This is a genomic window from Paraburkholderia hiiakae (genome assembly GCF_904848665.1).
Classification (GTDB): Bacteria; Pseudomonadota; Gammaproteobacteria; order Burkholderiales; family Burkholderiaceae; genus Paraburkholderia; species Paraburkholderia hiiakae.
The window spans coordinates 287,664-329,404 of the sequence record NZ_CAJHCQ010000008.1; the positions used below are offsets into that span (position 1 = coordinate 287,664).

Consider the following 41,741-nt stretch of genomic DNA (forward strand, 5'->3'; position numbering starts at 1 on the left):
GCATCGCCGAGCACCGCGTCGATGCGCGCACGCAGCGCAGCGCGCGCGAGCTCGATGCGCACGCCGATGCCCGAGGCGTCGACGTGCAGACGCACCGCATGCTCCAGATCGCTCACATAGCCGGTTGCGCGCACGCCGCGCGCGAGCAGCGCGGCTTCCATGTCGCGCAGACCGAAGTTGCCATTGCCGTGCGCTCGTTTTAGCCGCAAGGCAAGTCGCCAGCGCGCGCCGGGCACGAGCGGCGGCAGCGGCGCTTCGCGCGCTACCCAGGACAACTGGATCAATTGCGGCAGCCGTGTGGTGGCTTTGTGGGCTTCTTTGTTCGCCTCCCAGGATTCAACGCGAAAGAGAAAGCTCGCACCGTTTGCGCCGTAAGAAGGCAAGCTGGCGATATAGCCGGTGACGTAGAGATCGCGCGTCTGCCAGGCAGCGGGAAGCACCTGTGCAAGCCGCAATTCGGCACGCCAGGCCGCGTAGCCAAAGCCCGCGCATCCCGCCGCAAGCCACACCGCCGCCCAGCCGCTCGCAGTGCGCCATCGTCGCTCGCCCAAAAAGCCAGACACTCGGGATTCATCCGCCGGCGCAGTGGCGCCGAGCGCCCACAGCGCCCACCCGGCCGCAAGCAAGATTGCCAGAACGAGCCCGACCCACGCGCCCCTCCCCGGTAACGCAACCTGCCGCTGCAAGGCAATCACGCCCAGCGCAAAACCGCACCATATCACCCGCATCCTGCCTCCTCGCAACGAGGGGGCCGAACGCACCGACCGCGGCGATCGCGCCGCGGTGAACGCGCGCCGCGCACGCCACTCTGGAAACGATTATGCAGACGAAAGCGCGAGCCGCGGCAGCGCTGCCGCCGCGTTAGCCGTCGTGCCAAGTGCAAGTTCCTCGGGACTCAAGCCGCGCAAGCCGGCAAGCACGGTGCCAATGCGCGGCACCTGGTCGGGCGTGTTGCGCGCGCGATAAAGCCAGGCTGGTGAGATATCGGGCGCGTCGGTTTCCATGACGATTGCCTCGAGCGGCAACTGCTGCGCGAGCCTGCGAATCTGCAGCGCGCGCTCGAACGTCAAATTGCCGCCGAAACCGAGATGCATCCCTTGATCGATGAACGCGCGCGCCTGCTGAAAGCTGCCGTTGAACGCATGCGCGATCCCGCTTTTCACGCCGTTGCGGCGCAGCCCCTTGAGCACCTGATCCTGCGACTTACGCACATGGCAGATCGCCGGCAAGCCGAACTCGCGCGCAAGGCGCAGCTGGGCGTCGTAGAAGTGCTGCTGACGCGCCTCGTCGAGGCCCGGCACGAAGTAATCGAGCCCGATCTCGCCAATGCCGACGAAGCGCGGATCATCGAGACTCGCCTCGATCTCGCCGCGCAACGCTTCAAGGTCTTCGTCGCGCGCCTGCGGCGTATAAAGCGGATGAATGCCGAGCGCGTAGACCGCGCCCTGGGTGCGGTGCGCGAGCGTGCGCACGACTTCGAAGTTCTCGCGGGCGACTGCCGGGATCACGATGCGCGACACGCCCACCGCTTGCGCCGCCGACGCGACCGCGTCGCGGTCGCCATCGAACTCGGCGGCATCGAGATGGCAGTGCGTGTCGATCCACATGGCGCTCGCTCGCTGGAAGCTCAGACCGGCACGACCGGCTCTTCGCGCAGCATGCCGTCGCGCAAACGCACGATGCGGTCGCAGCGCGCCGCAAGCTCGGGATCGTGCGTGACGATCACGAAGCTCGTATCGAACTGGTCGGAGAGTTCGAGCATCAGGTTGAAGACGGTATCCGCCGTCGCGCCGTCGAGGTTGCCTGTGGGCTCGTCGGCGAGCACGCATGCGGGCTTCGTGACGAGCGCGCGCGCGATCGCCACGCGCTGGCGCTCACCGCCCGAAAGCTCGCCCGGCCGGTTGCGCGCGCGATGCGAGAGGCCCACGCGTTCCAGGATCTGCATCGCCTCGGCGCGCGCGGCTTCCTGCGTCATGCGGCGAATGCGCAGCGGCATCGCCACGTTGTCGAGCGCCGAAAACTCGGGCAGCAGATGGTGGAACTGATAGACGAACCCGAGCGCGCGATTGCGCAGCTCGTTGCGCTCGCGCTCGGAAAGCTCGGTGAACGGCTTGCCGAGCACCGAGACCTTGCCCGCGCCCGGCTCATCGAGTCCGCCCAGCACGTGCAGCAGCGTGCTCTTGCCCGAGCCCGACGCGCCCACCACGGCGAGCTTTTCGCCGCGCCTCACCTTCAGATCGGTGTCGTGCAGCACCTGCACGGCGAGCGGCCCCTGGCCGAACACCTTCGACACGCCATGCGCTTCGAGCACGTACGGATAGTCGCCAGCCGCGGCGATAAGCGATTGACGGTCATTCATAGCGCAGCGCCTCCGCGGGACGAACCTTGGCCGCGCGCCAGCTCGGATAGAGCGTGGCGAGCGCGGACAACACGAACGCAATCGCGCCGATGCGCATCACGTCGGAAGGCACGAGCTCCGAAGGCAGCTCGCTGATGAAATACACCGAAGGCGGCAGGAACTGGATGCCGAGCAGATGTTCGATCGCCGGCACGCTCCATGGAATGCTCCATGCGATCAGACAACCGAGCGCAATGCCGATGCCGGTGCCCACGAAGCCGATCGTCACGCCCTGCACGACGAAGATCTTCATGATCGAGCCCGGCTGCGCGCCGAGCGTGCGCAGAATCGCGATATCGGCCTGCTTGTTGGTGACGGTCATGACCAGAGACGAAACGAGATTGAACGCCGCGACCGCGATGATGAGCGTGAGAATGATGAACATCATGCGTTTTTCGATCTGCACCGCCGAGAACCAGGTCTTGTTCTGCTGCGTCCAGTCGCGGATATAGAGGTCGCCCGAGAGCGTATGCACGAGCTGGCGCGCCACCGCCGGCGCGCGCTGCATGTCCTTCAGACGCAGGCGCACGCCGCTTGGCGCACCGAGGCGATAGAGCACTTCCGCGTCGCGGATGTTGGTGAGCGCGAGCGTGCTGTCGTACTCGTAGTGACCCGACTCGAACACGCCCATCACCGTGAACTGCTTCAGGCGCGGCAGCATGCCGGCCGGCGTGATCGAGCCCTCGGGCGCGACGAGCGTGACCTTGTCGCCCACCGTCACGCCGAGGTTCACGGCGAGATCCGCGCCGAGCACGATTCCGAAGCTGCCGGGCGTGAGGTCGTTCAAGCTGCCCGCCTTCATCTCCTTGCCGATGTCCGAAACCTGCGGCTCTTCGGAAGGCTCGATGCCGCGCAGCGCGACGCCGTTCACGCTGTCACCGCGCGTGAGCAGCGCCTGAGCGTCCACGTAAGGCGCCGCGCCAATGACTTCGGGATTGGTCTTCGCTTCCTTCGCGGTGAGCTGCCAGTCGGGCATCGTGCCCGTGGGCGAAAAGATCTCGATGTGCGCGAGCACGGAGAGCATGCGGTCGCGGACGTCGCGCTGGAAACCGTTCATCACCGAGAGCACGACGATCAGCGCCGCGACGCCGAGCGCGATGCCCGACATCGAAATGAGCGCGATGAACGAGATGAACCCGTTACCGGTCGTGCGTTTGCCGGCGCGGGTGTAGCGCCAGCCTATCTGCCATTCGTAGGGAAGTTTCAAGCGAATCCTTTTTGCGTCTTCGTTGCGTTCCGGCGCCGTATTGACCCTGGGGCCAGTGCGCGGGACGCCCCGGAAATATCGTGCCGGGTCGGGCGGCGATCAACCGCGAAGTTTGCCACACTGGCGACCCTCCACGGACATTCGGCAGACTTTCGGCGGCGTTCCCACGAACTTTCGCGCGTGGGAAGTGCCCAGCCCGCAGGCCCGCCCTCTCCTTCGAGCCACATTTCGTCCACAAGTGCCGTTGCACGAGCATAACGGGGCAATCCGGGGCCGTCGCGGCACGCCCGAGGGCCGCCCGGCGTGTACAGCGCCGAAGTACAATGCGCACCATCATGCCCGCCGACCGACTCCATCTCCTCGTCCCCTTTGCCTTACCCTCCGCTGCGGCCGCGTCCACCGCGCTCGCGGGCCTCGAATACCCGGCGCTCGCGAAACTGGTTGCGCGCGCGACACTCGGCGAGCAGGTGATCGGCGAGGACTTCCAGCGCACGCTGCCCCACGAGCGCTGGGTTGCGCGTCAGTTCGGCGCGCTCGGTCCCGCGAGCGCGAACAACGTGAAGCCAGCGAAGGCCGCGGACGACGAAGCGCCACTTGCGCCCTACATGCTGCTCGCCGACGGCGGGACGCCCGGCGACGCCACGTGGGCGTGCGTGCAGCCCGTGCACGTGCGCATCGCGCACGATCATCTGGTGCTGATCGACCCCGCCTCGCTGGAACTCGCTGACGCCGACGCCGCCACGCTCTACACCGTCGCCCGCCCGCTGATCGAAGAACTGGGCGTGCGCGTCGAAGCCCCGACGCCGCAGCGCTGGTATCTCTCCTCGGATGCGTTCGGTACGCTCGCGGGCGCCTCGCCCTTGCGTGCGAGCGGCCGCAACATCGAGATCTGGCTGCCGCACGAGGCCCATTCGGGCCAGCGTTCGCGCGCCTGGATGAAGGTGCAGAACGAAGTGCAGATGGCGTGGTTCGAACATCCCGTGAACGAAGCGCGCGAGGCGCGCGGTCTGCCGTCTGTCAATTCGATCTGGTTCCACGCGCAAGGCGAGATGCGCGCCGTCACGAGCCCGTATGCGCGCGTCTGCTCCGATGCAGCCGCCACGCGTGGCCTGGCACTCGCCGCGAAGACGGAAGTAGGCGCCGCGCCCGCGACCTTCGCAGCACTCGCAGCTTCGCTCAACAACGGTTCGGGCACGGGAGCGACGCTCGTCGAACTCGATCCGTTTTCAGCAGCCTTCATCCAGCAGGACTGGGGCCGCTGGAACGCCGCGTTCGCGCAACTGGAGCGCGACTGGTTCGCGCCCGGTCTCGCCGCGCTGCAAACGGGCGCGCTCGCCGCGCTCGACCTCACGCTGTGCGGCGACGCCGGCTCGGTCACACTCTCTATCACGCGCGGCGATCTGCGCAAGTTCTGGCGACGCCGCCTGTTCGCGTCGCTCTTTATCGAATGATCCCCGAATGAATTCTTCTTTCCGCGCTCACGCATGACCCAAATCGTCACCCGCGCCTGCTCGCCCGCCGACGCCGAAGCCCTCGTGCGCCACGGCCTGCATCCGGTGCTCGCACGCCTCTATGCCTCGCGCGGCGTCTGTCAGCCCGACGAGATCGAAACCGGCCTCGCGCGCCTCATCCCGCCTGTGGGCATGAAGGGCCTCGATGAGGCCGCCACGCTGCTCGCCGACGCGCTCGAAGCGGAGTGCCGCATGCTCGTGGTCGCCGACTACGACTGCGACGGCGCGACCGCCTGCGCCGTGGCCGTGCGCGGCCTGCGCATGTTCGGCGCGCAGATCGACTATCTCGTGCCGAATCGGTTCGAGTATGGCTACGGCCTCACGCCCGAGATCGTCGCGCTTGCCGCGCAACGCAAAGGCGGCCCGCCGGACATCCTGATCACGGTAGACAACGGCATCGCCAGCGTGGAAGGCGTAGAAGCCGCCAACGCGCTCGGCATCGAGGTGCTCGTAACCGACCACCACCTGCCCGGCGACACGCTCCCCGACGCGCGCGCCATCGTCAATCCGAACCAGCCGGGCTGCGAGTTTCCGAGCAAGTGCATCGCGGGCGTGGGTGTCATGTTCTACACGCTGCTCGCGCTGCGCGCGGAATTGCGCAAGCGCGGTGCGTTCAGCGAGACGAACCCCGAACCGCGTCTCGACGGCCTGCTCGATCTGGTCGCGCTCGGCACCGTCGCCGACGTCGTGAAACTCGACTGCAACAACCGCGTGCTCGTCGCGCAGGGTTTGCAACGCGTGCGCAACGGCCGCATGCAGCCGGGCATTGCAGCGCTCTTCCGCGCCGCGGGCCGCGACGCGAAAAGCGCGTCGGGCTTCGACTTCGGCTTTGCGCTCGGGCCGCGTCTGAACGCGGCCGGCCGGCTCTCGGACATGTCGCTCGGCATCGAATGCCTGACCACCGACGACGTGGGCCGCGCGTGGGAACTCGCCCAGCAACTCGACTCGATGAACCGCGAGCGTCGCGAGATCGAGGCGGGCATGCAACAGCAGGCGCTTGCCGATCTTGCCGATGTCGATCCGCAAGGCAAGGCTACGCTCACGCTGTTCAACGAAGGCTGGCACCAGGGCGTGATCGGCATCGTCGCGGGGCGCCTCAAGGAGCGTTTTCACCGCCCGTCGTTCACCTTCGCGCCTGCCGACGACGACGGCGAACTCGTGAAAGGCTCGGGCCGTTCGATCCCCGGTTTCCATCTGCGCGACGCCGTCGATCTCATCAGCAAGCGCGAGCCAGGTCTGATCCAGAAGTTCGGCGGCCACGCCATGGCCGCGGGCATGACGATCGCCGCCGCCGACGTGCCGCGCTTCGCCGCCGCCTTCGAGCGCGTGGGCCGCGAGTGGCTCACGGAAGAAGCGCTCGCGCGCACCGTCGAGACCGACGGCGATCTCGAAGACGCCTACTTCACGCCCGACTTCGTGGAGATGCTCGACGCCGCCGTGTGGGGCCAGGGCTTCCCGGCACCGGTGTTCTCGGGGGAATTCGAAGTGGCTTCGCAGGCGCTCGTGAAGGATAAGCACCTCAAGCTGCAATTGCTGCGCGGGCGCCAGCGCTTCAACGCGATCTGGTTCAATCACACCGAATCGCTGCCGCAGCACACCACGGTCGCCTACCGGCTCGTGCGCGACACCTGGAACGGCGTCTCGCGCGTGCAACTCGTCGTGGAGCACGCGGCGCTCTGAGTCCGCGCTGAGTCCACTCCAGGCGCCCAGGCGCGGACCCTCCGATGGTCCGCGCCGCCCTTGATCCGGGTGCAATCAGCTATAATTCAATGTTTTACACGCCGGATCACGACACAAATGGAAGCGGAACGTCTCAACGCGATCGAAGCTCTTTTGGCGGACCTGCGCACGCGCGCGGGCGAGCTACGGGGGTATCTTTGACTACGACGTAAAAGCCCGACGGCTCGTCGAAGTCAACAGCGAACTCGAAGACCCCAACGTCTGGAACGACTCGAAACACGCCCAGGGTCTCGGCAAGGAAAAGAAACTGCTCGAGGGCGTGGTGCACGTGCTCGACGGCATTGAGAACGACACGCGCGACACGCAGGATCTCTTCGAGATGGCCCGCGAAGAAGGCGATGAGGACACGCTCGTCGCCATCGAAACCGACGCTCAGGCGATCGAAGCGCGCGTCGCCGACGTCGAGTTCCGCCGCATGTTCGCGAATCCCGCCGACCCGAACAACGCGTTCATCGACATCCAGGCCGGCGCCGGCGGCACCGAGGCGTGCGACTGGGCTTCCATGCTGCTGCGCCAGTACGTACGCTACTGCGAGCGCAAGGGCTTCAAGACCGAAGTGCTCGAAGAGTCCGAAGGCGACGTGGCCGGCATCAAGAGCGCGACGATCAAGGTCGAAGGCGAATACGCCTACGGGTTCCTGCGCACCGAAACCGGCATTCACCGCCTCGTGCGCAAGTCGCCTTTCGACTCGTCGGGCGGCCGCCACACGTCGTTCTCGTCGGTGTTCGTGTATCCGGAAATCGACGATTCGTTCGAGATCGAAGTCAATCCGGCCGATCTGCGCATCGACACGTACCGCGCTTCGGGCGCGGGCGGTCAGCACATCAACAAGACCGACTCCGCCGTGCGTATCACGCACGTTCCGTCGGGCATCGTCGTGCAGTGTCAGAACGACCGCTCGCAGCACCGCAACCGCGCCGAAGCCATGGCCATGCTCAAATCGCGCCTGTACGAAGCCGAAATGCGCAAGCGCCAGTCGGAGCAGGACAAGCTCGAAGCGGGCAAGTCGGACGTGGGCTGGGGCCACCAGATCCGCTCCTACGTGCTCGACAACAGCCGTATCAAGGATCTGCGCACCAACGTCGAAATCAGCAACACCAAGGCCGTGCTCGACGGCGATCTCGACGCCTTCATCAGCGCGAGCCTGAAACAAGGCGTGTAAGCTTCCCGCACGCCACGCTCGCTGCAGAACACCGCATGCCGCCCTCTCCTGCTGCGCCGCCCGCAACGACCGCGAGGTGTGCGGCGCGCCGCAGGAACCGAAGTCCGCTTATCTGCGCGCGATGCGCGCCGTGTCCCGCGAAGGACCACGCCGGGGCCGCAGCCCCGAACACTCGCCGAAACACCTGCGAATCAAAGAACACCGAGCCATCATGACCGAACCGACCCAGCAGAACGCGCCCAGCGCCGCGCCCGAACTCGACGACAACCAGATCATCGCCGAGCGCCGCGAGAAACTGCGCGCGCTGCGCGAAGCAGGCGTCGCCTATCCGAACGACTTCCGCCCGACCCACCACGCCGCCGACCTGCAGCGCGACTACGCCGACACCGACAAGGACGCGCTCGAAGCCAAGCCGCTCGAAGTGGCGATCGCCGGTCGCATGATGCTCAAGCGCGTGATGGGCAAGGCGAGCTTTGCCACGGTACGTGACGGCTCGGGCCAGATCCAGTTCTTCATCACGCCCGCCGACGTGGGCGAGGCGACTTACGATGCATTCAAGAAGTGGGACCTGGGCGATATCGTCGCGGCAAAGGGCGTGCTGTTCCGCACCAACAAGGGCGAGCTTTCGGTGCGCTGCACGGAACTGCGCCTGCTCTCGAAGGCGCTGCGTCCGCTGCCGGACAAGTTCCACGGCCTCGCCGACCAGGAAATGCGCTATCGCCAGCGCTATGTCGACCTGATCGTTACGCCCGAAGCGCGACAGACGTTCCAGGCGCGCACCAAGGCGATTTCCTCCGTGCGCCGCTTCATGGCCGACTCGGGCTTCATGGAAGTCGAAACGCCGATGCTGCACCCGATCCCGGGCGGCGCGGCCGCGAAGCCGTTCGTCACGCACCACAACGCGCTCGACATGCAGATGTTCATGCGCATCGCGCCCGAGCTGTATCTCAAGCGCCTGGTCGTGGGCGGTTTCGAGCGCGTGTTTGAAATCAACCGGAATTTCCGTAACGAAGGCGTTTCACCGCGTCACAATCCGGAATTCACGATGATGGAGTTCTACGCCGCGTACACCGACTACGCGTGGCTCATGGACTTCACCGAGCAACTGATCCGCCAGGCCGCCATCGACGCGAGCGGCACCGCCGTGCTGACGTATCAGGGCCGTGAACTCGATCTCTCGAAGCCGTTCCATCGCTTGACGATCGTCCAGGCGATCCAGAAGTACGCACCGCAGTACACGAACGAGCAACTCGCCGACGCAGCCTTCCTGCGTGCGGAACTGAAGAAGTTCGGCGTGGATGCGAACCAGCCGGCATTCCTGAACGCGGGCGCGGGCTCGCTGCAACTGGCGCTCTTCGAAGAGACTGCCGAGTCGCAACTGTGGGAGCCGACCTACATCATCGACTACCCCGTCGAAGTTTCGCCGCTTGCTCGCGCCTCGGACACGCTACCGGGCATCACCGAGCGCTTCGAGCTCTTCATCACGGGTCGCGAGATCGCCAACGGTTTCTCGGAGCTCAATGATCCGGAAGACCAGGCCGCTCGCTTCAAGAAGCAGGTCGAGCAGAAGGACGCGGGCGACGAAGAAGCGATGTTCTACGACGCCGACTACATCCGCGCGCTCGAGTACGGCATGCCCCCGACGGGCGGCTGCGGTATTGGCATCGACCGCCTGATCATGCTGCTCACGGACAGCGCAAGCATCCGCGACGTGATCCTCTTCCCGCACCTGCGCCGCGAAGACTAACCGGAACCTCTGCCTGACGTGACGGGGCGCATGCGGTTCATACCGTATGCGCCCCGTTTCTTTGTGGCATCTCCGCGCACACGTTTGTAACCATCGGTAAAATCTCCCGGCTAACGCAACGGCTGAGACGGGTACGTCAATTGCACCCGTGTGGAAAACCGCACTGCGCAACGCTGCGCGACGATTGCGCTCTTTTCGCCGCCACGCCGCCGCAGCACAGGGTTACAAATTGAAACGCTCACAGAATTGGGTTGGCTCAAACTGCGTCTCACAAGAGAGCCAACTCTGCCAAAGACGGAGCCTGTCATGAACACCACCGATCCGACCACACCGAAACGCCGCCTTCACCCGCTTGTCGCAACCGCCGCGGCAGCCGTCATCGTCGCGAGCCTTGCGGCCACCGCGGCCATCACCGGCGTTTTCCCGAAAGCTTCCAGCACCGCCGAACAGAGCGCCCAGGTTCAGACGGGCCAGACGACCATGACGGCTTCACAGCCGCCGGCGGTCGACTCGACGAAGCCGGTGCAGGCCTCGCAATACACGCAGGACGCCCAGAATGCGCCCGCCGAGCCGCAGTCGGCGCCCCCACAAGCTCAACAGCAAGCGGCCGTGCCCGTCGCCCCGACGCAGCAGTATGGTCAACAGCCCGGCCAGCCGCCGCAGCCTTCGCAGCAGTACGCGCAGGAAGCGCCGCCCGCCCAGCCCGCATGTTCGACGTGCGGCACGGTCGTCGCGATTTCCGAGGTCAAGCAAGAAGGCCACGGCACCGGTATCGGCGCGGTGGGTGGCGCGGTGGCCGGCGGCGTGGTCGGCAACCAGTTCGGCTCGGGTAACGGCCGCACGGCCATGACGCTGCTAGGCGCACTGGGTGGCGGCTTCGCGGGCAACTCGGTCGAAAAGCACCTGCGCAGCACGACGAGCTATTCGGTGCGCGTGCGTATGGAGAACGGCAAGATGCGCTACTTCACGTATCACGAAGCCCCGCCGTTCCAGCAGGGCGAGCGCGTGCGCGTGGAGAACGGCACGCTGGCCGCGGGTTGATTGCGCTAAAGCCGGCAGCGCAATAAAAAAGGCGACTTGCCGTATTGGCAAGTCGCCTTTTTCCCGTCTGCTTCCCGGGCATGCCGGAAATCAGTAGTCCGCGTCTTCGATCCACGCAGCCTGGATCGCCTCGAGAATCTTCTCGTTCGAGCGCTCGGGGTCGTCGTCGAAACCGTCGAGCTGAGTGATCCAGCGGTGCAGATCGGTGAAGCGCACGTACTGCGGATCCACTTCTGGATGGGTGTCCGTCAAGGCCATCGCGATGTCCTGCGTATCGGTCCATTTCATGGCTGCGCGCTCCTCCTGGTGTTCAGTGGCTCAGTGGTTTTCCTTCGCGTGGTTGATCGAGTAACGCGGAATCTCGACCACCAGGTCGTCGTTCGCCGGCACGATGGCCTGACACGACAGCCGCGACGTCGGCTCGAGTCCCCACGCCTTGTCGAGGAGATCGTCTTCGTCTTCCTCGGACGGCACGAGCGCATCGAACCCTTCGCGCACGATCACGTGACAGGTCGTGCAGGCACACGACTTCTCGCATGCGTGCTCGATTTCGATGCCGTGTTCGAGCAGCGCGTCGCACACGCTCTCGCCCGGTTTGGCGTCGATGACCGCGCCCTCAGGGCACAGTTCGACATGAGGCAGCACCACGATTTGAGGCATTGTGATTTCCGTATCCAATAACTTTCATATCGGGCGCATGCCCCGCCTCCGACGGCGCATGTGCCCATTCTACTGTCGGTGCGCGCTCTGCCACATCGGGAAAGCACGCACGCGCGCGCCGTTTGCTAACGACGCGTTCGCCTTTAAGCTGTTGAGGTTTCAGCCGCGCTTTTAACCGCGCCTTTAGCCAATCTCGTCGAGCCTCTTGCCCGCCAGCGCGCGCTTGATGCCCTTGTCCATGCGACGCGCAGCGAACTCGTCGGTGCCTTCGGAAAGCGCCTTCGTCGCCGCTTCGATCGCGCCGGCGTCGTCGCCCTGCGCGACTTGCGCGAGCGCGGCGATCAGCACGCCGACTTGCGTGCGCTCGGCTTCGTCGAGCAGTTCGCCATCGGCGCCCAGAGCGGCGGTCGTCGCTTCGATGATGCGTTGCGCCTCGACCTGTGCCTCGCGCAGCGCGCGGGCGTGCATGTCGACTTCGGCGGTCTTGAAGCTGTCTTCGAGCATGCGGGCCACGTCGTCATCGGCGAGACCGTAGGACGGCTTCACCACCACCGACGCTTCCACGCCCGAGAGCTGCTCGCGCGCGAACACGGACAAGAGGCCGTCCGCATCCACCTGGTAAGTCACGCGAATGCGCGCCGCGCCCGCCACCATCGGGGGAATGCCGCGCAGCTCGAAACGCGCAAGCGAGCGGCAGTCGGCGACGAGCTCGCGCTCGCCTTGCACGACGTGAATCGCCATGGCCGTCTGGCCGTCCTTGAAGGTCGTGAAGTCCTGCGCGCGCGCGACCGGAATGGTCGAATTACGCGGGATGATCTTCTCGACGAGGCCGCCCATCGTCTCCACACCGAGCGAGAGCGGAATGACGTCGAGCAGCAGCCAGTCGTCCTCGCCGCCGCGGTTGCCCGCGAGCAGGTCGGCCTGGATCGCGGCGCCGAGCGCGACGACCTGGTCCGGGTCCAGATTCGTGAGTGGCGCCTGGCCGAAGTGCTGTTCCACCGCCCGGCGGATCACAGGCATGCGCGTCGCGCCGCCAACCAGCACCACGCCCTTCACGTCCTTCGCGGTCACCTTGGCGTCGCGCAGCGCCTTCTTCGTCGGTGTGAGCGTGCGCTGCACGAGCGCTTGCGTGAGCGCTTCGAAGCGCGGCTCGTCGATCGTCAGCGCGATCTGCTTACCGCTCGACAGCGTCGCCTCGATGCGCGCCTCAGGCGCGGACGAGAGCGCTTCCTTCGCATCGCGCACGCGGTCGAGCAACAGGCGCACGTCTTCGGGTGCGAGTGTCGCGCGCTCGATCCCGGACTGCTCCAGCACATATGCGAAGAGCGCGTGGTCGAAATCGTCGCCGCCAAGCGCCGAATCGCCGCCGGCCGCCAGCACTTCGAACACGCCCTTCGTGAGCTTGAGAATCGACAGGTCGAACGTGCCGCCGCCGAGGTCGTAGACCGCGTAGAGGCCTTCGGCGCCGTTGTCGAGTCCGTAGGCAATCGCCGCCGCAGTCGGCTCGTTGAGCAGACGCAACACGTTCAGCCCCGCGAGACGCGCTGCGTCCTTGGTCGCCTGGCGCTGCGCTTCGTCGAAATACGCAGGCACCGTGATGACGGCGCCGACGAGTTCGTCGCCGAGCGTGTCTTCGGCGCGCTGGCGCAGCGTCGCGAGAATTTCCGCCGAGACTTCGACGGGGCTTTTCACGCCGTCCACGGTCTGGATCTGCACCATGCCCGGCGCGTCGACGAAGTCGTACGGCGCGTTCGCCGCGCCTTCGACTTCGGACTTGCCGCGGCCCATGAAGCGCTTGACCGAAACGATCGTGTTACGCGGATCGGTGGCGGCTTGCGCCTTCGCCGTGTGGCCGATGCGACGGCCGCCATTCGCGAGATAGCGCACGACCGAGGGCAGCAGCGCGTGACCGTCTTCGTCGGGCAGCACGTCGGGCACGCCGCTGCGCACGGCCGCGACCAGCGAGTTCGTCGTGCCGAGGTCGATGCCGACGGCGAGTCGCCGCTGATGCGGCGCCGGCGCCATGCCGGGTTCGGAGATTTGCAGTAAGGCCATCTGTGTGATCTGCTTTTTAACCTGATGGGCGCGAGCGCCCGATTTCCGTTTCAGCCTTCGAGACGCTCGATCTGCGAGTCGATCTCGCCCGCCACGCGCTCGATGAACATGAGCTGGCGCACCGCCTCGGCCGCCGGCTGGTTCGAGCCGCTGTCGAGCAGCGCCGCGAGCTTCGTGAAGCGCACGCGTTCGTCGTCGCGCAGTTCACCCGCGAGCGCATCGAGTGCATCGACGTTCTTCGCGCCGACCGCGTCTTCGATCGCCTCGCGCCACTCCATCTGCTGCATGAGGAATGCCGGCTCCATCGCGGTGTTGTTCTCCGCGCCAACGTCGATACCGCGCAGATGCAGCAGATATTTCGCGCGCTTGAGCGGATCGCGCAGGGTCTGATACGCCTCGTTCGTGCGCGTGGCCCATTGCATGGCGATGCGCTTTTGCGCCTCGCCGGCCGCGGCGAAGCGGTCGGGATGCACCTGCGCCTGCACCGTTCGGTAGGCATGGTCGAGCGCGTTCGCATCGATCTCGAACTGCTCGGGCAGGCCGAACAGCACGAAGTGGCTATCGGAGAGCGACCGGGAAGGCGTGGAAGGCGTGCTCATCGGGCTGGAACGTTCTTGTGGGGGGCCATCAAAATCAAAAAGGCGGCACAGGCCGCCTTTTCACCGCAGGGCGCGGGCTCAAATGCGGAAGGACTCGCCGCAGCCGCACTCGTCCTTCACATTCGGGTTGTTGAACCGGAAGCCTTCGTTCAGGCCTTCGCGCACAAAGTCCAGCTGCGTGCCGTCGATATAGGCGAGGCTCTTCGGGTCGACGATGACCTTCACGCCGTGGCTCTCGAAGACGTTGTCCTCGGGTGCGAGCTCGTCGACGTACTCGAGCTTGTACGCCAGGCCCGAGCAGCCCGTCGTGCGCACGCCAAGACGCAGGCCCACGCCCTTGCCGCGACGGGTCAGGTACTTTTGCACGTGCTGTGCCGCTTTTTCAGTCAACGTAATTGCCATAGCATCTTCGCCGCGCCTCGCGCCGCCCGGTTAGGCTTTCGCCTTCCCTTGCGTCGCGACGCAACCCTGCTGCATCCAGAATCGTTAGTCCAAGGGCGCCGAGCTCCGGCGCCTTCCTGCATCCGCTGCTGCGCTTACGCCGCGTCAGCCTTCGCTTCAGTCGTGTGACGCTGGCGATAGTCCGCAACCGCGGCCTTGATCGCGTCTTCCGCGAGAATCGAGCAGTGGATCTTCACCGGCGGCAGTGCCAGTTCTTCGGCGATGTGCGTGTTCTTGATGTCGAGCGCCTGGTCAAGCGTCTTGCCTTTCACCCACTCGGTCACGAGCGAGCTCGAGGCGATCGCCGAGCCGCAGCCGTAGGTCTTGAACTTCGCGTCTTCGATCACGCCGTCCGCGCCCACACGGATCTGCAGCTTCATCACGTCGCCGCACGCCGGCGCGCCGACCATGCCGGTGCCCACCGCGTCGTCGTCCTTCGCGAACGAGCCGACGTTGCGCGGGTTTTCGTAGTGGTCCAGAACCTTGTCGCTATATGCCATGATCACACTCCTTCAATTCGTTGGCCGCGCTGCATGCAGTTGTCTGCTCGTTGCGCTGCGGCCGGTTCGTTATTCGATACTGACTGCGCGATGCTGCTTTAGTGCGCCGCCCACTGGATGGTCGACAGATCGATGCCGTCCTGGTGCATTTCCCACAGCGGCGAAAGCTCGCGCAGCTTGGCGATCTTCGTCTTCAGCAGGTTGATGACGTAGTCGACGTCCTGCTCCGTCGTGAAGCGTCCCACCGTGAAGCGGATCGAGCTGTGCGCCAGTTCGTCGTTGCGGCCGAGCGCGCGCAGCACGTACGACGGCTCGAGCGAAGCGGACGTGCAAGCCGAACCCGACGACACCGCCACGTCCTTGACCGCCATGATCAGCGACTCGCCTTCGACGAAGTTGAAGCTGATGTTCAGGTTGTGCGGGACACGCTGTTCCATGTCGCCGTTCACGTAGGTTTCGTCGATTTCCTTCAGGCCGCGCAGGAGCTTGTCGCGCAGCATGCGCACGCGCTCGTTTTCGGTGGCCATCTCTTCACGGGCGATGCGGAACGCTTCGCCCATGCCGACGATCTGGTGCGTGGCCAGCGTGCCCGAGCGCATACCGCGCTCATGACCGCCGCCGTGCATCTGCGCTTCGATACGCACGCGCGGCTTGCGGCGCACGTACAGCGCGCCGATGCCCTTCGGGCCGTAGGTCTTGTGCGCCGAGAACGACATCAGGTCGACCTTGAGCTTTTGCAGGTCGATGGGCGCCTTACCCGTGGACTGCGCGGCATCGACGTGGAAAATGATGCCCTTCTCGCGGCAGATCTCGCCGATCGTCCCGATGTCCTGGATCACGCCGATCTCGTTGTTCACGTGCATGACGGAAACGAGGATCGTGTCGGGACGCAGTGCCGCCTTGAACGCTTCGAGGTCGATCAGACCGTCGTCCTTCACGTCCAGATAGGTGACTTCGTAGCCTTCGCGTTCGAGTTCACGGCAGGTATCGAGCACGGCCTTGTGCTCGGTCTTTACCGTGATGATGTGCTTACCCTTGCTCTTGTAGAAGTGCGCGGCACCCTTGATCGCGAGGTTGTCCGATTCGGTCGCGCCGGAGGTCCAGATGATTTCACGCGGGTCGGCATTGACGAGCGCGGCCACCTGCTCGCGCGCTTCCTCGACGGCACGCTCCGCATCCCAGCCATAGGCGTGGCTGCGCGACGCCGGATTGCCGAACTGCTCGCGCAGATACGGAATCATCTTGTCCACCACGCGCGGGTCGACGGGGGTCGTCGCGCTGTAGTCCATGTAAATGGGCAGGTGGGGAATGTCGTTATTCATCTATCGCTCCGGGGAATCTTGTGTGCTGCGCTGTACTGTCTGTATTGCCAACTGCGGCGTTCTGTTCTGGCGGCGTTCGAATGAATTACGAACCCGCCATGTTGAAGATCGAGTTCGGACCCAGCGGCACTGCCCTGACCGGCTCCACCGCCGGCGCCTCGGCGCGGCGGTCGCGCAGAACCGCGGGCGCGGCGCCTTCACGGGCGCGCTGCTTGTCCACCAGATCCTTGAGCGACACCGAATCGAGGTACTCGACCATTTTCTGGTTCAGCGTCGACCAGAGTTCGTGCGTCATGCAGTGGCCGTCGTGCTGCTTGGTGCCCTCGCAGGCGCCCTTGCCGCCGCACTGCGTGGCGTCGAGCGGCTCGTCTACGGCGATGATGATGTCCGCGACGGTCACGTCCTCCGCGCGACGCGCGAGGTTGTACCCGCCACCCGGCCCGCGGACCGATTCGACGATTTCATGACGGCGCAGCTTGCCGAACAGCTGTTCGAGGTACGACAGCGAGATGTGCTGCCGCTGGCTGATACCCGCAAGCGTCACCGGGCCCTGCTCCTGGCGCAGTGCCAGGTCAATCATCGCCGTGACGGCGAAACGGCCTTTGGTGGTGAGTCTCATGATGTAGGGGAACCGCAATTCTCGACAATTTTCGTCAAGTATAAATACATGACTAGTTTAGTCAAGTATCAACGTCGCCATTTGGGTTATTAGGCGCCCAGCGAATCGCAAAAATGGCCCGTTTTCTGCATTCGGCAGATCCGCACCGCTCGTCTCAGTCCGCCAGTTGCGGACGCAATACGGCGAGCAGACCCGCGCAGGCCGCCTCACATTGATCGAGCACCATTTCAAAACCCGCGTCGCCGCCAAAATAGGGATCGACTACCACCCGCACTTGAGCCTGCGGCGCGAACTCCATCAGCAAACGAATCTTGTCGCGCTCGCTCGCCGGGCAGACACCCTGGAGCGCGGTGACGTTGGCGTCGTCCATCGCCACGATCAGGTCGAAGCGGCGGAAATCCCCGGCCGCGATCTGCCGGGCGCGCAACGGCGCGAGATCGTAGCCGCGTTGGCCACCGGCCCGCTGAGCGCGCTCGTCGGGCGCCTCGCCGATGTGCCAGTCACCCGTCCCCGCCGAATCGACCTCGACGCGCCCCGCCAACCCCGCTTCATCCACGAGGCGCAACATCACCGCCTCGGCCGTGGGCGAGCGGCAGATATTGCCAAGACAAACGAAGCAGACGGAAACCTTTTTCATTCGTGGGAGCTGGAGCAACGGTCGCCGTTCAGTGCGCGCGGGCGAATCTCGAATTATACAAAGCGCGGGAAGCGCGCGCTGCCCGGCGCGTTGGCGCCAGAACGATCATCAGATCGCGTTCGACCGCGGCAACGGTGCGATACCGTTCATTGCCTTCACCGGCGTCTTGCCTTCGCTGCCCACGAGGCCATACGAGACCGCGCGCGCGAGTTCTGCCGTGACTTGATCGGCTGCGAGCGGCATTTGCTGCTCGGCAGTCTTCCATGCATGGACCCATGCGATTACCGCGAGCGGCACGATCAGCGCCAGCGGCCAGTACACCGTTATTTTCTTTCTCATGATGCGACTCTCTTTCGACTGTGAAGCGACAGGTGCGGACGCACTATCGCCAGTCGAGATGATATAGAGAGTCGCAATCAGGAAAAACCCGGTCCGGACGAACACACTGTTGCGCCAGCTTAAATAGTCGGCGACCTGAACTTGACCGATGGGTGCGCGTCAGGCCTGTTCGGCGCGCTTTGTCGCGTCCAGATGCGTGTGCCGCGCCCCGCGTACAACTCGCGAAACGTGCGGCCGACCGGCGCGGGCATGTCGCGCCCGTTGGTCCAGCCGCGCGCGAACGGCATCTTGCGAATGAGCCTGGCCTGCCCGCCCATGCGCTCCAGGATCCGCACACCGAGTTTGGTGAGCAACGCGTAGGCCGTTGGATGCAGCGCGAGCCAGCCCCACGCGGCGAGCGCCGCGCGCTCGCGCCAGGGGCGTAGATGCCGCTCTGCCTGCTTCTCGCGCAGTTTGCGCAGCAAGTCCGAAAGCGGAATTCCCACTGGGCAGACGCTATTGCACTCGCCGCAGAGCGTAGCGGCCTGCGGGAGATCGAGCGTCTTTTCGATGCCAACATAGCTTGGCGTGAGCACGGAGCCCATTGGCCCCGGGTAGACCCAGCCATAGGCATGCCCGCCCACCTTCTGATAGACCGGGCAGTGATTCATGCATGCCCCGCAACGGATGCAGCGCAGCATCTCCTGGAATTCGCCACCGATCAGCCCAGTGCGGCCGCCGTCCACGAGCACGACGTACATGTGCTGCGGACCGTCCTGATCCTCAGGTCCGCGCGGGCCCGTCAGAACCGAGAAGTAGTTCGACGTGGCCTGCCCCGTCGCCGAACGCGGCAACAGACGCATGGCGGTGGCGAGGTCTTCGAGCGTAGGCAGCACCTTCTCGATGCCCGTTACCGCCACATGCACCCGCGGCATCACCGTGCACATGCCCTCGTTGCCCTCGTTGGTCACCAGAACGACCGAACCCGTTTCCGCCACGAGGAAGTTGCCGCCCGTCACGCCCATATCCGCCGAGAGAAAATGCGGGCGCAGGACTTCACGCGCCTCACGCGTCATATCGGGAATTTCGGTCAGGCGTGGCTTGCCATGCGTCTTCGCGAAGAGATCGGCGATCTCGTCCTTGTCCTTGTGGACGACAGGCGCAATGATGTGGCTCGGCGGCTCGTTGTCGTTGATCTGCAGGATGTACTCGCCCAGATCGGTCTCGATGGACTGCACGCCCATTTCCGCGAGCACCGTATTGAGCCGCATTTCCTCCGAAACCATCGACTTGGTCTTGATGACCTTGTGCACGTCGTGGCGCCGCGCGATGTCCGCGACCAGCTTTGCAGCGTCTTGCGCCGTTTGCGCGTAGAGCACGGTCACTCCGCGCCGCGTTGCCTCGGTTTCGAACTGCTCGAGCCAGACATCGAGATTCTCGAGCGCACGGTTGCGACGCGCCTTGAGCGCCGCGCGCGTAGCGGGGAAATCGATCGCGGTGATCGCCTCGGCGCGCGCCGAAACGAACTTGGTCGAAAGTTTCTTGAGATTCTGCTGCAGACGCTGATCGGCCAGCTTCTGACCGGCGCGCGCCTTGAACTGCATCGATTGGACTTGCATGGCGTGTGGGCGATGTTGTGCGGTGTTCGGCGAGGTCCAGGCTATTCGTGCGTTCCGGGCACCAGGAGCGACGGCAAGCAGCGGCACATCACATATCGCCTGCCAGCACCTGCGCGATGTGCAACACGCGCGTGGTGGTGTCGCCGGTGCGACGCAGGCGGCCTTCGATGTTCAGCATGCAGCCGAGGTCGCCGAGTACCACGGCACCCGTCCCGCTCGCCTGTACATTTGCGCATTTTTCGTCTGCAATGGCCGTCGAGATGTCACCGTACTTCACGGCAAAGGTGCCGCCGAAGCCACAGCAATGCTCGCAGTCCTTCATCTCATGCACTTCGACGCCGCGCTGGGCGAGCAGTGCGCGCGGTTGCGCCTTCACGCCAAGTTCGCGCAGACCTGAGCACGAATCGTGATAAGTCACCGGCCCGCTGAACTCCCCTTGCGGCAGCGTGACCTTTGCGACGTTGGCGAGGAATTCCGTGAGTTCGTAGACGCGCTCGCGTAACTTGCCGTAGCGCGCCATCAATTCCGGATCGTCGCGAAACAGATCACCGTAGTGCACACGGATCATGCCGCCGCAAGACCCCGATGGGACGACGAGATAGTCGAACTGCTCGAACTCGCGCAGCGTCTTTTCCGCGAGATCACGCGCAAGCGCACGCTCGCCCGAGTTGTAGGCCGGCTGGCCACAGCAGGTTTGCGCAGGCGGCACGACGACTTCATAGCCTGCCTCTTCGAGCAATTTGAGCGTCGAAAAGCCAATTTCCGGACGCATCGTGTCAATGAGGCACGTGACGAACAAACCGACTCGCATGGGGACTCCTCGTTAAAACCGTCCCCGATTATCCGCTGTTTCGTCGCCACGACCAACGCGGGTCTGCATCACCCTCACCCGCCGTGCGAGATGCCGCAGCGCAGCGCAAACCTCCGTCCTACCGCTTACTTTTTTCACAATACGAGATACAATGCCCTTTCCGCCTCAAGTGTCCACCGAATCTGAACCCATGAGCGACACCCATCCAGATCCGAAGACCTCGATTCAGGTGATCGAGCGCATGATGCGCCTGCTGGACGCGCTGGCCGCGCACAGCGACCCTGTCAGCCTGAAGGAACTGGCGCTACGCACCGAACTGCACCCTTCGACTGCACATCGCATCCTGAACGATATGGTGAGCTGCCGTCTCGTCGACCGCTCCGATCCTGGCACCTACCGGCTTGGCATGCGGCTGCTCGAACTCGGCAACCTCGTGAAAGCGCGCCTTTCCGTGCGCGACGCGGCGCTCACGCCAATGCGCGAACTGCACCGCCTCACGGGCCAGACCGTCAACCTCTCCGTGCGCCAGGGCGACGAAATCGTCTATATCGAACGCGCCTATTCCGAGCGCTCGGGCATGCAGGTGGTGCGCGCCATTGGCGGCCGGGCCCCGCTGCACCTCACTTCGGTCGGCAAGCTCTTTCTCGCCGCCGACGAAGCGAACCGCGTGCGCGCCTACGCCACGCGCACCGGCCTTTCGGGCCACACGCGCAACAGCATCACCGACCTCGGACGGCTCGAGCGCGAACTCGCCCACGTCCGCCAGCAATTCTGCGCACGCGACAACGAAGAGCTCGAACTTGGCGTGCGCTGCATCGCCGCCGGCATCTACGACGACACCGGCAAACTCGTGGCGGGCCTTTCGCTCTCGGCACCCGCGGACCGCCTGCAGGATTCGTGGCTCGGCCAGTTGAGCAAGACCGCGCTCACGATTTCGGAGTCGCTGGGGTACCATTCGGAGCCCGCTGAAGGCAACGTGCAGCCTGCGTGAAATCAGGGCGAAGCAGAATCAAGAAGAGCGGAGGCGTGCCCTCCGCTTTTTTTTTGCTCGCCACCTGCCTCACGCCACCGGCTCATCGAGTTTCCGCCTCGGCTTCGTGTCGAGGTGGCGAGCTTCTTTTGCCAGATTCACCTGCCTTGCCGTTCGCGCCGTTTCCAGCAGCGCCGAGTCGATGCTGTATCCCTCGCGCCCCTTCACAATATTGCCGACGAAGCGAACGACGAGACATTCTGCCGTTCGTCATAGGACGAGCGGCACGCACCAGAAAGCAAAACGCCCCGCAGTTGCGAGGCGTTTGTCGGGCAAATCCGAAAAGGCGGGGATCAGGTGCCGGGGCCGCCCGCGTCGGCGCTCGTAATGCGCGGCTGCTGGTCGGCGCCGCCATTGTCGAGCCACGTGCGCACGCGCGTTGCATCCGCGAAGCGCGAGTACTTGCCGCTCGAATCGAGCAGGACCATGATCACCGGACGATTGTGAATCGTCGTCTGCATGACAAGGCACTCGCCCGCTTCGTTGATGAAGCCCGTCTTCTGCAGGCCGATGTCCCACGACGCATTGCGAACCAGCGCATTCGTGCTGTTGTAGGCGAGATTGCGCTTGCCCGTGAACACGTCGTAGCTGCGGTCGGTCGAGAACTGGCGAATCATCGGGTACTGGTAGGCCGCGTTCACCATCTTCACGAGGTCACGCGCGGTCGAGACGTTGTGGCTCGTGAGGCCCGTGGAATTCTCGAAGTGCGTATCGGTCATGCCGAGTTGCTTCGCCTTCGCGTTCATTGCCGCGATGAACGCCGGTCGGCCGCCCGGGTAATAGCGCGAGAGCGCCGCCGCCGCGCGGTTTTCCGACGCCATCAACGCGATGTGCAGCATGTCCTCGCGAGAGAGCACCGAACCCACTGAAAGACGCGAGCCCGTGTTCTTCTCGTAATCGCGGTCTTCGTCCGTGACTTCGATCGATTCCGAGAGCGACTCCTTCGAGTCGAGCACGACCATCGCGGTCATGAGCTTCGAGATCGAGGCGATCGGCACGACGGCGTGCGAGTTCTTGTCGAACAGCGGCTCGAGCGAGTTCTGGTCGACCACGTACGCAACGCCCGAGCGCAGCATCAGCGAGTCGGGCGTCTCGTGCAAACCAAACGCCTGACCGACGGTCGGCTGGCGCGGTTCGAACGCGACGCGGCGCACCGCCGAATGATGGCGGCCGTTCATCGTATAGGTGACGCGGCGCTTTTTCACCACCACACGCGCATCGTCGTCGTTCGCGGCGACGGTACGGGTTGCGCCCGCCTTTTTGGTGGCCTTCGCCGTTTCCGGCTCGGCCTTCGCAACCTTCTTGGTGGCCTTTTTCGCCTTGGCCGTTTTGGCCGGTGCAGCGTCTTGCGACGCAGCAAAGGCGCCCTCAGGCGCCACGAGCGTCGCACTGATCGCGACGGAAACAGCAACCGACAACGCGGTGCTGATAACCGACGACGGCATCAGTGAGAACGACAGGAGCTTGTCGGATTTCATTGGTGTTCTTGATGGAGCGGCGGGATCGTTCGCCAAGTGTAGTAAAACCACGAAAAATTCGCAAATTGAAGCACTTATCGGCGCTCATTAAACCGAAGTATGACCTCCGATTGAGCTAGCCAATGCACTTCCCGCATTCGATGGAGCCAGACAATTGCCAAGCCGTTCCTCTCGCCACGACGCCGCTTGCTGACAACGTTTGCGGCGCACGCACAGTGCGCTTGCTGCGTTAACGGCGTTCGTCGTGCGGAACTTGAACTGAGGAAAATACGGGTGAGATTGTCTGACCACCAGTGCCGCCGTGCCGCGCGACGCGCGTTCGACCGCAATGGATCATTAACGTTCCATGTAGGAATTCGGTGTACGCACCCAGGTGAAATCCCACAGGCGCGTTCATATGACCCATGCCGCATCTTGCCAGAAGCCGCGTTTCTGCGCTTGTCCCACCCTGCGCGCCGCCTTCCTCAACTAGCCTGGAGCCCCGCGCCTTGGGGCATCGGCGCAGTTGTCGCAGTCGCTCCATGCGCGAGGCATAAGTGACTGTTTAATAATAAATTATCGAGATTGTGCGACGCACCAAAAGGCCTTGACTTTCTTCCGCAGCATCCTAAAATCGAGTCAATGTTGCGACGCACAAAGCGAGTGACAGAGCACCAGCGCCGTGCCACTTACTTCAGGCGACCCACGAAGGCCGCCGACATACAGGAGCGTAAACATGAGTCTGCTGACCCCTGAGCAATTCGCCGCTGCCCAGAAAGCCAACCTCGAAACCCTGTTCGGCCTCACCGGCAAGGCATTCGAAGGCGTGGAAAAGCTCGTCGAATTGAATCTTCAGGCCGTCCGCTCGAATCTGGCGGAATCGCAGGAACACGCCCAGCGCGCACTGTCGGTGAAGGACGCGCAGGAATTCCTGGCCCTGCAAACGAGCTATGCCCAGCCGCTGACCGAAAAGCTGCTGTCGTATGGCCGTCATGTGTATGAAATCGCCTCGGCCACCCAGGCTGAGTTTGCGAAGGTCGCCGAAGCCCACTACGAAGAGCAGAACCGCAAGGTTCAATCGCTCGTCGACAACGTCGCGAAGAACGCACCGGCTGGCTCGGAAACCGCAGTTGCCGTGATCAAGTCGGCCATCAACGCCGCGAACACGACCTACGAAACGGTCCACAAGGCCACGAAGCAAGCCGTGGAAATGGCGGAAAGCAACTTCAACGCCGCCACCGCTGCTGCGAGCAAGGCTGCCGCCCAGGCGTCGCGCTCGGCTGCCGCTTCGGCCAAGAAGGTCTGAACGTTGTAGAGTGAGCCGGTGCGTGCGCTGAAGCAGCGGCGCACCGGGCGCCGGACCTGAACGCTCCGGCATGCCGCCCGGCATGTCACTTGCCCGGTCACCGACCGGGAATCTTTTTTACGCTCCGGCGCCTCTCGTAGCACCCCGCAGCACCGAGCGTTACCCCAAATGCAAACGGCGCACTCCTCACGGAGTGCGCCGTTTCTTCATGCGCGCCGCCGCAACGAGCGGCGCGGCACGAACTTACTTCTTCTTCTGCGGCGGCAGGTCAGTACAGACGCCCTCGTACAACTCGGCCGCCATGCCGATCGACTCGCCCAGCGTCGGGTGCGGGTGGATCGTCTTGCCGATGTCGGTCGCGTCCGCGCCCATTTCCACGGCGAGGCACACTTCGCTGATGAGGTCGCCCGCGTTCAGGCCGACGATACCGCCGCCGATCACGCGATGCGTCTCTTCGTCGAAGATCAGCTTCGTGAAGCCCTCGTCGCGGCCGTTGGCGATCGCGCGGCCCGAAGCGGCCCACGGGAATACGGCCTTGCCGTACTTGATGCCTTCGGCCTTGCACTGGTCCTCGGTCTTGCCGGCCCACGCCACTTCCGGATCCGTGTAGGCCACAGACGGAATCTGCAGCGCGTCGAAGTATGCCTTTTCGCCGTGCGCCGCTTCCGCCGCCACGTGGCCTTCATGCACGGCCTTGTGCGCGAGCATCGGCTGGCCGACCACGTCGCCGATCGCGAAGATGTGCGGCACGTTGGTGCGCATCTGCTTGTCGACTTCGATGAAGCCGCGATCCGTCACCGCTACGCCGGCCTTGTCCGCGCCGATCTTCTTGCCGTTGGGCGAGCGGCCCACGGCGACCAGCACGAGGTCGTAGCGCTGCGCTTCGGCCGGCGCCTTCTCGCCTTCGAACGACACGTAAATGCCGTCGTCCTTCGCCTCGGCCTTCGTGGTCTTGGTCTTGAGCATGACGTTCGCGAAGCGCTTCGCGTTGTACTTCTCCCAGACCTTCACGAGATCGCGGTCGGCGCCGGCCATCAGGCCGTCGAGCATTTCGACGACGTCGATCTGCGAGCCAAGCGTCGCGTAGACGGTGGCCATTTCCAGACCGATGATGCCGCCGCCGATCACGAGCATCTTCTGCGGAATCTGACGCAGTTCCAGTGCGCCGGTCGAATCGACCACGCGCGGATCTTCCGGCATGAACGGCAGCTTCACAGCCTGCGAACCGGCAGCGATGATCGCCTGCTTGAACTTGACGATCTTCTTGCCGCCCTCACCCGCCACTTCCATATGGTTCGGATCGAGGAACGTGCCCACGCCCGTCACGACTTCGACCTTGCGCGCCTTCGCCATGCCGGCGAGACCACCCGTGAGCTTCTTGACGACGCCCGACTTGAAGTCGCGCAGCTTGTCGAGATCGATCTGCGGCTTGCCGAACGTGATGCCGTGCGAGCCGAGCGCTGCGGCTTCGTCGATCACGAGCGCCGTGTGCAAGAGCGCCTTCGACGGAATGCAGCCGACGTTCAGACACACGCCGCCAAGCGTCGCATAACGCTCGACCAGCACGGTCTTCATGCCGAGGTCGGCGGAGCGGAACGCTGCCGAGTAGCCACCGGGGCCCGCGCCGAGCACGAGCATGTCGCATTCGACGTCGGCGCTACCGCTGAAGCTGCCGGCTTGCGGTGCAGGCGCTGTGGCCTTCGGTGCTTCGGCTGCCTTCGGCGCTTCAGCGGCCTTGGGCGCTTCGGCCTTCGGCGTGGGCGCGGCCGCGCCAACGGCCGCTTCGACCAGCGCGATCACCGTGCCTTGCGAAGCCTTGTCGCCGGCCTTGAGCTTCACTTCCTTGACGGTGCCCGCGACGTCGCTGGGCACTTCCATCGTGGCCTTGTCCGACTCGAGCGAGAGCAGCGTCTGCTCCTTCTCGATGACATCGCCCGCCTTGATGTTGACTTCGATGACGTCGATGTCCTTGAAGTCGCCGATGTCCGGCACTTTCACTTCGACGAGACTCATGGTGTCCCCTACCCCTAAAGGATGACCGGCCGCGCCAGCCGCGGCGCACACGTTATGAACGTGCGGCGCGGCGGCGCGAGCCGGTCAAATCGGTTTTACAGAATCACGCGGCGGAAATCGCCGAGGATCGAAGCGAGGTACGCGTTGAAGCGCGCGGCAGCTGCACCGTCGATCACGCGGTGATCGTACGAGAGCGACAGCGGCAGCGTGAGGCGCGGCACGAACTGCTTGCCGTCCCACACCGGCTTCATCGCGCTCTTCGACAAGCCGAGGATCGCCACTTCCGGTGCGTTGATGATCGGCGTGAAGTGCGTGCCGCCGATGCCGCCGAGCGACGAGATCGAGAAGCAGCCGCCTTGCATCTGGTCCGGCTTGAGCTTGCCTTCGCGCGCGAGCTTCGAGAGCTCGGCCATTTCCTTCGCGATGTCGGCAAGACCCTTCTTGTCCGCGTCGCGGATCACCGGGACGACGAGGCCGTTCGGCGTGTCGGCGGCGAAACCGATGTGGTAGTACTGCTTGAAGACGAGGTTGTCGCCGTCGAGGCTCGCGTTGAACGCCGGGAACTTCTTGAGCGCGGCGACGCAGGCCTTGATGACGAACGCGAGCATCGTGAACTTCACGCCCGCCTTCTCGTTCTCCTTGTTCAGCTGCACGCGCAGCGCTTCGAGGTCGGTGATGTCCGCTTCGTCGTTGTTCGTGACGTGCGGGATCATGACCCAGTTGCGGTGCAGGTTCGCGCCCGAGATCTTCTTGATGCGCGAGAGCGGTTGCGTATCGATCGGGCCGAACTTCGTGAAGTCGACCTTCGGCCACGGCAGCAGGTTCAGGCCCGCGCCGCCACCTGCCGGCGCTGCGGCAGCAGCAGGAGCCGCGAGCGCGCCCGTCATCACGCCCTTCACGAACGCGGTGACGTCGTCCTGCGTGATGCGGCCCTTGGGACCCGAGCCCGTCACGCGGCCAACGTCCACGCCAAGTTCGCGCGCGAACTTGCGCACGGACGGCGATGCATGGCTCGGACGGCGCGTGCCGCCTTCGCCTGCCGGAATGATCGGCGCCTGCGCGAGTGCCGACGGCGCGGCGGCCGCTGGCTTGGCCGGCTCTTGCTGCGGTGCGTCCGACGGTTCTTCGATGTGCTTCGCAGCCGGTGCGGCGGCAGGAGCCGCGGCGCCTTCCGCTTCGAGAACGACGATCTCGGTGCCTTCCGACACGTTGTCGCCGACCTTGACCTTGATTTCCTTGACGACGCCCGCCACCGGGCTCGGCACGTCCATGGTCGCCTTATCCGACTCGAGCGTAACGAGCGACTGCTCCTTCTCGACGCGGTCGCCCACTTTCACGCCGATCTCGATGACCGGTACGTCCTTGTAGTCGCCGATATCGGGGACCTTGACGGACTGCACGCCGCCGCTCGCCGCAGGCGCTGCAGCCGGGGCGGGAGCCGCCGCTTGCGCGGGCGCAGCGGCAGGAGCGGCCTTCTCCGCCTTCGCGGCGGGCGCGGCAGCGGCAGGCGCCGCGGCTGCGCCGGCACCGTCCAGCACCAGCACGAGCGAGCCTTCCGACACGTTGTCGCCCACCTTGACCTTCACTTCCTTGACCGTGCCCGACGCCGGGCTCGGCACGTCCATGGTCGCCTTGTCCGACTCGAGCGTGACGAGGGACTGCTCTTTTTCGACGGTATCGCCCGCCTTCACCAGCACCTCGATTACAGGAATGTCCTTGTAATCGCCGATGTCCGGCACCTTGACTTCGATCGCTTGACTCATTGTTAGTGTCTCCGGGGCCGCATACGACACGCCTCCCCGCTTCGGGGAGGCGCACATGCCACGCACAGGGGTGATGGATTAGACGGTCATCGGGTTGGGTTTGGACGGATCGAGGTTGTACTTGGCGATCGCCTCGCCAACCAGCTTACGCTCGATCTTGCCTTCGTCCGCAAGCGCGCCCAGCGCCGCAACCGTGGTCCAGTAACGATCGACTTCGAAGAAGTGACGCAGCTTTTCACGCGTATCCGAGCGGCCGAAGCCGTCGGTGCCGAGCACCACGAACTTGCGCGGCACGAGACCACGGATCTGGTCGACCAGCGCACGCACGTAGTCGGTCGAAGCGATGACCGGACCTTGCGTGTCCTTGAGCAGCTTCTCGACGTGTGATTCGCGGCGCGGCTCACTCGGGTGCAGCAGGTTCCAGCGCTCGACTTCGTGACCTTCACGTGCGAGTTCGGTGAAGCTCGGCACGCTCCAGAGGTCGGCTTCGACGCCCCAGTCGTTCTTCAGCAGGTCGGCCGCAGCGATCACTTCGTTGAAGATCGTGCCCGCGCCCATGAGTTGCACGCGCGGCGCCTTGGCGTTCGCGTCGCCCTTGCGGAACGCATACATGCCCTTGATGATGTCGGCCGCCACGCTCTCACCCTGCGGAATCGCCGGGTGCTCGTAGTTCTCGTTCATCACCGTGACGTAATAGAACACGTCTTCCTGGTCCTGCACCATGCGGCGCAGACCGTCTTGCATGATGACCGCGAGTTCATAGCCGAACGTCGGGTCGTAGCTCACGCAGTTCGGCACCGAAGCCGCCCACAGGAGCGAGTGGCCGTCTTCGTGCTGCAGACCTTCGCCGTTGAGCGTCGTGCGGCCAGCGGTGCCGCCCAGCAGGAAGCCGCGCGAGCGCATGTCGCCCGCGGCCCATGCCAGGTCGCCGATACGCTGGAAACCGAACATCGAGTAGAAGATGTAGAACGGGATCATGATCTCGCCGTGCGTCGAGTACGACGTCGCAGCTGCGATCCAGTCCGACATGCCGCCGGCTTCGTTGATGCCTTCCTGCAGGATCTGGCCGGTTTCCGATTCCCTGTAGAACATCAACTGGTCGGAGTCTTCCGGCACGTATTTCTGGCCTTGCTGATTCCAGATACCGATCTGGCGGAACAGGCCTTCCATACCGAAGGTACGCGACTCGTCCGGCACGATCGGCACGACGCGTTTGCCGAGCGCCTTGTCCTTCAGCAGGATGTTCAGGATCCGCACGAACGCCATCGTCGTGGAGATCTCGCGGCCTTCGCCCGTGCCCTTGAGCAGCGGCTCGAACGCGTCGAGCGCCGGCACCGGCAGCGACTCGGCCTTCTGGCGGCGAGCCGGGAGGTAGCCGCCCAGGTCCATGCGCTTCTGGCGCATGTACTCGAGTTCCTTCGAGCCTTCCTCGAACGTGAGGTACGGCACATCGACGATCTGCTCGTCGCTGATCGGCAGACGGAACTGGTCGCGGAACTTCTTGAGCTGATCCACCTGCATCTTCTTCTGCTGGTGGGTGATGTTCATGGCCTGGCCGGCTTCGCCCATGCCGTAGCCCTTGATCGTCTTCGCGAGGATGACGGTCGGTTGACCCTTCGAGTTCGATGCTTCGTGGAACGCCGCGTAGATCTTGTGCGGGTCGTGGCCGCCGCGGTTCAGGTTCCAGATGTCGTCGTCGGACCAGTCGGCGACCAGCGCCTTCAGTTCAGGCGTGTTGAAGAAGTGCTCGCGCACGAACGCGCCCGACTCCGACTTGTACGTCTGGTACTCGCCATCGACCACTTCCATCATGCGGCGCATGAGCGCGCCCGTCTTGTCGCGTACGAAGAGCGCGTCCCAGCGGCTGCCCCAGATGACCTTGACGACGTTCCAGCCGGCGCCGCGGAACTCGCTTTCGAGTTCCTGGATGATCTTGCCGTTGCCGCGCACCGGACCGTCCAGGCGCTGCAGATTGCAGTTGATGACGAACACGAGGTTGTCCAGACGCTCGCGGCCGGCCATGCCGATCGCGCCGAGCGATTCCGGCTCATCCGTTTCGCCGTCGCCGAGGAAGGCCCAGACCTTGCGGCCGTCGGTCTTCGCGATGCCGCGCGCCTGCAGGTACTTCATGAAGCGTGCCTGGTAGATCGCCATGATCGGGCCGAGACCCATCGAGACGGTCGGGAACTGCCAGAAGTCAGGCATCAGCCACGGGTGCGGGTACGACGAGATGCCCTCGCCGCCCACTTCCTGGCGGAAGTTATCGAGTTGCTTCTCGGTCAGACGGCCGAGCAGGAACGCGCGCGAGTAGACGCCCGGCGACGAGTGACCCTGCACGAACACGAGGTCGCCGCCATGCTCAGCCGAGGGCGCGCGCCAGAAGTGGTTGTAGCCGACGTCGTAAAGCGTGGCCGCCGATGCGAACGAGGCGATATGGCCGCCCACGTTCGTGTGCTTGCCCGCGCGCAGCACCATGGCCATGGCGTTCCAGCGCGTGTACGAGCGGATGCGGTGTTCGATGTCCTGGTCGCCCGGATTCTTGGCCTGGTTGGCGACGGGGATCGTGTTGATGTACGGCGTGTTGGCCGAGAACGGCAGATGCTCGCCGTGCACGCGGGCGAATTCGATCTGCTTTTCGATCAGGTAGTGGGCGCGATCAGGACCGACAGTCGAAATGACGCCGTCGAGCGCTTCGAGCCATTCGGCAGTTTCCTGAGGATCCTCGTCCTTGTCGGCGGCAACGTACTTGAGGACTTCGTCGGGTACAGCGGACATGCTCGTCTCCTGGATGTAGGGGAACGCTGTTGATCGGACCATGCGGGCGGCGACGCTTAAGACGTGACCGGGCCAACCGCAGCAGCTTCGGGGCGATTGTAATGACCCCCTGACCATCGCGCAACAAAATTTTCGAATTGCGAGATGCGATTTTATAATGCGAAAAATTGTTGCAGCGCACGCTTAATCGTTCGTGCCCCTGAGCCGATAACGGCCAGTTTGCGCCCGTTTGTCTGCGATTTACGGCTTTTTTCGCGGCATTTCCGTGTCTTACGCTGCGCTACAATCCTTGCCATGTTGACCGAACGGCTTTTCGCACGCTCGGCGCGGCCGCCCGGAACGCCCGGCGAGTCGTCGCCATCTCGCTGGCACCACGGACCCTGGTGGTCGAATTCCTATTTGCTGACGCCGCTCCTGTCGATCCTCGTGTTTTTGATCGTCATGAGCCTGATCTTGTGGAGCCTGAACCGCCGCGAGCAACAGCAGCAGGAAGACACGCTCTACCGCAATGTGGCGTGGGCCCAGCAGCAAATCCGGCTTTCCATGACAGGCGCCCAGGAGCAGCTGCAGGCGCTGGCTCGCGACCTGGCCGCGGGCCACGCCGATCCGCAGTATTTCCAGACGTCCACCACGGACATCATGCAGGGCCATCCTGAGATCCTCTATCTCAACTGGTACACGAGCCAGGAGGAGCCGCGCTGGCCCAACACGGCGATGCCGGTATTCGGCCAGCGCCTCGCTAAACCCAACGACGCGCAAATGGACGAGGCCGTGAAGGCCGCTTTCGCCGAGGCGCGCGCCACGCGCCGCCAGGTCTATTCGCCGCTCATTTACGACGACGTCGGTAATGGCTACATCACGCTCCAAACGCCGGTATACCGCGATCGGGAATTTCTTGGTTCGATCGCGGCCGTGTTCTCGGTCGAAGGCATCCTGAAGCACGACATCCCGCCCGAGCTGTCGGCCAAGTACAAGATCTCGATTCTCGACGCGAACAACCGCGAGCTCGCCACCACCTCGACGCGTCCGCGCCTGCCGCGCGACGTCTACTACGACCTGCCGCTCGACCCGCCGGGCCAGGGCGTTTCGGTGCGCGTGTACTCGTACCCGCAGATGACCAACTTCACGAACAACACGCTCGTGTGGCTGGTCGCCGGTCTGTCGTGCTTCGTGCTGTGGAGTCTCTGGAGCCTGTGGAAGCACACGCGCCAGCGTTTCGAGGCGCAGCAGGCGCTCTACGCGGAAGCGTTCTTCCGGCGCGCGATGGAAAATTCGGTGCTGATCGGCATGCGTGTGCTCGACATGCACGGGCGCATCACGCACGTGAACCCGGCGTTCTGCCGCATGACCGGCTGGGACGAAAGCGACCTCGTGGGCAAGAACGCGCCGTTCCCCTACTGGCCACGTGACGCGTACCCCGAAATGCAGCGCCAGCTCGACATGACGCTGCGCGGCAAGGCGCCTTCTTCGGGGTTCGAGCTGCGCGTACGCCGCAAGGACGGTTCGCAATTCCACGCGCGCCTTTATGTCTCGCCGCTCATCGACAGCTCGGGCCGCCAGACCGGCTGGATGTCGTCGATGACCGACATCACCGAGCCCAAGCGCGCACGCGAAGAGCTCGCCGCCGCGCACGAGCGCTTCACCACGGTGCTGGAAAGCCTCGACGCCGCCGTTTCGGTGCTCGCCGCCGACGAAGCCGAACTGCTGTTTGCAAACCGCTACTACCGCCACCTGTTCGGCATCCGCCCGGACGGCCATCTGGAACTCGCGGGCGGCGGCGGCTTCGATTCGGCAAGCGCCTCTTCGGACTCGATCGACATGGTCGACGCCTTCGCCGGCCTGCCCGCCACCGCGCTCACCGAGAGCACGGCGGACGCCCAGGAGGTCTACGTCGAGAGCATCCAGAAGTGGTTCGAAGTGCGCCGTCAGTACATCCAGTGGGTGGACGGCCACCTCGCTCAGATGCAGATCGCAACCGACATCACCACGCGCAAGCAGGCGCAGGAACTGGCCCGCCAGCAGGACGAAAAGCTCCAGTTCACGAGCCGCCTGATGACGATGGGCGAAATGGCGTCGTCGCTCGCGCACGAACTGAACCAGCCGCTCGCCGCGATCAACAACTATGCCTCGGGCACCGTCGCGCTCGTGAAGTCGGGCCGCGCCGCACCTGACAACCTGCTGCCCGTGCTCGAGAAAACGGCCCAGCAGGCCGTACGCGCGGGCATGATCATCAAGCGCATCCGCGAGTTCGTGAAGCGCTCTGAACCCAAGCGCCAGGCCACACGCGTGGCCGACATCGTCGCCGATGCGGTGGGTCTCGCCGAGATCGAGGCGCGCAAGCGCCGCATTCGCATCGTGACCGACATGCGCTCGCGCATGCCCGTGATTTACGTCGATCCGGTGCTGATCGAACAGGTCCTCGTCAATCTGCTGAAGAACGCGGCAGAAGCCATGGCTGAAGCGCGCCCGAATGCGATCGACCCGGTGATCCGCGTGATCGTGAAGCGCGAAGGCGGCAACGTGTGCATCAGCGTCGTCGATCAGGGCCCGGGCGTCGACGAAGCCACGGCCGAGCGCCTCTTCGAGCCCTTCTACAGCACCAAGTCGGACGGCATGGGCATGGGCCTGAACATTTGCCGTTCCATCATCGAATCGCACCGCGGGCGTCTCTGGGTGGTCAACAACGTCGAGTCCGACGGCCACATCAGCGGCGCTACGTTCCATTGCAGTCTGCCCATCGGCGAATCGGATACCCCCTCGCGGAACACCGACGAACCGACTCCACAAACCGTTACGGGAGAGTCATGAACAGCCCAGTCACCACCCAGGAAACCGTCTTTGTTGTCGATGACGACGAGGCCGTACGCGACTCCCTGCGTTGGCTCCTCGAAGCGAACGGCTATCGCGTTCAGTGCTTCAACAGCGCGGAGGAGTTCCTCGAGGGCTACCAGCCGGCGCAGCAGGCCGGGCAAATCGCCTGCCTGATTCTGGACGTGCGCATGTCGGGCATGAGCGGCCTCGAACTGCAGGAACGTCTGATCGCGGAAAACGCCTCGCTGCCGATCATCTTCGTGACGGGCCACGGCGACGTGCCCATGGCCGTCTCGACCATGAAGAAGGGAGCGATGGACTTCATCGAGAAGCCCTTCGACGAAGCCGAGTTGCGTAAGCTCGTCGAGCGCATGCTCGACAAGGCGCGCAACGAAAGCACCAACGTGCAGCAACAGCGCGCCACCGCCGAGCGCCTCGGCAAGCTCACGGCGCGCGAACATCAGGTGCTCGAGCGCATCATCGCGGGTCGCCTGAACAAGCAGATCGCCGACGACCTCGGCATCAGCATCAAGACGGTGGAGGCGCACCGCGCCAACATCATGGAGAAGCTCAACGTCAACACGGTCGCCGACCTGCTGCGTCTCGCCCTCTCCAACAAGCCGCAACAGGCGCAGCAGTAAGCGCATCTTTCCCGGGCTGCATCCGCGCGCGCCAAGGTGCGCGTATGCAGCCCGCGGCGTCTCACCGCGACTCCCTTCCCTCGCCCATCGTCCGTTCAGGCCGGAGCGCGCCCGCCGCGCGGGTATAATGTCGCCCTTCGAATGGCGCCCGCCCTATGCCGCTCGGGCGCACCCTACCCGCGCCCACGCACGCCAGCGCCCATACGTGCCCCGCATCGCCCACTCTCGACCTCGACCGACCATGACTGCCACTATCATCGACGGCAACGCCCTCTCCAAGAAACTGCGCGCCGAAGTCGCCACGCGCGCCGCCGCCCTCACCGCGCGCGGCCATCAGCCGGGACTCGCCGTCGTGCTGGTCGGCGACAATCCGGCGAGCGAAGTCTATGTGCGCAACAAGATCAAGGCCTGCGAAGACAACGGCCTCTACTCGTCGTACGACCGCTACCCCGCGTCGCTTTCCGAAGCCGACCTGCTCAAGCGCATCGACGAACTGAACCGCGACCCGAAGATCAACGGCATTCTCGTGCAACTGCCGCTGCCCAAACACATCGACAGCCACAAGGTGATCGAGGCGATCGCGCCCGAGAAGGACGTGGACGGCTTTCACGTCGCCAACGCGGGCGCGCTTATGACGGGCCAGCCGCTCTTTCGCCCCTGCACGCCCTATGGCGTGATGAAGATGTTCGAGGAATACAAAATCCCGCTCGAAGGCGCGAGCGCCGTGGTGATCGGCCGATCGAACATCGTCGGCAAGCCGATGGCGCTGCTGTTGCTCGAAAAGGGTGCGACGGTCACGATCTGCCACAGCAAGACGCGCGACCTCGCGAAGCACACGCGCGACGCCGATATCGTGGTCGCCGCGGTGGGCAAGCGCAACGTGCTGACCGCCGACATGATCAAGCCCGGCGCGACCGTGATCGACGTGGGCATGAACCGCGACGACAACGGCAAGCTCTGCGGCGACGTCGATTTCGCGGGCCTGAAAGACGTGGCCGGCTTCATCACGCCGGTGCCGGGCGGCGTCGGCCCAATGACCATCACCATGCTGCTCGTGAACACGATCGAAGCGGCGGAGCGCGCGGCGGCAGCGTAAGCACTGCGCGACCACGCGTCGCGGCATGGCATTCTCGAAGCGGCCCATCACGGGCCGCTTTCTTTTTGCGGCGCCGCCCGCGCGCGCCACGCGGGCAGGGATTTCGCCGCCGTTGCGTCACATCTGTTAATTTGCTCGGATAACCCGGTTGGAAAGCACGCTTGGCGCCCCAATAACCGAAATATCGGGCATGCGCGCGCATGCTGCGCCCCGATCCCCTAACCCGCGACAGACAGGAACAGGAAGCATCATGGCTACTACCCCCTCCGACAATCCGCTCCTCGATTTCACCGGCCTGCCGCGCTTTGGCGAAATCCGCCCCGAGCATGTGACACCCGCGCTCGACGTGCTGCTCGCGAACGCGAAGGCCGCGGTCGAGCGCGCCGCACAACCCATGACGCCCTCGCAATGGAGCGACGTGGTCGAGCCGGTCGAGCGCGCCAGCGAGCCGCTTTCGCGCGCCTGGGGCGTGGTCGGTCACCTGAACGCCGTCGCTGACACGCCCGAACTGCGCGCCGCTCACGGCGAGAACCTGCCGCGCGTGACCGAATTCTGGTCGAGCGTCGGCCAGAATCTCGAGCTCTTCAAGAAGTACAAGGCCATCACGAATCACAACTCGTTCGAACTGCTCTCGGGCGAGCGCAAGAAGATCCTCGACAACTCGCTGCGCGACTTCCGCCTCTCGGGCGCGGAACTGCCCGAAGCACAGAAGCCGCGCTTCGCCGAACTGCAGGAGCGCCAGGCCGCGCTCGCCAAAGCCTTCTCCGACCACGTGCTTGACGCGACCAATGGCTTCGCGTTCTTCGCGAAGAACGAAGCTGAACTCGTGGGCCTGCCCGAAGACGTGATCGCCGCCGCGCGCGAAGCCGCCGAGCGCGAGAACAAGGAAGGCTGGAAGTTCACGCTGCACTTCCCCTCGTATTTCCCGGTGCTCCAGTACTCGGAAAACCGCGCGATGCGGGAGACGATGTACCGCGCGTACGTCACGCGCGCTTCCGAGCTTGGTCCCGTCTACGGCGGCGGCCAGGCCGAATGGGACAACACGGCGATCATCGAGGAGCAACTGAAGCTGCGCGCCGAAGAAGCGAAGATGCTCGGCTACAACAACTTCGCCGAAGTCTCGCTCACGCCGAAGATGGCGGAAACGCCTGCTCAGGTGATGAGCTTCCTCGAAGACCTCGCCACGCGCGCCCGCCCGCACGCCGAAAAAGACTGGGAAGAACTGCGCGATTTTGCCGCGACCGAACTGGGCCTCGCGCAGATCGAACCGTGGGACATGGCGTTCGCCGCCGAGCGCCTGCGCCAGAAGCGCTACTCGTTCTCGGAGAACGAGGTGAAGCAGTACTTCCCGGAAGACTTCGTGCTGCAGGGCCTTTTCAAGGTCACGGAAACGCTGTTCGGCGTGCGTATCCGCCCGGACAGCGCGCCGGTGTGGAATCCCGATGTGCGTTTCTTCCGCGTGGAAAACGCGGACGGCACGCTCGTCGCGCAGTTCTATCTCGACCTGTACGCGCGCGAAGGCAAGCGCGGCGGCGCATGGATGGACGACGCGCGCTCGCGCCGCAAGCTCGAAGGCAACGGCGTGCAAACGCCCGTCGCGTATCTCACGTGCAACTTCTCCGCCCCGGTGGGCGGCCGCCCCGCGTGCTTCACGCACGACGAAGTCATCACGCTCTTCCATGAGTTCGGCCACGGCCTGCACCACATGCTCACGCGTGTGGACGAGTTGGGCGTATCGGGCATCAACGGCGTGGAGTGGGACGCTGTCGAACTGCCCTCGCAGTTCATGGAGAACTTCTGCTGGGAATGGGACGTGGTGCGCGAAATGAGCTCGCACGTCGAAACCGCGAAGCCGCTGCCGCGCGAACTCTTCGACAAGATGCTCGCCGCAAAGAACTTCCAGAGCGGTCTCGGCACGCTGCGCCAGATCGTGTTCTCGATGTTCGACATGGCGCTGCACGTCGACTTCGACGCTTCGAAGGGCAAGAGCGCGAACGACCTGGCACGCGAGATCAACGAGCGCTATCACGTCATCCCGCAGACTTCCTTCTCGCGTTGGCCGAACACGTTCAGCCACATCTTCGCGGGCGGCTACGCGGCTGGCTATTACAGCTACAAGTGGGCCGAAGTGCTTTCCGCCGACGCTTACGCGGCCTTCGAGGAAGCCGCGCAAGCCGCGAAGTCGAGCGTGCTCGACGAAGCGACCGGCACGCGCTACCGCAAGGAAATTCTGGAAGTGGGCGGCAGCCGTCCGGCGATGGAGTCGTTCAAGGCTTTCCGCGGCCGCGAGCCGAACATTGACGCGCTGCTGCGTCACAACGGCATGGAGCAGCCGCCGGCACAGCAATGACCCTGTGACACGCTCGTAAGCGATCCGAACTAAAACCGCGCATGGGTGTGCAACCCATGCGCGGTTTTTTATTGCCGCCCGTTTTATCGATGCAGCTTGAAATCGACGCTTTCGGGCCGCCCTTCGAGCGAAAGCGCCGCGCGCTGCGCGGGTTGCCGGCTCACCACCCTGCCCCGGCTCACGACCGCAAGCCGCGCTGCGCGCAGCCGGATCGCTTCGATAGGATCGCGCGCGTCGAGCACCACGAGGTTCGCCGCGCAACCGGGCGCAACGCCATAGCCTTCGAGGCCGAGGATCGCCGCGGCATTCACGGTCACTGCGTCGAAGCAGGCGCGCGAAGCGTCGGTGCCCGTCATCTGCGCGACGTGCAGGCCCATATGCGCGACTTCGAGCATGTCGCCCGAACCGAAGCTGTACCACGGGTCCATCACGCAATCGTGGCCGAACGCGACGCTCACGCCCGCCGCCATCAACTCAGGCACGCGCGTCATGCCGCGCCGCTTCGGATAGGTATCGGCGCGCCCTTGCAGCGTGATGTTGATGAGCGGATTCGCGATCGCTGCGACACCGGATTCGCGCATGAGCGGAATCAGCTTGCTCACGTAGTAGTTGTCCATCGAATGCATCGACGTGAGATGCGAGCCGGCCACGCGCCCGTGCATGCCGAGGCGCTGCGTTTGCGCCGCGAGCGTTTCGATGTGGCGCGAAAGCGGGTCGTCGGATTCGTCGCAATGCATGTCCACGCGCAGGCCCTTTTCGGCAGCGAACTCGCAGAGCAGGCGCACCGATTCGGCACCCTCTGCCATCGTGCGCTCGAAGTGGGGAATGCCACCCACCACGTCGACACCCATCGCGATCGCGCGCTTGAGATTGTCGAATGCACCGGGGCTACGCAAAACGCCATCCTGCGGAAACGCCACGAGCTGGAGATCGAGATACGGCGCGACACGGCGCTTCACTTCGAGCAGCGCTTCGACCGCGAGCAATCGCGCGTCGCACACATCGACATGCGAGCGCATTGCGAGCAGCCCGCGCGCGACGGCCCAGTCGCAGTACTGAAGCGCGCGCTCGACGAGCGCCTCCTGCGTGAGATGCGGCTTGAGCTCGCCCCACAGCGCGATGCCCTCCAGCAGCGTGCCCGACGCATTCACGCGCGGCAAGCCATATGAGAGCGTGGCGTCCATGTGGAAATGCGCGTCGACGAACGGCGCGCTCACGAGCGCACCCTCAGCATCGACCTCCTCGCGCGCCGCCGTCGCAAGATGCGGTTCCACGGCGGTAATAAGCCCGGCCTCGATGCCGATATCCACCGTGGGATACCCAGCGGGATGCGCATGCGCGAGCACCGCGCGGCGAATGATCAGGTCCATTTGCGGCTCCTTGTTCTGGCGTGGTGGCGTGTCGCTATCGTTTTGACTCGCGTCGATTCTATCGGCGCCAGAATGCCGCCGCCAGCGGCGTGGCCCGCGTCCACGCGAAGTCGTCACACGAACGCGATCGGGCCGTCGTCTTCCGCGGGATCGTCGTCGAGGTAGGGTACTTCTCCATCGCGGTGGGCAGGATCAGCAGTTTGGGACATTTGCGCATGGCGATCGCCTACGACATCGCCGAATGAATGCCGAAGCGCCGCGCATTTCAACCGACGCGTAGAAGCAGTCGCGATGGATGATCTTGCGAGCGGCGGTGGCAAGTGCGGCGGCAGAGTGCCCGACATCAGGCGCTGCCGGCGGCGCGAGGTCAGGAGAAGGCGCGGTCACGGTCCCGATACTGTGCAAACACATAGTGCTATTTTCCAGACAAGTGTCCGTGCCCTTTATCTGCTTCCGTACCGCCTCGGATCGGCCATACCGTCTCTGTACTGCCGGCTGCGCGGGCCTATACTCGTGCGGACTGAACAGTCCACGAGAATGAGGAACGTATCGATGAAAACTATTGGCGTGATTGGTGGGATGAGCTGGGAATCGTCCGCCGAGTATTACCGGCTGCTGAACCGTCACGCGAAGGCGCGCCTGGGCGGTCATCACAATGCGCGCAGTCTGATGGTGACGGTGGACTTCGCGCAGGTCGAAGCACTCCAGCGCGCGGGCGACTGGGACGCGCTAGGCGTGCAGATGGCCGAGGCCGCGCAACAGCTCGAACGCGGGGGCGCCGACATCGTGCTGCTCGCGACGAACACGATGCACCGCGTGCGCGCGGCGATCGAGGCGACGATCTCGATCCCCTTTCTGCATATCGCGGACCCGACCGGCCAGGCGTTGCGCGCCTCAGGCTTCACGCGAGCAGGCCTGCTCGGCACGCGCTACACGATGGAACAGGACTTCTACGTGGGACGATTGCGCGAGGCACATGGCATCGAAGCGATCGTGCCGAACGAACACGATCGCGCGGACGTGCACCGCATCATCTACGACGAGCTGTGTCACGGCAATGTGGATGCGCAATCGCGCGGTGTGTATCAGCGCGTGATCGAAGACCTCGCGGCACGCGGCGCGCAAGCGGTCATTCTCGGTTGCACGGAAATCACGCTGCTGATTGGCCAGAAGGATTCGACGCTGCCGGTGTTCGACACCACCGCGTTGCATGCGCAGGCTGCGGTGGATTGGGCGATTGGAAGCCAGACAGACGCTTAGCGATGGCGTTCGTTGTAGACGGCTGCCTCGCGCAGGTCGTCCTTGGCCTGCTGCAGCAGTTGCAAGGCGTGCTCTGCGTGGCCGCCAAACTGGCCGTGATTACTCTTGCGCGCAGCGTCGATATGCGAGCTACTCTGATCGATCAGTTGTTGCGGAGCTTCGAGATTCGGATACTGGGAAGACGGCGCGGCAAATGCGGTTGCGACGCAGCGCAGTGCAAGACCTGCCGACTCGGCAGCGAGGGAAAAGAGCTTCACGTGTTTGCTTCAGAAAAGAGCGGGACGCAGTTGCATCCCAGGACGTTAGCCAACAACGACGACCGCGCCGAGATGGCAAAGGTAGCGGTCTGTTGAGCTAACGTCTGTGGTTTCCGGCTGTTGACGTGCCTGGCAATTCTTGACGTTGCCGCTAACTACTAGATTAGTCGTGGCCGATGCAACGGTTGTGCGGCGTCAGAAGCGGACAATATTGGATAAGCAGGCGAATTCCACCCTCGTTCAACTTGCCTCTCCGGGTGCAAGTCATTGTAATGACCCGGCGAAACCTGCACAGGTTAAGCGGCTAAAGCGAATGCTTCAGCCGGGTTTTCATCTTCATCGCTCGATGGAACCGTCGATGGCTGTAGAACTAGATCCAGTCAGCAATCACGCCGTTGGCGCGCTGCAGCTTCTCGAAGCGATGGCGATGCACGCATTGCTCCTTGAGCGTGCGAATCACACGCTCAACCATCCCGTTCTGTTGCGGGCAGTGAGGCGTGATGAACTCCCGGCGCAAACCGTAGCCGCGTACCAAGGCCGCGTAATCTCGGCTCGTGACGACCCGCCCGTTGTGACTTCTCAGCAGGAACGGGTCTCGGCACCCGTCCGAGCGTTCCGAACCGGGCGTGCTGGCCCTTACCTCTGCGTAACAAATGCCAGCCGAGCAGTTCCCGTGTTTGGCAGTCGATCACGAATGCCAGCGTCGCCCAACCATCACGCCCAGGCCGCTCGCATCGAGTGGCTTGGGCTGAGCGGGACGACCCGGAAAATGCAAACCGAACCGCGCCGGGTTTGCAGTCGACATCCCTCAGAATTAGCCGGTTGTACGGTGCGACTCGGGTACACACGGTGTACGCACACCGCTGGCAATGTTGCGGCCCGTCAAGCCGTTGCAATTTTCTGACCGGAGCCTATTGAGGCGGGATTGCGGCAGACGTAGAAAGCGGGTTGGGCTGCATGAGCCCCACGCCGCGGCCTCTCTACCCTTTGCAGTCCTAACGCACCAGGCCGCGTCTCCCACGACAATCAGCAAGGAGGCCAGGCCTGTGGCAGACCTGCAAGACGTGTTGCTTGCCATCCCGGGAAGGCAGGCGTTTCACCTGGACATGCCAGGTACGCCCGCCGCGGCAGCGCTCTCGGTGGTGTCGTTCAAGGCAACCGAGAAGATGGGTGCCGCAAGCGAAGTGCGCATCGTCGCGACCCACCCGCAGCAGCTTGCACGTGC

At 64.4% G+C, this 41,741-nt stretch carries 35 protein-coding genes and 1 pseudogene (1 of these 36 only partly in view); 12 read left to right on the plus strand and 24 right to left on the minus strand.

Annotated features, from left to right (window positions below):
* From JMY28_RS17940 to JMY28_RS17955, 4 genes are all read right to left on the minus strand, one after another.
* A protein-coding gene (locus tag JMY28_RS17940) for a ComEC/Rec2 family competence protein (RefSeq protein WP_201697244.1) crosses the window boundary here: on the minus strand, window positions 1-728 show its start. 1,906 nt of this gene lie to the left of the window's left edge; 728 of the gene's 2,634 nt are visible here — the first part of the coding sequence; it begins with the start codon at window positions 726-728; its stop codon lies beyond the left edge, outside the window.
* A 90-nt stretch (window positions 729-818) separates the two neighbouring features.
* Window positions 819-1,607 (minus strand): TatD family hydrolase, encoded by a 789-nt coding sequence (locus tag JMY28_RS17945; RefSeq protein WP_201697245.1) that lies wholly within the window; start codon window positions 1,605-1,607, stop codon window positions 819-821.
* Window positions 1,608-1,627: 20 nt separating this feature from the next.
* Window positions 1,628-2,359 (minus strand): lipoprotein-releasing ABC transporter ATP-binding protein LolD, encoded by a 732-nt coding sequence (gene lolD, locus JMY28_RS17950; protein ID WP_201697246.1) that lies wholly within the window; start codon window positions 2,357-2,359, stop codon window positions 1,628-1,630.
* The gene (locus JMY28_RS17955; RefSeq protein WP_201697247.1) at window positions 2,352-3,605 is read right to left on the minus strand and encodes a lipoprotein-releasing ABC transporter permease subunit; all 1,254 of its coding nucleotides are present in this window, start codon (window positions 3,603-3,605) and stop codon (window positions 2,352-2,354) included. The genes lolD and JMY28_RS17955 overlap by 8 nt, the downstream gene beginning before the upstream one ends.
* 323 nt (window positions 3,606-3,928) lie before the next feature.
* Between JMY28_RS17955 and JMY28_RS17960 the strand changes: the two genes are divergently transcribed.
* The 5 genes from JMY28_RS17960 (at window position 3,929) to JMY28_RS17980 (ending at window position 10,806) form a co-directional block, all read left to right on the plus strand.
* Window positions 3,929-5,056 carry a regulator gene (locus JMY28_RS17960; protein WP_201697248.1) on the plus strand — a complete coding sequence of 376 codons (1,128 nt, stop codon included), beginning with the start codon at window positions 3,929-3,931 and terminating at the stop codon, window positions 5,054-5,056.
* Window positions 5,057-5,089: 33 nt separating this feature from the next.
* Window positions 5,090-6,796: a single-stranded-DNA-specific exonuclease RecJ gene (gene recJ / locus JMY28_RS17965; RefSeq protein WP_201697249.1), complete on the plus strand. Its 1,707-nt coding sequence runs from the start codon at window positions 5,090-5,092 to the stop codon at window positions 6,794-6,796.
* Between the two features lie 117 nt (window positions 6,797-6,913).
* Window positions 6,914-8,018, plus strand: a protein-coding gene (gene prfB, locus JMY28_RS17970) for a peptide chain release factor 2 (protein ID WP_201697250.1) whose coding sequence is annotated in 2 segments (ribosomal slippage) — window positions 6,914-6,994 and window positions 6,996-8,018 — 1,104 coding nt in all. Because the reading frame shifts where the segments join, the coding sequence is not laid out codon by codon here.
* Between the two features lie 211 nt (window positions 8,019-8,229).
* Window positions 8,230-9,765 (plus strand): lysine--tRNA ligase, encoded by a 1,536-nt coding sequence (gene lysS, locus JMY28_RS17975; RefSeq protein ID WP_201697251.1) that lies wholly within the window; start codon window positions 8,230-8,232, stop codon window positions 9,763-9,765.
* Between the two features lie 306 nt (window positions 9,766-10,071).
* Window positions 10,072-10,806, plus strand: a complete 735-nt coding sequence (locus JMY28_RS17980; protein WP_201697252.1) for a glycine zipper 2TM domain-containing protein — start codon at window positions 10,072-10,074, stop codon at window positions 10,804-10,806.
* Between the two features lie 90 nt (window positions 10,807-10,896).
* Here JMY28_RS17980 and iscX read toward each other — a convergent pair whose 3' ends face one another.
* The 12 genes from iscX to JMY28_RS18040 all read right to left on the minus strand — a co-directional run bounded on the left by iscX (window position 10,897) and on the right by JMY28_RS18040 (window position 20,387).
* Window positions 10,897-11,094 carry a Fe-S cluster assembly protein IscX gene (iscX, locus tag JMY28_RS17985; RefSeq protein ID WP_028204168.1) on the minus strand — a complete coding sequence of 66 codons (198 nt, stop codon included), beginning with the start codon at window positions 11,092-11,094 and terminating at the stop codon, window positions 10,897-10,899.
* A gap of 30 nt (window positions 11,095-11,124) precedes the next feature.
* Window positions 11,125-11,466, minus strand: a complete 342-nt coding sequence (gene fdx / locus JMY28_RS17990) for an ISC system 2Fe-2S type ferredoxin (RefSeq protein ID WP_158757575.1) — start codon at window positions 11,464-11,466, stop codon at window positions 11,125-11,127.
* Between the two features lie 183 nt (window positions 11,467-11,649).
* Window positions 11,650-13,521, minus strand: coding sequence for a Fe-S protein assembly chaperone HscA (gene hscA, locus JMY28_RS17995; protein WP_201697253.1), 1,872 nt, complete (start codon window positions 13,519-13,521; stop codon window positions 11,650-11,652).
* A 50-nt stretch (window positions 13,522-13,571) separates the two neighbouring features.
* The gene (gene hscB, locus JMY28_RS18000) at window positions 13,572-14,120 is read right to left on the minus strand and encodes a Fe-S protein assembly co-chaperone HscB (RefSeq protein ID WP_110855599.1); all 549 of its coding nucleotides are present in this window, start codon (window positions 14,118-14,120) and stop codon (window positions 13,572-13,574) included.
* A 78-nt stretch (window positions 14,121-14,198) separates the two neighbouring features.
* Complete coding sequence (iscA, locus tag JMY28_RS18005) at window positions 14,199-14,522, minus strand: iron-sulfur cluster assembly protein IscA (protein ID WP_201697254.1); 324 nt, start codon at window positions 14,520-14,522, stop codon at window positions 14,199-14,201.
* 134 nt (window positions 14,523-14,656) lie between these two features.
* Window positions 14,657-15,061, minus strand: a complete 405-nt coding sequence (gene iscU, locus JMY28_RS18010; protein WP_134749113.1) for a Fe-S cluster assembly scaffold IscU — start codon at window positions 15,059-15,061, stop codon at window positions 14,657-14,659.
* 98 nt (window positions 15,062-15,159) lie between these two features.
* A complete protein-coding gene (locus tag JMY28_RS18015) occupies window positions 15,160-16,383 on the minus strand; it encodes an IscS subfamily cysteine desulfurase (RefSeq protein WP_201697255.1) in 1,224 nt (407 codons plus the stop codon).
* An 85-nt stretch (window positions 16,384-16,468) separates the two neighbouring features.
* Complete coding sequence (gene iscR / locus JMY28_RS18020) at window positions 16,469-17,002, minus strand: Fe-S cluster assembly transcriptional regulator IscR (RefSeq protein WP_158757571.1); 534 nt, start codon at window positions 17,000-17,002, stop codon at window positions 16,469-16,471.
* Window positions 17,003-17,156: 154 nt separating this feature from the next.
* Window positions 17,157-17,639 (minus strand): low molecular weight protein-tyrosine-phosphatase, encoded by a 483-nt coding sequence (locus JMY28_RS18025; RefSeq protein WP_201697256.1) that lies wholly within the window; start codon window positions 17,637-17,639, stop codon window positions 17,157-17,159.
* A gap of 108 nt (window positions 17,640-17,747) precedes the next feature.
* A complete protein-coding gene (locus JMY28_RS18030) occupies window positions 17,748-17,978 on the minus strand; it encodes a hypothetical protein (protein WP_201697257.1) in 231 nt (76 codons plus the stop codon).
* Window positions 17,979-18,097: 119 nt separating this feature from the next.
* On the minus strand, window positions 18,098-19,576 hold the full coding sequence (locus JMY28_RS18035) for a lactate utilization protein B (protein WP_201697258.1): 1,479 nt from the start codon (window positions 19,574-19,576) through the stop codon (window positions 18,098-18,100).
* Between the two features lie 88 nt (window positions 19,577-19,664).
* On the minus strand, window positions 19,665-20,387 hold the full coding sequence (locus JMY28_RS18040; RefSeq protein WP_201697259.1) for a (Fe-S)-binding protein: 723 nt from the start codon (window positions 20,385-20,387) through the stop codon (window positions 19,665-19,667).
* A 190-nt stretch (window positions 20,388-20,577) separates the two neighbouring features.
* On the opposite strand from JMY28_RS18040, the gene JMY28_RS18045 reads away from it, so the two are divergent.
* Window positions 20,578-21,378: an IclR family transcriptional regulator gene (locus JMY28_RS18045; protein WP_201697260.1), complete on the plus strand. Its 801-nt coding sequence runs from the start codon at window positions 20,578-20,580 to the stop codon at window positions 21,376-21,378.
* 332 nt (window positions 21,379-21,710) lie between these two features.
* Here JMY28_RS18045 and pbpG read toward each other — a convergent pair whose 3' ends face one another.
* Entirely contained in the window at window positions 21,711-22,895 is a 1,185-nt protein-coding gene (pbpG, locus tag JMY28_RS18050; RefSeq protein WP_201697261.1) for a D-alanyl-D-alanine endopeptidase, read from the minus strand.
* A 715-nt stretch (window positions 22,896-23,610) separates the two neighbouring features.
* Between pbpG and JMY28_RS18055 the strand changes: the two genes are divergently transcribed.
* Window positions 23,611-24,180: a phasin family protein gene (locus JMY28_RS18055; RefSeq protein ID WP_201697262.1), complete on the plus strand. Its 570-nt coding sequence runs from the start codon at window positions 23,611-23,613 to the stop codon at window positions 24,178-24,180.
* A gap of 243 nt (window positions 24,181-24,423) precedes the next feature.
* On the opposite strand, the gene lpdA is transcribed toward JMY28_RS18055, so the two are convergent.
* The 3 genes from lpdA to aceE form a co-directional block, all read right to left on the minus strand.
* The gene (gene lpdA / locus JMY28_RS18060) at window positions 24,424-26,193 is read right to left on the minus strand and encodes a dihydrolipoyl dehydrogenase (RefSeq protein WP_201697263.1); all 1,770 of its coding nucleotides are present in this window, start codon (window positions 26,191-26,193) and stop codon (window positions 24,424-24,426) included.
* Window positions 26,194-26,288: 95 nt separating this feature from the next.
* Window positions 26,289-27,956, minus strand: a complete 1,668-nt coding sequence (gene aceF, locus JMY28_RS18065; protein ID WP_201697264.1) for a dihydrolipoyllysine-residue acetyltransferase — start codon at window positions 27,954-27,956, stop codon at window positions 26,289-26,291.
* 78 nt (window positions 27,957-28,034) lie between these two features.
* Complete coding sequence (gene aceE / locus JMY28_RS18070; protein WP_201697265.1) at window positions 28,035-30,731, minus strand: pyruvate dehydrogenase (acetyl-transferring), homodimeric type; 2,697 nt, start codon at window positions 30,729-30,731, stop codon at window positions 28,035-28,037.
* A gap of 294 nt (window positions 30,732-31,025) precedes the next feature.
* On the opposite strand from aceE, the gene fixL reads away from it, so the two are divergent.
* The 4 genes from fixL to JMY28_RS18090 all read left to right on the plus strand — a co-directional run bounded on the left by fixL (window position 31,026) and on the right by JMY28_RS18090 (window position 37,629).
* Window positions 31,026-33,539 carry an oxygen sensor histidine kinase FixL gene (fixL, locus tag JMY28_RS18075; RefSeq protein ID WP_201697266.1) on the plus strand — a complete coding sequence of 838 codons (2,514 nt, stop codon included), beginning with the start codon at window positions 31,026-31,028 and terminating at the stop codon, window positions 33,537-33,539.
* Window positions 33,536-34,183 (plus strand): oxygen response regulator transcription factor FixJ, encoded by a 648-nt coding sequence (fixJ, locus tag JMY28_RS18080; protein ID WP_201697267.1) that lies wholly within the window; start codon window positions 33,536-33,538, stop codon window positions 34,181-34,183. The genes fixL and fixJ overlap by 4 nt, the downstream gene beginning before the upstream one ends.
* Before the next feature lie 241 nt (window positions 34,184-34,424).
* A complete protein-coding gene (gene folD, locus JMY28_RS18085) occupies window positions 34,425-35,279 on the plus strand; it encodes a bifunctional methylenetetrahydrofolate dehydrogenase/methenyltetrahydrofolate cyclohydrolase FolD (protein ID WP_201697268.1) in 855 nt (284 codons plus the stop codon).
* Window positions 35,280-35,529: 250 nt separating this feature from the next.
* The gene (locus tag JMY28_RS18090) at window positions 35,530-37,629 is read left to right on the plus strand and encodes a M3 family metallopeptidase (protein WP_201697269.1); all 2,100 of its coding nucleotides are present in this window, start codon (window positions 35,530-35,532) and stop codon (window positions 37,627-37,629) included.
* An 83-nt stretch (window positions 37,630-37,712) separates the two neighbouring features.
* Here the strand turns inward: JMY28_RS18090 and JMY28_RS18095 are convergent, their stop codons facing one another.
* Window positions 37,713-38,999: an amidohydrolase family protein gene (locus JMY28_RS18095; RefSeq protein WP_201697270.1), complete on the minus strand. Its 1,287-nt coding sequence runs from the start codon at window positions 38,997-38,999 to the stop codon at window positions 37,713-37,715.
* Between the two features lie 154 nt (window positions 39,000-39,153).
* Window positions 39,154-39,410 (minus strand): annotated as a pseudogene (locus JMY28_RS39635) (DNA polymerase IV); the annotation flags it as partial.
* A 141-nt stretch (window positions 39,411-39,551) separates the two neighbouring features.
* Here JMY28_RS39635 and JMY28_RS18100 point away from each other — a divergent pair.
* Window positions 39,552-40,259, plus strand: coding sequence for an aspartate/glutamate racemase family protein (locus JMY28_RS18100; RefSeq protein ID WP_201697271.1), 708 nt, complete (start codon window positions 39,552-39,554; stop codon window positions 40,257-40,259).
* Here the strand turns inward: JMY28_RS18100 and JMY28_RS18105 are convergent.
* Both JMY28_RS18105 and JMY28_RS38955 read right to left on the minus strand, forming a co-directional pair.
* Window positions 40,256-40,516, minus strand: coding sequence for a hypothetical protein (locus JMY28_RS18105; protein ID WP_201697272.1), 261 nt, complete (start codon window positions 40,514-40,516; stop codon window positions 40,256-40,258). The two genes, JMY28_RS18100 and JMY28_RS18105, sit on opposite strands and share 4 nt — an antisense overlap.
* A gap of 370 nt (window positions 40,517-40,886) precedes the next feature.
* Window positions 40,887-40,988, minus strand: a complete 102-nt coding sequence (locus JMY28_RS38955; protein WP_236596910.1) for a transposase — start codon at window positions 40,986-40,988, stop codon at window positions 40,887-40,889.
* Between the last annotated feature and the right edge of the window lie 753 nt (window positions 40,989-41,741).

Coding starts and splice junctions, on each gene's coding strand:
- JMY28_RS18100 (WP_201697271.1), top strand. CDS start 39,552: ATGAAAACTATTGGCGTGATTGGTGGGATGAGCTGGGAATCGTCCGCC.
- hscB (WP_110855599.1), bottom strand. CDS start 14,120: ATGAGCACGCCTTCCACGCCTTCCCGGTCGCTCTCCGATAGCCACTTC.
- iscA (WP_201697254.1), bottom strand. CDS start 14,522: ATGGCAATTACGTTGACTGAAAAAGCGGCACAGCACGTGCAAAAGTAC.
- aceE (WP_201697265.1), bottom strand. CDS start 30,731: ATGTCCGCTGTACCCGACGAAGTCCTCAAGTACGTTGCCGCCGACAAG.
- fixJ (WP_201697267.1), top strand. CDS start 33,536: ATGAACAGCCCAGTCACCACCCAGGAAACCGTCTTTGTTGTCGATGAC.
- JMY28_RS18045 (WP_201697260.1), top strand. CDS start 20,578: ATGAGCGACACCCATCCAGATCCGAAGACCTCGATTCAGGTGATCGAG.
- JMY28_RS17960 (WP_201697248.1), top strand. CDS start 3,929: ATGCGCACCATCATGCCCGCCGACCGACTCCATCTCCTCGTCCCCTTT.
- folD (WP_201697268.1), top strand. CDS start 34,425: ATGACTGCCACTATCATCGACGGCAACGCCCTCTCCAAGAAACTGCGC.
- JMY28_RS18055 (WP_201697262.1), top strand. CDS start 23,611: ATGAGTCTGCTGACCCCTGAGCAATTCGCCGCTGCCCAGAAAGCCAAC.
- hscA (WP_201697253.1), bottom strand. CDS start 13,521: ATGGCCTTACTGCAAATCTCCGAACCCGGCATGGCGCCGGCGCCGCAT.
- JMY28_RS18040 (WP_201697259.1), bottom strand. CDS start 20,387: ATGCGAGTCGGTTTGTTCGTCACGTGCCTCATTGACACGATGCGTCCG.
- fixL (WP_201697266.1), top strand. CDS start 31,026: ATGTTGACCGAACGGCTTTTCGCACGCTCGGCGCGGCCGCCCGGAACG.
- JMY28_RS17980 (WP_201697252.1), top strand. CDS start 10,072: ATGAACACCACCGATCCGACCACACCGAAACGCCGCCTTCACCCGCTT.
- JMY28_RS18095 (WP_201697270.1), bottom strand. CDS start 38,999: ATGGACCTGATCATTCGCCGCGCGGTGCTCGCGCATGCGCATCCCGCT.
- JMY28_RS17945 (WP_201697245.1), bottom strand. CDS start 1,607: ATGTGGATCGACACGCACTGCCATCTCGATGCCGCCGAGTTCGATGGC.
- JMY28_RS18090 (WP_201697269.1), top strand. CDS start 35,530: ATGGCTACTACCCCCTCCGACAATCCGCTCCTCGATTTCACCGGCCTG.
- JMY28_RS18015 (WP_201697255.1), bottom strand. CDS start 16,383: ATGAATAACGACATTCCCCACCTGCCCATTTACATGGACTACAGCGCG.
- aceF (WP_201697264.1), bottom strand. CDS start 27,956: ATGAGTCAAGCGATCGAAGTCAAGGTGCCGGACATCGGCGATTACAAG.
- lolD (WP_201697246.1), bottom strand. CDS start 2,359: ATGAATGACCGTCAATCGCTTATCGCCGCGGCTGGCGACTATCCGTAC.
- fdx (WP_158757575.1), bottom strand. CDS start 11,466: ATGCCTCAAATCGTGGTGCTGCCTCATGTCGAACTGTGCCCTGAGGGC.
- iscU (WP_134749113.1), bottom strand. CDS start 15,061: ATGGCATATAGCGACAAGGTTCTGGACCACTACGAAAACCCGCGCAAC.
- lysS (WP_201697251.1), top strand. CDS start 8,230: ATGACCGAACCGACCCAGCAGAACGCGCCCAGCGCCGCGCCCGAACTC.
- recJ (WP_201697249.1), top strand. CDS start 5,090: ATGACCCAAATCGTCACCCGCGCCTGCTCGCCCGCCGACGCCGAAGCC.
- lpdA (WP_201697263.1), bottom strand. CDS start 26,193: ATGAGTCTCGTCGAAGTGAAAGTGCCGGACATCGGCGACTTCAAGGAC.
- JMY28_RS18025 (WP_201697256.1), bottom strand. CDS start 17,639: ATGAAAAAGGTTTCCGTCTGCTTCGTTTGTCTTGGCAATATCTGCCGC.
- iscX (WP_028204168.1), bottom strand. CDS start 11,094: ATGAAATGGACCGATACGCAGGACATCGCGATGGCCTTGACGGACACC.
- JMY28_RS18035 (WP_201697258.1), bottom strand. CDS start 19,576: ATGCAAGTCCAATCGATGCAGTTCAAGGCGCGCGCCGGTCAGAAGCTG.
- JMY28_RS38955 (WP_236596910.1), bottom strand. CDS start 40,988: ATGGTTGAGCGTGTGATTCGCACGCTCAAGGAGCAATGCGTGCATCGC.
- pbpG (WP_201697261.1), bottom strand. CDS start 22,895: ATGAAATCCGACAAGCTCCTGTCGTTCTCACTGATGCCGTCGTCGGTT.
- JMY28_RS18030 (WP_201697257.1), bottom strand. CDS start 17,978: ATGAGAAAGAAAATAACGGTGTACTGGCCGCTGGCGCTGATCGTGCCG.
- iscR (WP_158757571.1), bottom strand. CDS start 17,002: ATGAGACTCACCACCAAAGGCCGTTTCGCCGTCACGGCGATGATTGAC.